This window comes from Neobacillus sp. BF23-41 (genome assembly GCF_041106275.1).
Genome location: NZ_JBGBPR010000017.1, coordinates 1 through 57,671, shown reverse-complemented (window position 1 = coordinate 57,671; position 57,671 = coordinate 1). Strand labels below are relative to the sequence as shown.

Below are 57,671 nucleotides of genomic sequence, written 5' to 3'. Positions count from 1 at the left end.
CTTAAAACTACAGATAAATCATCTTCTACTGTTACCTTACAGCACACAGAAATAGTAAATCCAACGACTACAATCAGTGCTAACGGACATAGCAGCCAAGTCTGCCATGCAACATTAACTAATTCAATTTTTGCGGCTCCCATAGAGGACATTGCCCTACTTACAAGAAATTCCCCTAAATAATTAGAAGCCAGCACTCCAACTATGATTCCCAATATGAGTACCATCATAGTTCCTGCCATATATTGATGTTTAATATTTTTAGATGTTAATCCCACACTTCGCATGATTGCAATCTGAGACATATCCTTTGATAATAACATCCGAAGGAATAATGCAGTTATCAATACCGCAATGATGACTGCTATTGCGATTCCGCCTATAACAATCAGGCTCATCTGATCAATGATATTTCCAAGAGTCTGCCTAGTATATTCTTTGATATCATTTACCTGCGCAGAATCGTAAGCATTCTGGTAGTAGTCCATTTTCTCAGGAATATCAACGCCTTGAGCCATATCCATGCTCACAATATACCAAAGAACGGCCTCTTCATTTACCCCAAGACTCGTATGCGCCTTTGCTGTTTTCCCCCCATTTGTAATATCCTGATAAATACCAGTGACCGATAAAGTCTGTTCTTCCCCGCCAACCTTGACGGTTACTTCATCTCCTACTTTCTTGTTTAATCCGTCTTTTGCGGCATTGGCAAAGGAAAGCGAGATTTCTCCTTCACCCTCCGGTGCTCTGCCTTCCAGATATTTTAATGGAAATACGGAAAAATCTCCGATTTCAATATTAGTATAGTCCCAGGAACCTTCCCCGTTTTTGACCTGGTAGGAACTTGTAATGTAGGCCGCATACTTTTCAATATCCAAATCATTCTTCAGTTCTTCCTGCAGTTTAATAAAATCTTCTGTAATACTATCGGTTCTTCGAAGATCGATTCTCATGTCGTATTTTCCTATTCCCATATATGTGGAAAATTCCGGTGAATTCATGGTGTTATAAATATTTAAGGGGAGTATGACAATAAACGTACATACGATAAAAATAACAAACAGCAGCCTGTATAATTTGAATCGTTTCCATACATCACTCAGCCCCATGTAAATATTGGTGCTGAAGAATTTGTTCTTTAGCAGCGGGAAACTGTATTTTCGGTTCTTTCCGCGTTCCATGATATCTGAACGTAAAGCTTCCACCGCAGAAATCTTATCGATTCTTTTCAGTACTTGCTGGCAGTACATCACAATCATGAAATACACAAGTAATGGAGCTATAAGCGATAGTACATATTTTAAGCTGCCTGATAAATCGGAAGATATGTAAAGTCTCATATTACCGTTTAACAGATTTATCACTGCAAAGGAAAGAAGATAACCGATAATACCGGCTGCTACTGAGATGACTCTGTATTTGTTAAGATAGACCTTTTTTATATCTTTCTTGGATATCCCCATTGCTTTCATAACACCGATTTCTCTAATATCTTCATCAATTGTTGCCAGAAATGTAAGTCTGATACAGAGCGAAGCAATCACAATGAGCAGAATACTAATAAATATAATGACAATCGCAACTGCCATATCTGACATGGCATTAAACATTGTAAACATCTTTCCTTCGATTATAGGACCGTTTGCCGGAAGACCCGCTTCGATATAGGCAGTCTGAACAGCAGCAGAATCCCCGTTTTCATACAGCTTGAATTCGATCAGATATTCCAGTTTCCCAGCCTGCATTTCAAGCATTTCATTATAGTCATTCTGATTTATCACAAACCGTTTCGAAGAAGTAAGGGAAGAGTTCATCTCAAAATCTCTTGCATAATCTGAAATGACAAACTCTTTCTCATACCCGCCGCTTTTCACCGTAATCGTATCACCTATTTTTAAGTCATGTAGTTCCATGAAATAGATGGGAACAGCGATTTTTCCTTCCTTTACATCCAGCTTTTCATTATCCAGGTCCAATATAAAATCAAATTTCTTATTCTGTACAACAAATGAAATATCCTGTATAGTTCCAGCCATCGTTTGATTTTGGCCAAAATGAATATTTCTTCCATCAATATTCTGAAGAACCATCGTCTCCTGCATCGCTATATGGTCACGGTATTGTTCTGTGAATTGGTCGATTTCTGCCTGGTCATATTCTCCGGCATGCATCACCGTAATTTCAGCTGGTACTGCACTCTCCTGAAGGTCTGACATTGCCTGTATCAGATTGGCAATGTTATTAATGGCACTGGCTGCCAAAATAACTGCCATCGTGATAAATACAAATACTGTCATCGTTACAATTTTGTTTCTGAGGAAATCATTCTTGACTATTTTCAAAAACATTTTTTTCTCCTTCCTGCATACTTTTTTGAATTAATATTATTCTTACATGCAGGTTTCTGAGTTGACTTCACCTAAATGATTATTTAACGTACTAAAGTAATCATACAAAATAATATTAATTAAATTAACCTGCTAGAGACTAATTCCATACTAAGTCTGCAGCCCTATTTTAGTAATTTGACTATGGAAGGTTAATAGAAAAAAAATGAAGGTCAGGAGCACTAGGACACTCTGATATACAATATGACGATGAACATTTACTCACACATAACAGATCCGCTAAAAGAGCAAAACGCACAAAAATTTCAATAGTACATCGAGCTATGATTTGTAGTCAGATGTGGTCAAAAATATTCCCATGAAATCAAAAGCTTTTTTAAGCATAAAAAAGACCCCCAACCAAATTGGTTGAGAGTATGAAACGTAAAATTAACGTTTTGAGAAGAGCTGCACGAAGAGTGCCTTTAAGACCATATTTTTTACGTTCTTTTATCCAAAAGAGTTCGGAGTTATGGCAGCCTAAAGGGTGTTTTATATGTGTCTCATATCACTAGGTAAGTTCAGTTCACGCCTTTTTATTTACTAAATTCTCAATTCCACATGATGGTCGAGCCCGTCATCCCGTAATTCCACAAATGGTCCTGTAGACTTTTCCTCTTCAGAAATCGGAATTTGCACCCCGTCAACTGTCAACCCACATTCATTACCACCAGAACCATTTTTAACGTTAATGTGGTAACGAGTATTACCAAATCGGTACGTAATCGAAAATCCTGGCCACTCACTTGGAATACGAGGATTAAGATAAAGACGAGTTTCTCGTCGCCGAATCCCAAGTATCCACTCAATTCCGGCCTGATAAAACCAACCTGATGCACCCGTATACCATGTCCATCCTGAATGTCCCTGATTCGGCTCTGCCGTATACACATCAGCGGCAATTGCGTATGGTTCACCCGTATACCTTCTTACTTCATGGTCGGTACGAGTATGCGTCATCGGATTAAGCATCGTAAACATCTCCATTGCTTTATCACCATTACCAAGCAGACACCAAGCGATGATGCCCCAAATAACTCCATGAGTATACTGGGCACCGTTCTCCCTGATTCCCGGCGGATAACCTTGTATATATCCAGGGCTTGGTTCGGTCCGATCGAAAGCTGGAGTCAACAGCCGGACAACAGCAAGATCCCGCTCCACCAGCTCCCTGTCGAACGAGTTCATTGCCTGAACAGCACGATCCATTGGTGCTGCCCCTGAGATTACGGACCATGATTGAGCAATCGCGTCGATCCGGCACTCCTCATTTTGAATTGAGCCGAGCCATTGTCCTGCATCGGTAAAAGCACGTCGGTACCACTGACCATCCCAGCCCTGCTCGTTGAGAGAGTCTGTTAACTGCTGGCGCATTTTCTGGAATGCTTCCACCCGTTCGGAATCGCCACGCAATCCGCAAAGCTCGGCAAACCGGTTCAACACGTCACAAATAAACCAGCCGAGCCACACGCTTTCGCCTCGTCCTTTCACCCCAACCGAATTCATGCCATCATTCCAATCCCCCACTCCGATTAATGGCAAACCATGCTCGCCAATCCGGCTCAAAGCCCGATCGATCGCTCTCAGGCAATGCTCATATACTGTGCCCGTTTCTGAAGAGCGTACGGTCGGCTCATAGCGTTCGTGTTCACCCTCAGCAAGCGGTTCACTAATTAGAAACGGTGCGACTTCGTCCAAAACCGTTCGATCACCCGAATGCTCGATGTACCGTGAAACCACATACGGCATCCATAATAAATCATCAGAAAACGTCGTGCGGATACCACGTTCAGTTTCTTCATGCCACCAATGCTGCACATCCCCTTCTAAATATTGGTGGGACGCGTGGAGCACAATTTGTTCTCTTGTTTTTTCCGGCATCGTATGCAGGAGTGCGAGCGAATCCTGCAATTGATCGCGAAAGCCAAATGCTCCTCCAGCTTGATAAAAAGCAGTTCTTGCCCATATTCGACATGCAAGCGACTGATATAATAACCACCCGTTCAACAAAAAATCTGTTTCCTTCGACGGGGTTGACACTTGTATTTGGCCTAAATGATGGTCCCAAAAAGCAATAACCTCATCCATCGCTTGCTCACAAGCTGAAGATTGGCTGTATTTCCTGGCTAATTGTAAGACTCTCTCTTTAGAGTCGTCACAGCCTAACAAAATATAGACAACCTGTTCTTCACCTGGCTTTAGCGTAAGCTTAGTCTGAATCGCACCACAAGATTCGTAATGCGTGCCTGTCCGACACGATAAACCAACGCGACCCATTGCCGCTGGATGTTCCATGCTTCCATTTCGTCCAATAAATTCGTTGCGGTCCGCCGTCCAAGTAAGATCGTATGAATGGTCAGAAGCAGAAACAGATCCTCGAACTTGGTCAGGAGCAGTAATAGAATCCTGTTCCTTTGCTGCATCAGAACCTGGAATTTCCCCCGGTGCTCCACTTGAATCTTGCCAAGCTGCTATACCGGAATCTTTCACTTCACCGGAACCTTTAACAGCACCCCGCTGCGGATAGATCCCTAAAAATGCGGTTGCATCCCGGAAGGTTTCTTGATACGTGTTTTTGGCTATCATGACCCGCTCAGACTCAACCCAATCGGTCACAATAAACGGTGCATTCGCTTGTCGCTGTACCCCTAAAACCCATTCAGCATAATAGGTCAAAGAAATGTGCCTTTGTTCCGAAGTCTTGTTTTGCAGCTTCAACCTGATGATTTTCACAGGATCTTCTAATGGTACGTATACCAGCATTTCGTGTTTAATGCCGTTTCTTTCGTGATCAAACTTTGTAAATCCTTTGCCATGCGTTATTTTATATGGCTCGTTTGAATGGACTGCTGATGGTGCGGCAGACCACACCTTACCACTTTCTTCATCTCTTAAATAAGCTGTTTCCGTCGGTGGATCAAGGACGGGATCATTGGACCATGGCGTTAGCTTGCATTCACGGCTGTTCCGCCACCACGTATAACCCGATCCCATCTCGGAAATGAGAGAGCCAAAACGAGGATTGGCCAGGACATTAATCCACGGCGCCGGCAAATGATTTCCATTTTTGATCATGATCCGGTACTCTTTTCCATCGGGGGAAAACCCGCCCCAACCGTTAAAAAATAACCATTCTTTCGTTTCCTCTTGTATTGTTTGCCCAGAAAAAACATTCTTATTTTCAGCAGAAGTCACCGGAATCAGTTGTTCCGGCAACCCATTCTCCGTTTCATCCTTAAGCAGCCCATTTGGCGTTCCAATCTTATGCATCCCATTTTCCATTTCACCCATAGGCAATCGCATTTGCGTCGCTAAACTAGCTCCGCCAGCGCGGAGCTCGACACGAGCTACTGCCATCAACAATGCTTTGTCCTCCGAAGACAATTGATTTGAGGCAATGACATATACACCGGACAAACCTACACCAAAACGATCAACTCCATGTTCTGCCACCTGCTGAAGTGCTTCTTGCAAGTGTTGATAATAGCCTTCCTCCGACTCGTTAAGGAGAACAAGGTCAAATAAAAGACCAAGTCGCCTTATGTATTCATGACCTGTTAACATTTTAACAACGAACGGCATTTGGCTGCGGTCTTCAATTCGTAAGAGGACGATCGGTCGATCCCCAGATACCCCAAAACTCCAAAGTCCAGACTGACCTTTTGTATTAATTAAAATACTTTTCCCTCGGTCCTTCTTGAGCGGAGAAGTATATAAAATGTAACCTGCCAGCCTTTGAAAATCAGTTGCCTCTTGATTCGTTAAATGCAGATTACGAATCTCAATCTGTCCTCGGTTCCATGATAATTGAAACGCACGTTCCACTGCTTGATCAGGAGCAAACTTACGCACAATTTCGATCGCATCTTCCTTTGTCTCACTAACCGAAGTAACAGCAACTAATTGAATTTGCTTACCAGGTTCAATGCAGATGCGCCTTCTCATCACAAAGGCCGGATCGGCCACCGAACCAACCTTACCACGAAGGCGAGTCCGGATTCCTTGGGGATCGGATAGTCGATAGCCCCGGCCAATAAAGCTAGAACGGTCTGTTTCAAATTCAACCGATCCAAGAGTATCACCGTCAACCAAGAGTGAATGTGCTGACCAAAGTGTCTGGTCCTTCGCTTCACGCGGTCTTCGGCCAGCAACAAGGCAGCCTGATTCAGCATCGAAAGCAGTCCGAATAAAAAGCTTGCTAAATGCAGTATGGGCAACATCTGCTATTGGGTTGGACAAAGCTAACTCAACAAAAGTAGTAACCTCCAAAACTTTTGCTTCTTCACCGCTATTTGTCAAAGTGATTCTACGCAGCTCCGCATTCATCTCTGATGAAACGCAAATCTCCATACTTGTCTTAACGTCTCCATCCACCCGCATAAATGTTGCACGATCTAACCCAAATTGTACGCGTTGTTCAGAAGATTCCACTCGGCATGGTTGGTACGACGGTGACCATAGTTTATCTTGGGAGATATCCCTAATATAAACATAGTTCCCCCATGGATCCATTACCGAGTCTTCGCGCCATCTAGAGACCAATAAACCTTTATACTGGCTAAAACCACTGCCGGTATTCGTTACGACTGTTGTGAACGAACCATTTGAAAGAACGCTGACCTCAGGAACCCTTGTGTCAGGTGAAATATATTCTCTTATTTTGGCAGCATCCTGAGCGCTTTTTGAATTTTGCTTGTGCACACGACCCAAAGCTGGATGCTTAATATACTTAGGCGTTTTCGGAATTCGTTCTTGTAAGAGCAATTCTGCTGAACGAATTTGTTTGTTACGATGGAATCTCTCCACCATTGTTTTTGGCAGTAATAGGTTCGCCAGGGTTAGTAAGCTCATACCTTGATGATGGGCCATAAAACTTTGAATCACCTTATGTTGCTTATTATTCGGCAGACGTTCTTGCGTAAAATCCATTGCTTCATAAAAGCCATATTTTCCTCGACCATTTAACTGCTCTATTTTTTTCAAAGCATCCAAAGCCTGATCCTTTGCAAAAGGGAGAGCCATGATCGTGGCGTAAGGTGCAATAACCAAGTCTTGTTCAAGTCCCCGTTTAAATCCGAGACCCGGAACACCGAAGGCCCGATACTGGTAATTCATTTGATAATCAAACGCATAATAGCCTGACTCAGAAATCCCGAATGGCACTCCTCGCTGGCTGGCGTATTGAACTTGGCGATCAACAACCGCCGCATACGTATTTTCCCACAATGTTTTTCGATACGTCCTCATTAACAGCCATGGCATTAAATATTCGAACATCGTTCCAGACCAGGACAAGAGGACGGATCGTTTCCCAACTCTGGTCATCGTTCTTCCAAGTACATGCCAGTGGGACACCGACACTTGACCAAGCGCAATCGCGACAAAGCTTGCAATTCTTGCCTCAGACGCCATTAAATCATAAAGCACCTCATCCCGTGTATTTCGATCAGCATGGTATCCTAAGGAAAATAACTTGGCTCTATGATCAAATAGAGGCTGGAAATTAGTTTCTTCAATCAATTTTTCTATACGTTTAAGCAACATTTGACCCCTATCCCGCCAATTAACACTTACCCTCTTACCGTTTAGTCTTCTCGAGACATATGGTGTGATTTCTTCGGAAAAAGCAATTTTCATTGTTTCATCGTTATGAAAGTGGTAAGTTGGATTTTCCTTTTTATCAAAGGCTTCTAGCCACTCGGCTAAGCCTTCTTTTACTGTAATAAGACAACCAACTAAATTTCCTGAATCAACAGTTGATACATACCTTGGCGATAACGGGTTCAGTGTCTCAGTGTCATACCAATTGTAAAAATGCCCTTCCCACTTTTCCATCCGCTCAAGCGTCTCCAATGTCCTCTCCAACCGCAAAATTAATCCAGGGGTATCAATAAACGAAAAATCCCTAGCTGCTAAAGCACAGGTAAGATACATCCCGATGTTGGTAGGAGAGGTGCGATGCGCCACCCCGTTCGGCGGTTCCATTTGCACATTGTCAGGCGGTAGCCAGTTCTCTTTTTCGGTAACATAATCTTCATAAAAAGACCATATTTGCTGAGCCAGGTTCGTCAGTTCTTCCATCTCATCTTCCGAAAAAGTAATACGATCCTGTGGAGACGGCTGATTGAGCCATTTAATCACGAATGGAGCACACACCCACATCACACTCAATGTAAGCCCAATGATTTGCACCACGATATTTTCATTAAATAATGTTACCGCCAAAAACAAAATACAAAGAACATAACCTCCCACCATGCCTTGTAACAAGGAAGCACCATTCTGTTTGCTCTTGCGATTCTCTTCATCTGATGAGACCCATTCGAGCAATCGTTTTTTTGAAAATAATAAACGGTACAGCGTTCTACCAATTGCATCAAGCAAAAGGACAATTTGAAACGGCAGGATAACAATACCCAACAAGACTTGAACCGTCGTGTTCAAAATACTACGCAGATTCATTAAACCGGTCTGAACGGTGACAATCTGGCGAAGAACCGGCAAGAACCATGTTGCAATCACCAAAGCTATCCAGCGTAAAGGTGAACCCGGAAGGATTGTGACTGCTAAAAGAAGGGTGACAAATAGTGTCGTAGACAATAGACTCCGCCGCATATTATCAATGATCTGCCACCGAGTCAGCACAGACAAATCGACTGGCAACAGTTCACCTCTTCGGTTATACAATCTTGGCAGTAACCATAGTAATAGCTGCCAATCTCCTCTTACCCAGCGATGCTGCCGCTTTTGAAAGACAATAAACTTCGCCGGATAATGGTCAATTAATTCGATATCTGAAAGTAGGCCTGCGCGCAGGAAACCGCCTTCAAGTAAATCATGACTCAACACCCGGTTGTCCGGAATCCGTTCACATAGCACTTGATAAAACGTATCGACTTCAAATATTCCTTTTCCAGTGAAAATCCCCTGACCGAGCGCATCTTGATACGGATCAGAAACAGCAAACGCATATGGATCAAACCCTGGATTTGTTGACCAAAGACTGGCAAAACGCGAACTCATTGAGGCCTGATGACTCATACTGAGTCTTGGTTGAAGCACACCGTAGCCCTCTATCACTCTCGTCTTCGTATCATTTAGAACCGGCTGATTATATGGTAGATGCAACGTACCGATCATTCGCTGTGCACTTTCAAGTGGAAGCTGCGTATCAGAATCGAGAGTAATGATATAACGAACATCCTGAAGTAAACTCAAATCTGCCTCGATAAAAGCGAAGCTGGTATCCTCTCTCCCTTTTAGAAACTCCACAAATTCTACTAGCTTTCCTCGCTTTCTCTCCCATCCCATCCATACACCCTCAGACGGGTTCCATTTCCGCTTTCGCTGAAAGAGATGAAAGTTTGTGTTGGAGTAGGTATTTCGCAATTGTTCAATTTCTCGTTTGGCTGCTGTTAAAATGACTTCATCCTGTTCGAGAGACTCTGTCTCCGCATCCTTGAAGTCGCCCAATAACCCAAAGTGGAGATTGGAATCCCGGTTCGCCAAATAATGCAATTCAAGCCGTTCTGCCAACTCCTTCACTTCTGCTATTGATGACCAGATGACTGGAATCACAACCATCGTTTTCGCATCAGATGAAATTCCTTTTGAAAAATCAAATCGCAATAACGGGACTGGACCTTTGACACGTTCAATGAACCAATGAGCTGAAGTGACCGCCCACTCTGTCACCGGGAACAAGAGGATTCCTAGGATAGCAAGCCATTGAATTGGTGAAAAAAGTTCATCCCAACCTATCCAGATTGAAAAGCCAAGCAAGAAAACAACGAAGCATACTGCTAACATATTAAAATAGGTTCCAGTTGCACGGCGCATTAACCCTGTTTCAGGGAGAGTTCGTGGTTTACCGCACATCTTTAACGCTTGTCTCAATTGCATAATGCCATTGGGATCTAATAAGTAATATGCAACAAATAATGGACGATTTCTCTCCGTGCTATTTCTCTCGTGAAGCTCCTTTCCGTATTTTTCTGCTAATTCTTCACTATTTACCCTTTTTTGTGATACCTCAACAGATGGTTCCTCTCCATATTTATCCGCGAGCTCCACTGCCTGTGCTGCCACAAGGTTTTCAGGCAGATTTAAACGTCTCGCTAGCTGCTCGACCCTCTTTCGGAGAGTGTCACGACTAGAGAAATCCAATTGCGCATAAAAGCCTGTCCTCTCTTTCCGCAGCGATTGTTCAACCATGCTAATTTGCTCAAAGGTTTCATTCCAATCCCAGCGAGAAAGCTTACGCATACTTGTGATTAGGTTACCTGTTGTCACTTGAAAGTCTGCTTGGAGCTGAAATTCATATGACAAAATGTGATCAAGGCTCTCTGGTCCATTCTCCAATTTGCAAATGAGCCATTCTCCTACTGTTGCTGTATAATCAGCACGTTCGCGCAGATGTTTTACCAAATGGACAATCATCAGTCCAGAAAGAGGCATTTCTTGTCCAGCTTCCTCTAATACTTGCTTCAGTTTTTCTGGAGTGATCTCCGATGCTTCGATACCGGAAAGTAACTTCTCAACCAACGAACAAACATCACGTCTTTCCTTGACTGTTTCCATGATTTCGGCCAGACGACGAATCAAAGCCACCCTCATAATAAGCGGCATCGCCCAAACTTCAGCCATTTTCAATAGAGAAACTTCTTGATATGACTGGATATAGGAAATAAATGAATCCATATCCAAATGCCCGTCGTTAAATTGAAGGTAGTCTGTACAAATAGAAAAAACTCTGGAATCCCCCGTTTTTTTTAGGTGGGGTAAAGAGTTAACAAACCCTTTCGTTAAATCTTGGTTTACTACAAGGACCTGTTCTTCCAAAAATTCCGCATTATCTAGTAACCATTCTTCAGCCGGCTGTGAACAGGAAGAACGATTATCTCTTAAGTCGTTAACAAAGCCGCGCAATTTCTCTAAGTCTGATTCATTAGACTGTAAAAAGCGGGCAGATGGCTTTCGTCTTATGAAAGGATCGTGTCTTAACGCCGCTTTATGCGCTTCTTCTCTTAGCTGCTCTTTATTATAAATCACTTATATATCCCCCAAAATAGCATTTTCCATCAAAGTCTTACTGATAAAATTTGCCCACTCTGGCTGGAAAATATGCAAAATAGTTCCAAAGAGTGATGAAACTGGTGGAATCGACTAACCTCCATATGCTCGACACGGAGTAGCCAAGCAGAAGACAATCGAAGAATTAGAAGGGAGAAAAGATTTACCTAATTATTTAGAAAAACGGGAACTCAAGCACTTTCTCCAAGTTGCAAAAAAACCACTCCCTAATTTTTATAGGAAGTGGTTTTTGCTATTGATATAAATTATTTACATGACTGCTTCACAGTTTGGTCGAAAAAATGCACTTAACCATTTCTCAAAAGAGAGTGGTTAAATTACATCATGCCGCCCATATGGTTTTAAGCTGTAACATTTTTAACACCGGTAGAAGAAAGTCCCGCAGAATCAGCATTCTGCAGGCATCAAGTGTAATATCTTTAACCCTGATTTACTTCGTTTTATTGGACTTCGTTAGCAAAATGTTAGCATGTTGTTAGCAGTCAATGATTTGCAATTAACTTGATGTCTCTTATAACAGAAGCGGTGCAAATTCTGTTTGCATCGCTTTTAAACCGCAGTTACACAATCCACATGTGCGGAGTGTATGTGGCAACACATGGGGTGCCGGTGAGTTCACGCTCGTTGTATATAGCTTTATCCCTTTAAAAAAACAGATTCTCTCATCTTCCATTTTAGCGTTCTATAATTGAATAAAAACGATGTTCCAATAGCAGGTTAGTTAAACATGAAAGTCGAATCATTCTATATAACAATAAAAAGAATGCTTATTCATGATGACAAAAATGAGTCACCCGAACAAGCCCAAAAAGAAGTCTTTAGTTAGTTGGAGTTGAAATATATTATAATTCTAAGAGAAAATATTCTACATTGGGATTTCTCTTTCCATCACAATTCGAAAAATGAGATTCATAAAGCTTGCTTAACATTGTTTTATTTAATTAGAAAAATGATTTGAAAATGGCCAGGACTGTAAGTACACCGATAATGGTGACAAAAATATTGCTGATTTTTCCTCTGTAATTAGCCAAGGCAGGCACTTTACGGATCGTATACATTGGTAATATACATAGAATTATAGCACCTGTAGGTCCGCTGATGCTGTCGATGATTCCAAGAATGCTAGGGTTTGCATAGGCTGTATACCAGCTTGTTAAGATGACAAAAGCAAGGATCATAGACTTGACTGTTTTTTCTTTTGGTTCTTTTCCACGGGCTCTGCCAGCTTCCATGATAATGTCACGCATGACCTCGTAACCTCCTACATAATGGCCAAGGAAGGACTTGGTTATCGCAACAAAAGCAATGATAGGCGCAGCATAAATTATGATAGGCGTCTTTAAATGATTAGCAAGATACGATAGGATTGATAAATTTTCTTTCCTTGCCATGGCAAGATCAGCTGGAGATAAACTTAAGACACTGCTCCAAACAAAGAACATCACGACAGCGAATGTCAGAATATAACCATATTTTTGTATTTGCGCACATTTGGCGTCAGTAGCTTCTATTCCATAGGTTTCCCTCTGTTTGATCACAAAAGGCGATATAATCGGATAATGATTAAACGCTAACACGGTAATTGGGAGAATCATCAAAAGCGTACCCAAAATGCCTTGTCCCGGCGAAGCTGCAGAAACACTTGAGAAACTTAAACTTGCGGTATTCCACTGTGGAATCAAATAGATTCCAATAAATAACAGACAAGCGATAAAAGGATATACCAGCATGCTCATTACCTTAATCGTTATATCGTGACCGAAATTTACAATAAATATAAGGACCAGCACCAATACTAGTGATAAAACAGCCCTTGGCGGCTCCTTAAGGTGCATTTGATTCACGATGAAGCTGCTTGCAGTATTTGTTAGTGCAACCGCATACATCAGCACTATGGTGTAAATGGCGAAAAAATAGACCCAGTTAAACATTTTACTTGCCTTCGTTCCGAAATACTCTCTGATCGTCCCCGTAATCCCCTCATCAGAAGCTTTGGAGGCATAGATAATTTTGGCAAACGCCCTATGCCCATAGTACATGATAGGATAGGCAAATATCGTAATAAACAGTAATGAAATGATACCTCCTATTCCTGCATTAATAGGTAAAAAGAGTACTCCCGCTCCTATTGCGGTTCCAAAAAGACTTAATGCCCAGGTGGTATCTTGTTTATGCCATTTTTTAGGGTCTGTCAGTAATTTTTCCTCTTCTACTACAATTTTTTCAGCTGCATTTCCATACATATATAATTTCTCCTCGAGCCACATTTTTGGCTTATTAATATAGTTTTTATCTTGAAAAATTAATATTGTATTCCTATTCTGAAACCGCCTTCATTTACGTTTATAGCTGGGTCTCGGAAAAAACAATTCCAAGACCCGCCATAAATATGAAACTATTTATTCCGACAAGCGGACTTTAATTAACTCTGCAAAATATTCCGCTCCAATAGTTAAGATCTTATCATTAAAGTCATAGCGTGAGTTATGAAGTGGGACATTGCCTATTCCTTCTGAATCGTCACCATTTCCGATAAATACAAAGCAGCCAGGAATCTTCTGTAAAAACGTTCCAAAATCTTCAGAAGCCATCCACTGCGGACAATTTCCCTCTACTTTATGTTCGCCAACCACATTTTCGGCCGCTCTTACCGCGATTTCAACACACTCCGTCCAGTTTACCGTTGGAGCAAATTCATGGGTATATTCAAATTGACATTCTGCCCCATTAATTTGGCAAATCCCCTCACTAATCGTCCGCATCCGTTCCTCAAGCAGCTTTGATACCTCTGGAGTATAGCTTCTAGTATCCCCTTTAATCACTACATTTGTCGGAATCGCATTGTGTGCTCCGTCCGTAATAAATTCAGTACATGAAATGACAGCGGGAACACTTGGGTCCATATTACGAGATATAATGGTCTGCAACGCAAGAACAATTTCAGAGGCAATAACGATTGGATCCTTTCCCCAGTGAGGACTTGAAGCATGTGAGCCTTGCCCCTTGATACGGATTACAAAGTTATCCTCGCTTCCCATAATTCCACCCACACGAGTTGCAATGAAACCTGCAGGCAGACCAGGCTTATTGTGCATTCCATAAATCTCATCCATTGGAAAACGTTCAAGAAGTCCATCTTGTATCATCGCAGAAGCGCCTTTACCAGGTTCCTCTGCAGGTTGAAAAATAAATCGAACGGTTCCGTTAAAATTTTTGCGCTCCGATAATAGCTTGGCTGCACCCAAAACTGTAGCCATATGTCCATCATGACCGCACGCATGCATTTTACCCGGATTCAGGGAGGAGTATGGATGCTGCCCCACCTCTGTTAGGTTAATAGCATCTATATCTGATCGAATACCGATAATCCCTTTTCCATCGCCCACTGTAAGATTTGCAACAATTCCAGTACCACCAATATTTCTATGAACCTCTAATCCCATATCCGTTAATACCATAGCAAGAAAGTCAGAAGTATTTTTTTCTTCAAAGGCGGTTTCAGGATGTGCATGAAGATAGTGTCTCCACTCAGTAAGCTGTTTTTCAAAATTTTTATTGTTCATTTCGTTTTCACCCTCTCATAAAATATGGTTTTATAATTGGTTATACAGATGGATAGGCCCCTTCCCATACTACTTTTCTATAATGATCTGGATCAGTGTCGCCTTCCGTGCTGATAATAAGAATCTTCGAATCTTGATTCAGTTTCAATGTTTCTTTCAAATCATTGAGCACTACTTTTTCAGCCAATAGACTAACTAAGCCCATACCAACTGCTCCAGATTCACCTGAAACAACATGAGGGTCACCGGCCAATGGGTTTGCAAGAATTCGCATACCTAGTGCGGCCACATAATCCGGACAAGAAACAAAAGTCTCGGCATAATCTTTTAAAACGCCCCAAGAAGTAGTACTTGGCTCCCCACATGCCAAACCTGCCATGATTGTATTCAAATTTCCCGTTACAGCATGAGGCTTCCCGTCACCAATATTAATAGATTTGAATAGACAGGCAGCTTTATCTGGTTCGACTATTACGGTAATAGGACGCTTATCTCCAAATTTCCCTACCAGAAATCCTAGCATACTGCCAGCATACGACCCAACCCCAGCTTGTAGAAATACATGCGTCGGACGGTCCTCACCAGCTTCTGCAATCTGCTCCACAGCTTCATCCATGATCGTTCCATACCCCTGCATAATCCAGGTTGGAATCTTTTCATATCCATCCCAGGCCGTATCCTGTACCAAAACCCAGCCATTTTCTTCAGCCTTTTGGCTTGCCAGCCTAACTGTATCATCATAATTAAGATCTGTGATAGAAGCTTCTGCTCCTTCTTTTCTTATATTATTTAGTCTTATTTCTGAAGACCCTTTTGGCATATATACAACTGATTTTTGTCCTAGCTGGTTTGCAGCCCAAGCAATTCCTCTTCCATGATTTCCATCCGTTGCTGTTACAAAAGTAATATCCCCAAGTTTCTCTTTTACTTCTTTACTTCTTAGTTTTTCAAAAGAAAGCTCTGAAATATCTGCATTTAATTTTTCTGCTAAATATTTTCCAACAGCATAGGAACCACCTAATACTTTAAAAGCATTAAGTCCAAATCGATAAGATTCATCTTTCACCCATATATTGCTAACACCTAATAGTTTAGACAATTCATTTAAGCTGTGAAGTGGAGTTGCTTTATACTCCGGAAAGCTCTTATGGAAATTTCTTACCTTTTCAATTACTTCACTGTTCATAAAATCTGCAGATGCTTTCTCTAAATCTGTTGTTCTAACTTTTTCATTTATTACATATTCAATTTCTGTTTTAATTCCCGTTAAATTTTCCACTTTTATCCCCCTCAAAAGTTTTAATCCAAAATTGCTATAACCTCAATTTCAACACCTGCATCTTTAGGTAATCTGGATACCTCGACACAACACCTGGCAGGATAATTCTCTGTAAAAAACTCTCCATATACTTCATTGACATCAGTAAAGTTCGCTAAATCCTTTAAAAATACTGTAGTCTTTACTACATCTTCTAAAGAAGCTTCTGCAGCCGCCAATATTTCTTTTACGTTATTTAAAGATTGTTTTGTTTGTTCTTTAATATCTTCTGGAATTTCGCCAGTTTGCGGATTTACAGGAAGCTGCCCTGAAACAAAAATAGTATTTCCCTTTTTGATTGCTTGAGAATATGGTCCAATAGCTCCTGGTGCGTTTTTTGTTGAGATTACTTCTTTTAACATTAATAGTTCCTCCTTGGTTTCCTTCATAGTGTAAATGCTTACATTAATCTTTATAGTATGTAATATATCACACTATACATATTAGTCAATATTCCTTTTTATTTTCATGATTAATATTTTTGAACTTTTAACTGTTCATGCCTAATGTGGTATATTACATATTAAGGAATCATTATTAAGAGGTGCAAAAATGAATATCGAGAAGAATGGACAGAAATTAAAACGGACGTTTATGAAGGATGAAGTCTATAATAAGCTCAGAAAGTGGATTGTAACGGGAGAACTCGAACCTGGTACAAAATTAAGAGTTCAGGACTTGTCTGAACAGCTTGGGATTAGCCGTACGCCCATTCGAGAAGCTTTACTTAGACTGGAAAATGATGGACTTGTGGTTACGAAAGCCAATAGGTGGACCTTAGTATCTCCTATAAATTTAAAAGAAGCGGAAAGTATCTATTCAATTGTATGGACACTTGAACGTTTGGCTATGGAACAGGCTTTTTCTTATATTTCCTCAAAAGATATAGAAGATTTGGAACAACTCAATGAAAATTTTCATAAAACCATTATTAATACAGAGGAAATTTTTGCAGTACTTCAAGCAGATAATGAATTTCATGATAAAATTATTCAGTTATCAAATAATTTGGAGTTACCCAAGTTGCTCTCAAGTTTAAAAGTAAGGATACAAAGAATAGAAATCCATTATTTCAGTCAGGTCGATACCAAGAATACTTCCTATACTGAACATCAACAAATCTTAGATGCACTAAAAAAACAGGATTTAAATCTTGCAATAGAAGCAATTAATGCTAACTGGAAAAACAGCTTAGACCGTATTCGACTATACCCTGAAAATGAAAGATAGTCCGAAAATCCTTTTCAGATTCTCGGACTATCTTTTTTGGTAATTTCGCTCATCGCACTATCATATTAGCACTATCGATTATTTATTTATTTTTTTTGTATGCTAATGGAGTCATGTTCATGGAATCTCTGAATTTATCAATAAAATAGCTTGTGCTATTAAAACCAACTTGATAAGCAATTTCAGTAATAGTAGAATCACCTCGCCTACCAAAACATCAAAAGAAACTCAGGTAGCAAAACTGCGGGAACAGATAAATTAACAATTAACGATATTCTAGATTTAACAGTGGAAGATGTAATAGCAAGGGTTCAAGCCATGTTCAAATGGTACAAACCGCAAACAACTAAACTGCCCGTTCGTTGAATAAGCAACCGCTCCTTAAGAAATCCCCTGACTGTTAAAGGAGGATTTTTTTTTGGTTCCGTACACTTAATTAAATCCAGAAAATTGATTTTTTCTATTGACATTTAATATGAAATGGTTATGTTCCTTTTGCCGGTGGATAAATTACCGAACAAGTTTATTAAATGGAGGAAGCAAATCATGAAAAAAACACAGAGAAATACTACTGAAAGAAAAATTCGAAACAATACACAAACTGCCATGCAGCGCCTTAGAGATAGAGGGATGCTTTCATGAGTGCCAATCACTCCCCTTTTATTAACAAACTAAAAAAGCCTTTGGAAAATGGAACTTTATCACCGTTTCTCTATGATCGCTTTGAAGATTACCAGAGTCAAAGGAGGGATAGGAATGAGACTCCAGCAAATTGCCATTAGCAATTTCCCTGGCAAAAATCATGGACATATTAGGGTTTTGACGAAAAAGGCTGGACAGCAAGGCTATGTCCAGCTCTCATTTGACCTTTCCAATATTGCTCCTTCAAAGAAATAAGAGAATAATTTCCACCTCTGTCTGAGCAAGATAACGGGTGGAGGTGATTTTAATGAGAAGGCGCGTGCAATTGCGTTCAATACCGGAATCAAGCCCGGTTTCAAATGTGTGGATTCAACACTTGATAGGCAGACTCCTAATCGGAGAGCTGAATATCCCACACAGACTGCAGGCAAAATTGCTATATGAATTATCCAGGGAAAGAAAGGATGTAAATTAGATGAATGCTATTAACAGCCAGAAAAAGCATGTTTTCTTCCGACGAGTGAGTACAGCAGGACAAGATATCATAACACAGGAAGCCGCAGACCTGCCCTTCCGAGAGAAACTGTCGGATGACGAAATTTTGATTATTAATGAAATAGCCACTTCCGCAAACAAAAAAGCGATTAAAGAAAGACCAGAGATGCAAAGGCTCATTTCATTGGTAAAGGATAAGAAGGTACACAGTATCTACGCCTTTGACCGCAGCCGCTTGTTCCGTGATTTTTACGAAGGCATGGAATTTAATGACTTACGCGCTAAGTATGATGTCCAGGTGATTTACACATCTGTGGGGAACGGAAACATGCCAGCAAGTGATGATGTTTTCGTAGAAGGCTTACTGAGCATGTTCAGTGACATTGAGGGGAAAAACATCGCTCGCAGAAGCCGAGAGGCAAGATTAAGATATCCGGCTAAAAAATTTGGTTACCAAAAACAAAAAGAGACAAAGCGTTTTTTACATGACTCTTCTAAGAGTAAAGGCGTACAACAATACTTTGCGGCTCTTAAGGAAATTAGTTCCCTTGATGATTTGTATAAGGTCACGAAGGAATATCGGAAAAAATTAAAAAAGACTGACGAACAATTAGTTTCCATGGCTACGGATCCATTTTACGCCGGATATGATCTGGAAAAGGGGACAAATAAGCTCCAGCATGTTACTCCTTATATTTCTATTGAGGAATTTTTACAACTTCAGAGAGTCAATGGAGAATTTTTCAAAGCATTTCTTGAACGAAAAAAGTCGCTTATGTGTCAAAACATTTACACTCCCTGTTGCGGTTACTGCAGGAAACCTCTTTTTTACAAGATTGAAGAAGAATCCAACAGCTCATACTATTCTTGCTCTTCAAAACTGCATCCTAAGGTCACTGTATCATTTTCAGACCTCTCAAAAATAATCGGGGGCATTTTGAGTGAGATAATTCAAAACTTCAATGCAGAAAAACTAATTAATCAATCTATCAATTGTTATAGGACAATTAAAAAGCACCTAGAAGCGGAAATGGATAGCATTGACCAAAACCTTAATGGAATCATAGAGGAATTAGTCCTTGGATCTGATGATTATTCTGCCGACTGGAAACAAGACCCTATGTATAAACGAAAACAGCTTTTAAAACAGGAGTATCATAACTGTCTAGAACAAATCAAAGAAAATCAAAACGCACTCCAAAAAAACAAATCTGTGATAAAGGTGATTGAAGAGGCATTAATAAACCAGTCTAATATGAATCCCTCAATGCTCTGTGACATGCTCATAAATGGAATTTGGATTTATGGGGATAACCTTCAGGTAGATGTTTTCTATTTTGATTATCTGCAGGAAATGGAGAAGGAAATGATTTTCGAAGGAGAAGATATAGCATGACTTTAGCATTCGGTTATATCCGCCGTTCCTCATATAAACAGCAGGAAAACAATAGTGTAGAAATACAGAAAGCCCACATCCTGGAGTATGCGCGTAGGAAAGGACTGAGTGTCCCTGAAGATTTTATCATTATCGAGGATGTTACGAGCGCTTATAACAAACGCGCTAATCAACGAAAAGAGCTGATGCGACTAAAGGAAATGATGGTAGAAACAATGATTCCCACCGTTATCTTTTATGAAGAATCTCGGATGGACCGGACAGCTTATACATTTGTATTGGACTTCTATCGGCCATTGAAGGAAGTTATCCCGGACATATTAGTATATACAACCAATTCCGAAAATCCCTTCAATCCAGATAATGAACAAAACAAAATTGCTCTTTTACTGTACCGCCAAGAATCAGAAATTAAATCAAACCGTGCTGTTGGAAACTTGATTGCTCATTTAGAAGCCGAGGATAAGACAAGGCCAGGCTCGAAAGTACCCTTCGGATATAAGCAAGTTAAAAAAATGCTTACTCCTAATGAAGATGCTGAGATTGTAACTTTTATCTATTACCTTCATAGCTGGGGAGTATCGATGGGAAAGATAGCCTCTATTCTTAACGAAGCTGAAGTTCCTTCACCATCCGGCAAAGCATGGAGACCTAGTACCATAGAAAACATTTTAAAGAACCCTGTTTATACCGGCACGCTAATATGGGATATCCAAAAATCAAAGACTGAAAGGAAATACGAATTCCTGGATTTCCATGAACCCATAATTGAAAGCTCTCTTAAACAAATATGTGATATTAATATTCAGCTTCAAAAGAATTTCGGCCGCCTGGATACTCCCTTCCTCTTTTTAAATAAACTTACCTGCGCTGATTGCGGTGATAAACTAGCGAACCAAAACGGTTCAACCAAAAGGAACGGCATTTCATATCTATACCAATATTACGTATGCCGGAACTGCGATTACAAACTAGCAATTAATGAGCTACATGAAAATCTGTTGCCCCAGACTTTCAAACATGTCCAATCTTTTATAACTGCACAAACAATGAAAACAACAATAGCAGCATACCTTCCACAATTCAAACAAACAATCAAAAAAAATATAGCTAATTTAAAAAACGCTATTGACAAAGCTCATTCAAAGGGTTGTATTGCAAAAGAACAAGGAGACAAGGAGCTGGAAGATGCAGCAGCCTTCTTGCAGTTAAAGTACCAGGCCTCAATTGATGCCCTTGTTTCCTACTCAAAGTCAGTAGACGAATTGAAAGGAGTGCTAGATTCGGATGTCTTTTTCCATCGATTCAATCATCTTCTAGATGCTTCTCTGGCTATTACAGAGAAAAGGCTAATTATTCTTTACTTTGTCGAAGAAATTTTAATTTCGCCGGAAAAGCCACCACACTTTATCTTTTGCGAGAATTTCTTTGAACAATTACTTTCAATGGATAAACTCCAGAAACAAAGAGGTATTCAAATGGACAAACTACCGAATCCTAGTCCACCCACCGGGATACAAAATACCGACATTTCTTAAGTGCCCTGTCTACAGGGCTTTCCTTTAAGGAATGTTCGGTAGTTCATCCGAATTGGTATACCAATTTGGATAGATAACCGAAAAGACATTTAGTAGTATGGACAAACAACCGAAATATATACAAAGAAACAATTTTGGAGGGGTTTATTAATGAATAGAACAAATCAATATACAACTTGGGAATCGCTACCCGATACATTAACGGCAGCACAAATCGGGCAATTCCTTGGGATCTCAAGAAAAACAGTCTATGAATTATTCAAATTGAAAATTGAGCATGGTGGTATCCCCAATTTTGAAATCGGCGCTTCAAAGCGTGTAGAAAAAGCCGATTTCAAAATTTGGGTAGCCAACCAAAAACTAAAAAAAAGTGCGGCCCATGTCGGTTAGGCGGAGAACAATCCATTCTTCTAACCTTGTTCTAATAAAATAACAAAACGTATCCGTTCGTTCTGCATAGGAAATAATAATTAATTGCAATACAATTCACCAAGAAATGAGGTATTTGGGCATGAAAGGACACTTTTACCGAAGAGGCTGCACTTGTAAAAAGAAACGATGCACCTGCGGATCTACTTGGAGCTTCGTAATCGACATCGGTCGAGACCCCACTACCGGCAAGCGAAAACAAAAAACGAAAGGAGGGTTTCACACTAAGCAAGAAGCGGAAACAGCCGCTACGGAGCTTATATACGAACTCAATCAAGGTACGTTTGTTCAAGAACAGAATGTGGTATTTAAAGATTTTGCAAGCGAGTGGCTTCTTAAGTACAACGAGAAGAATAACGTAAAACCTGGCACGGTTCGTATCCGTCAGCATGAGATCAACAAGCTACTGCCGTACTTCTCTCTTCTAAAGCTGAAGGACATTACATCTAAACGGTATCAGGATGCTTTAAATAATCTCAAGGAGAAAGGATATGCCGACAACACGCTGGACGGTGTGCATCGTACGGCAGAATGATTTTTAAGAAAGCCATTGAAATGAGGCTGATTAAAAATGACCCAACAGAATTTGCATACCTGAAAAAAGATAGAAAAACTGTTGAGGAATTAGAAGAGCGAGAAATCCCTAAGTATATGGAAAAGGAGGAGCTATCTTTACTTTTGCAAACGGCTGCTCAAAAAGGTTTAGATTTAGATTATCTAATCTTCCTTACCCTTTCCTATACAGGAATGCGTGCAGGCGAATTAGTAGCCCTTAAGTGGAAGGACATTGACTTTGAGGAACATACCATTAGCATTACAAAAACGTACTATAACCCAACAAACAATACTCTGGAGTATCAATTGGTGCCGCCTAAGACGCGGAAATCCAAACGAACCATCGTGGTGGATGAAGAGGTGATTGCCGCACTTAGGAAGCATATGATGGCGCAACAGAAAGTGCAGAAGTACTGTGGTGAGGCATATCTTGACAAAGGATTTATTTTCGCCAAGAACGAGAAACAACCAGGCTACCCTATTTTCATTAAAACCGTGGAAAACAGAATGGCGCGTCTACTGAAGCTGGCCGGCTTGAATCCAAAGTTGACTCCCCACTCGCTGCGCCATACGCACACATCATTGTTAGCAGAAGCAAAGGTGGGATTAGAAGAAATTATGGAACGATTAGGTCACTGCGATGACGACACAACAAAGAACGTCTATCTGCACGTAACAAAAGAAATGAAAAAAGAGGCTTCCCATAAGTTTGCGCAACTCATGAGAAACCTCTAATTTTAGGCGAGAAATGTTAGCAAGATGTTAGCATCTGGCTCCCCTCTTATATAAAACCCTCTTATATCAAGGGGTTTGGGCACTTATTACATCATGCCGCCCATTCATTTTCATATATAATAGAAAGAAATAAGGTATAAAAAAGGCTTTAAATCAACGTTTTAATTCGATTCGACTAAATAGATTTAAATATGGCAAAAATAGATAGCACCCAAAGCAGCACACAAAAGAGACACCCAATTTCAATTGAAGGGTGTCTCTTTTTATAACGTTTTTTTGATTCTTACCCCCCCAATATTAATGTATATGGTAAAAAAAATTTCCATCTAATCAAAATTTGGTTTATCACCAATATTTTCTAATTAAGTAATAATGTATAATAAATTTAGGATCGTTTAATTAAAAAGGAGGATAATTGTTTGGCTACTTCAGTCATTACTACTCCTGTTACTATGCCATTTACTGAGTATAAATGGTTATGGGCAACATGGACGGTGAGAGAGATATTTAAATCGATTGATGTTTTTCCAAAGTCAGTTAAGATTATGTATAAATACAATGATTTACCCTATGGTTTAGGTACAACTACCGGGAAAAATTTCCACGATGATCTTCTGGCACTTAATTTAACAGATGAATCTGGGAGTAGAATTTCATTTGTAGACGCTAGTAATAGGAGCTTTTTGAGAGGTTATCAACCATATTGGACAAATACTGGAATACTGAGTCCCCCTTCTCTGAACAGTAATAAAATAGTAGTTACCCCCTTAGGGAAAGCCTTAGCAACAGGAAAAGTTTCTTTTTCAGAATACATTAAAATTATTGCTTCTCGCTTCCAATTCCCTAACCTTATTACACAATATAATGGTTACCAATCCTGGCTTTCACATGGAGTAGTCTTTAAACCATTTGTATATACGCTTAAAGTTTTAGTGGAATTATATAAGCAAGGTGGATTTGCAAATTCTTATATATCTGAGCAAGAAATGGCATTAATTTTGGTGCCATTAGTTCCTATTATGACACCAGTGCAAGTTGCTAATGAAATTATTGCTTGGCGAGAAGGAGATCCCAGTTTTAATCTTTCCAACCTTTATACAGACTTTGCGACTACAGCAAATGCATATAGAAATATTAAAGAGTTTCTTCAACTGTTATCGATTGGCGGTTTCCTAGTAAATACTAATATGCATGTTAAAAGTTTCTCTATAGGAACTGGAACTACTACTAGTACCTCTTCTAAGTCAAATTGTTACTTTTTAAATACCTTCACCGATGGAAAATGGGGGCAGTCCACCTCTAGCACGGATATGTTACCTTCGATAGAGTCCTTCTGTGAGGAGGCTGAAAAATCGGGCTATTTCGCATATAATTCCTTGTTATCAGAGAAAGATCATAAATTAAAGTTTGTTGAATACCTTGGAACTTTTAATAGTCCAACAGTAGCTCCAGCTACTACTAGTCCTGAAATAAATAGTTATATTGATCTTTTGAAAACTCATAAACAGATAATTTTCGCTGGTGCTCCTGGTATTGGGAAAACAAGAGTTGCACTAGAAATAGCAAACGCTTTACAAAGCAATGGTGAATTAGCTGCAGCAGAAACCATTTTGTTTCACCAGGCTTCTAACTATGAGGATTTTATTGAGGGAATAAGACCTTCTATTGATTCTGCTAATTTAAGCTATTCATATAAAACGGGAAAATTTAAGTTACTCTGTGAAAAAGCACGTTTAAATGCCGGACAGTACTACCTTTTAATAATTGACGAAATAAATAGAGGAAATATTTCAAGCATTTTTGGTGAATTAATCTTTTTATTAGAACCCTCTTACCGTAAACCCGAATATCAAATTGAACTTCAATATACAGGTGATTATTTTTGGGTACCAGATAATGTTTTAATTATTGGGACAATGAATACAATAGACAAGTCAGCAGTTGAACTAGATTTAGCTTTAAGAAGACGCTTTAAATTCATCTACTTACATCCCGACTCGAATGTAATTAAAGAGGAATTACAAAAATTCTCCATAACAATAAACGACCCTGCAGGAAATCCTTTAGATATTCCAAAGGCACATGAAAATTTTAATAACATTATTGCCGATGATGCGGGATTAGGTGAAGACTTTTGCATAGGTCATTCCTTTTTCTTGCCAAAACCTGATACCGATTATGATGAAGGATTTCTATTAGATATTTGGAATTTCAGTTTAATACCTCTACTAAATGAGTACATACTTCTGTCACCTAGATTTAAAACAACGTTAATTGATTATGGTTTTAACATTAATAGAGGGAGAATTACTGATTTTGATTTACCTAATATGTATAATACTATGGCTCAATTAAGTAGGTGAACCGGTTGAAGAAAAGGGTTAAAAATAATATTTATTACGGAGAAACCGGTATCCGAATAGCTCTTTCACCATTAGATGAGTTAGTCTTAAGAGAAACCCTAGAGGATCGAGAACGGTGGACTAGAATAACACCAAATGGCTCAGAAAAGTTTGAGCCCTTGTTTGACAAATTAGAAAGAATTGACTCAAAAAACTGTATTGTTACTCCAGGACCATATGTAGGAAAAATTAAGTTACTCGACTCTGACTTATCATTTTTGCCACCCAAATGGCTAAAGGGGTTAGATACATCCCATTTAATTTATATGATGCTAAAATCTATTTCTGACGAAGCAAAGACTGCTTATTTACCTGAATTTATTACTGAGAATCGTACTAGCGTAAGTGAACTGAACGAGCCTCTATATTCTTTTTTTGTAAATGAACTATTTAAGTCTTTAAAAAAAGGGATTTACAGAACCTATGAACACCAAAAGATAATTTCACCCAGATTACGAGGGAGGCTTGATTTTTCACGACAAATCAGCTTAAATATCAGAGGAAAAGCACTATTTGCTACCGAACAACAGGTCTTTAGTGAGGATAACGAAGTCAATCAGCTACTATTTTTAGCTAACAAAGTAGTTTTAGAGCAGTCAAACATCCATAAAACATTGGAGACAGCACAACAAGTAAAAAGAATCTTTCCATACCTTTCAAATACAAAGTCATTAAATTTTAAAAAGATAAATTTACCTCGTAGAGGAAACCATTTTAAATCCAGTATTGAATTAGCAAAATTAATTGTTTCTGGTCAGTCTATCTCCTATGAGGGGGAATTAGCAAATACGTTTTCAATGGTCATAAACTTATTCGACTTATTTGAAAAGTATGTCTCGAACGAACTATTTTTACGAGATAAGAATTATAATAATCAATACCATTTACCTTTAACTGACTCTAAATCAGCTAGTCCTCCGTGGAGTAACAGAAAGGTTTATCCAGATATAGTTTACTCTTCAGGTTCAAAAAAAATGGCATTAGATGTGAAATTAAAAAGGATTTCTAATTTCGGTCCACAAATTGAAGATATTTATCAGATTTTTTTCTACTCAACCATGTTGAACTTAAGAAATGGGATATTAATATACCCCAGCAATCTAGATACTGAAAAAATATTTACATTCCCTATTGACCATGCAGGAGCTAATAAACTTCAAATTATTGCGTACGGGCTTCCCATTGTTAAGCCAGTAGAAGAATTGTCTAAGGAAATTGATAAATTACATAATTTCTTATTAAAAACACCGTAGAAGTATTAAACTTTTACGGTGTTTTGGTATACTGGAAAGCATTTAGCTAAATTGAAAGCCAATAAAGGTGGTACTGCATTTCCAATCTGTCGGTAACCATCTGTCTTTGAACCTACAAAAACAAAGTCCATTGGAAAGGATTGTATTATTGCAGCTTCTCTAACTGACAAACGTCTGTGATTATTAGGATGATGAATGATTACTACCCCACCTTTGTTATCTCCTCTTGCAGTAATAGTAGGAGAGGGGCGATTGGGATCAATCTCTCTATGACCCATATAACCATTAAAGCGAAGTTTATATTTTGTGTACTCATGGTTAGGTATTTCAGGTGCGTCCTCGGGTTCAGGAATGTCTTTTAGTGCTTCACCAATAGTTACCCACTCATTTAATCCAAATAACAGATGAGAAGGGGGCTCCGCATGAGTAGGAGAGGGGAAATTAATACTTTCATTCAAATCCTTCCTTACCCCTATGAAGAATACTCTTTCCCTCTGTTGAGGAACTCCATAATTTGCTGCATTAACTAAATTGCACGTAACATTATACCCGGCACTTTCAAAATCGGAAAGTATCATTTCTTTTACTTTTCCCTTTCCTAAACTGAGAATTCCTTTTACATTTTCAGCAACAAAGTACTTAGGTTTTTTGCCTTTTATTATTCTTAACATTTCTAAGTATAGTTTATTTCTCTCATCTTCTGTAGAACGATTAATATTTGCTACTGAAAAGCCTTGACATGGAAAGCCGCCAATTATCATGTCACATTCAGGTATATGATCAGAATGAATATCTTTTATATCAGAACAATTGATGTGATCCCCTATATTTAGTTTATAGGTTTCGATTGCTTTTTCATATATATCATTTGCCCAAATGATTTCGTGACCAGCTCGTATAAAACCGAGATCCATCCCGCCAGCCCCAGAAAATAAGGAAACGATTTTCATTTAATTCATCTCCATTTATATTTATCTAATATTTTTGGCTAATAAAGATGCGAATAGCGGAGGTACAGCATTTCCAATTTGCCGGTAGCAAGACGTTTTTGACCCTGTAAATATAAAGTCCATTGGAAATGTTTGAACGATAGCTGTTTCTCTTATAGACATTCTTCTATGGTTCTTAGGGTGCTGAATTACAACAACTCCACCTCCACCATTTCCTCTTGCTAAAATTGTCGGTGATGGTTTCTGTGAATCCGTTAACCTATGCCCAGTAAAATTTCGATTAGTAACCTTATATTCTGAATAAACATGATTATATATAGGACAATCATCTGATGGCTCAGGTATGTCTTTTAGAACTTCTCCAATTGTTACCCAAGGTTTCATATTATCCTTTGCTGTTTTTGAATATCCAGGAGAGGGAAACGAAATATCTTGTGTTAAGTCGTTCCTAACACCTAAAATAATCACCCGCTGTCTAGTTTGGGGGACACCATAATCCGCGAGGTTGAACAACTGATATTTAACTCTATATCCAGCACTTTCAAAGTCCTGTACTATTTGTTTTATAACTTCGCCTTTTCCTAAGCTTAAAATGCCTTTAACATTTTCAGCAACAAAATAACGGGGCTGTTTATCTTTTATAACACGGTAAAATTCTCTGTACAGACTATTACGTTCATCATCAATAACTCTAAATCTATTTGCCATAGAAAAGCCTTGGCATGGAAAACCACCAATGACTATATCTCCATGTGGAATTTCAGAAGAAGGGATATCTTTTAAATCCCCTTCAATTATATGCGAACCTATATTTATCTTATATGTTTGTACTGCATCGGGGTCAATATCATTTGCCCAAATGATTTCATGTCCAGCTTGTACAAACCCTAAGTCTAAACCTCCACAACCAGAGAAAAGAGAAACAACTTTCATAACTTCACTCCCTTAAATACTTTATTTATCATATATTTATAGAAACGCTTGTTTGTATTTATTATATAAAATAAACCTTTCTAACATCAATTCTTAGAATTTTCCATTAAATACCAATAAACCCCAAAATAAGAGACTAAGTTTTAATTATAAGCCCATATAAAATCTAAGTATAGACTTTTTAAACATAGTTGACTTTTGGTATTAAAAGAATATATTTCCAAATGTTAAGTAATTGAAATGGTTTCAATGTTATTTGCCCCAAATCTAACTAGAACTATAAATGTTTTGTTGTTTGTTTTTTGTATTAACGCAACTTGTAATTTGTGTGGTCACAAGCATCTTCAAGCACACAAAAAAGACCCCCAACAAAATTGTTTGAGAGCCTTGAGTAATCTTAGAAATGTCAACTATTGTGAATATTTTACAGTATTGTTTGAAATTAATAGGACTAAATAGTCTACCAAATAAAAGAAAATGTAAATTCAAATTATTTAAGTTGTTTCTAATCGTTACCTTTTAGTCTTGATATGTATGCTTTTCATTGATATCTTGATAATGACTACTATCTAATAACATGTCCTCTAGATTTCTATTAGTTATAAATTTATTAAAATTGATAGTAGGTAAAATTATTGGATTATGCATACTTTTACTTGTGATATCAGTTAAAACAGATCTTAAATAAGGGTATAAAATTGCACTACCATTCACTAATTTAAAAATATGAATATCATCAATGTCATCAATGTTATGTTCAACTGCATCCTCTGTATTGAAGGTATAGAATCCTCTTACAACGACTTCAGCAGTGAACGGTAAGATATTGTCTTTATCACTATCATCAATTTTAACACCCATTATTATATTAAAATGCTCATCATTATTTTCTTTTTCCGCTTTGACTATAAAAAACTCAGGGGATAATTTAGTATAATTGCCGTTTTGATTACTATTACTTTTTTCGTAATTTATGCTATCAACTTGATAACCTTCAAATGACATAACACCTTGTACCATTTACTTGCACCTCTATATTATATTAAGCAACAATTTTTTTATCGTTATATCTAAAAAAATGCATGTCTTCTGTTAAGTCAAAATCAACTTTACTTGTATTTTGCCAGGTAACAGATTCTTCTCCAGGAATTTCACTCCACTTTTCTTGCGCTTTAGGTAGTGTAACACCAAAAGCTTTGTAGAAATTTTCCTTTGAAATAACATCAACCGTTCCATCTGGACGTTGGATAGTAGGTTGTGTTTGCTTCTCGTTATATTCTAGTCCATAACGTGCAGCAGCTTCTTTAATAATTGTCTGTAAGTCCCTCTTCATTCAAATCACTCCTTAACTAAATCTTATATTAACAGGATATGCATAATCACCATCAGGATATTCGATTTCTTTATTTTTGACACAATTATCATTTCGTATACATATCTGTGTTTCTTTGTACTTAACGTTTAAAGGAAACACATTTCTGTCAAACCATCCCGTATTAACCGATCCATAACTAGGCTTTCTGTCGGTTTCAAATGTTTTTATAATAACATTCCAACCTAAATATTCAGAAAGCACATCAAGTACAATACATAAATTTACGTGTTCATCCGAAGACAATTTAACATGTTTAAAATCAGGATAAATTTCATTTAAATGATAATAAAAGGTATTAACTCCATCTGGACTATCCAAATTTAATACGAGTTCTTCTTTCTCCTCTATAAACACTTTAATAATTACCTTATTACTTCCTATACCCCTTTTCCTGTGATCAGTAACAGCATTTTTAGTAATAAACCAATGTGCTAGTTTTCTATCGGTATAAAAATAGGAACCTTGACCCAGCCAATGATTTGCCCGATATTCAGGGTGAAAACCATTCTCTAGGATATCTTGTGCATGCTTCTCAAAAGTTCCATGAAACCCAATGATATTAAAGTCTCCACTCATCCTCATAACACCTTTATTTTTTTTAAGTTACCAAAACAAACAGTTCCTATTTTTTATGTAATATAATTGGTACCAGAAGATATCAAGAAATACGTTTAATATTATCCGGTACTATTGTTACCACCATTATAAACTAAAAGTGGATTATTATGTTAAATTTTATCTCGCATTTTATGACATTTTTTTCATACTATTTTTTATTATTTAAGGCTTCCTAAATTTCAATATTGCAGTTCATTAATGTGAATGTGATATTTCGGTTTTTAGTCCCTATTTTTTTGTACAATAAATTAGTTTTTTGATCTCCTGCAAAAAAAAGAGCGGAGATTCCGCTCATGTTCTTCCTAATACTCTAAGAAGTGGGTCTGATTCTTTTTCAATTTCTTCATTCAACAATACAGCCAATTTACTTCTAGCACTAGGAGACAACCCTAGTTCTCCTGAGAATTTATGATATATCTCACTATACTTTTGATATATCAATATGGCTTTATTTTGGTCTTTATTGACCGCTCCGCTGTTATTCGTGTACTCCACTATCAGACCTTCTTTATTAATGATCTCACGGCATTTCTGCATGTTTGCAATGGCATCTGCCACAATGGAAACTGTGTACACATCGGTATTGTTTAAAAAGTCAGTTGGCAATGATTCAATGATTTCCATATAAGCCTTCTTCCCTTTACTACATAGGTCAGATGGGGGTGTCTGGGGAATGTGCTTCTTGCCTTTTAGGTTATCCTCCGCATTTTCCCTCTTGATCCGTTCCTCTTTTGTCATGGCTCCAGTTCTTAATGATACTGGCTTAACTTTGCTCATTTATAAGTACCCCCTTTAAGTTTTCTGTAAAATAAAATTTTGAACGATTATCGGGGCGTGGTAGTTCGGACCTTCAAAAAATCCCCAAAAACCCCCGGGGGGGGTATTTATAATTGTTCGACTATTCCGACTAATATATTTTTCGGTATCTCTCGACTATCTGCCATCTTATGATGATAAGCGCATAAACTTATCAGGTTGCCATCGTCCAAGCGTTTGTCCCAGTTCTCAGCTATCGATTCAATATGATGCACTTCAATGTTGGTAAAGTTGTATTGCGCAGCGGTGTTGTATAACTTACGTAGACATATCTGACAGAGATATTTATCTCGCTTTCTTATCTGCTTGCTCTTGTTCTTCCATTGGTTCGTCCATCTGAATCTGTTCACATCATTTCTTGGCTTGAACCGTTTAGGCTTGCTTGTGCATCGGTAGGTTCTATCGTGGATTCGTCCGCAATATTGACATGACTTAAGCAAGGAATCCTCACCTCCATACCCTTTCTGCCAATCTGTTCTCGGATTGCCTGAATATAGAGCCAGTTCTCACGATACTGGGTTGCCTTCTCCTTAAAACCATCTCTTTGCAGATAATCTCGCATGTATTCCCTATGGTATTTTCGATTCATTTCATCAATTAACTCTTGACGATACTTATCCCCCATTTATCCGCACCTCTCTTTTTGATTTATCTATTAATTATTATGTTTACTTTATTTACTCTCATACACTAATACGTTAATGCGTTAATTCATTAATAAAATACTATAATGTTTAATCAATCCTTCAGGTGCGCCTTTAATGTCCTAAAAATGGTACGTCTGTACGATAACAGCACAGCGTAACGACTAAGGGACATAGCGTTCCGTGACTGAATGCCTTAGGGCTCTATGGCTCGTAACCATTTCAGGACATAGGGACAATTATCTGACCTGTTGTTTATTTCGTGTTTTTACTTATATTGATTCAAAAATAGTCAGAATATTTTTAATTATATAACGGTAATTCGTTATCTCTATTTAAGAATCAAAAAGAAAAGAAGGCAAATGTTCAAAAAATCGTCCCATTGTCCCTTTATTCCCTTTCGCCCTTACTCTCCCAATAGTTTGAGCCTCGGGTCATAGTGTTCCGTCATATTCCCGGTGTTCCGTTATCCGTTCCTTTCTTCCAAAATAAAAAAGGACTGATTAATTATCAGTCCCATAAATCTCTTTAATATCGGTAGAAATGAAGAATGCATAAGTCTTATACACTCTTCCGTTGTTCCCCATTTTTGATATCTGTCCAAAATAGCCAAGATTAGGACAATCTTTCAAGGTTTCCCTTAAAAGAGATCGATTTCCCTTGAATCGCCTTTTCACTCTATGGAATAAGTCTTCTACAGTCACATAATACATTACAGAACCGTCTTCGAATGCATCGTATGAAACTTCTGTTTTTCCATCCTTATGCATTTTAATAAGAGTTTCACGCATTTTATCCTCTTCGGTTTCATTAGCTGCCCCAAACAGCTTTTCCAATGCCTCTATTGTCAGATATTTAACCAGCATATAGGACACTATAATGGTTTCTTTAGAAATGTAATCTTTGTCAAAATGCTGATCCTTGCGAATCCAAGCATCCATACGTTTCAACATGTGTAGATTTAAAGCCACTTTTCGAATTCGTTCCCCTATCTTCCCATGGAATCCTTTGAATACACTGACTGGCTCTTCTTGTCGTGCTATGCTATGTAAAAATTCGATAGCAGCCAATTCCTCCTCTGCTTCACTAGATATTCTAATAGCGTGAACAGATTTGCATTTTTCGTATAGAAGGGTCATGAATTCGTCATACCTTTCCATATCTAATCTTGTCATTTTATATTTATTTATTTCGGGTGTTCGTTCTTCATCGGGCATTACTACTGAGATTAGATGCCTTGCAATATGCCCATTCCCTTGCAATTCAGGTGTCATTAATAGTCTTTGTGCCATTGATGGTTGGGTAGTGGATGCAGTTGTTAAATATGTCAGTGGGACGTGGATATCTTCTTGTGTTTTTCGCCCAATATCCCAAGGCTCATTATCATATGCTTTCACTAAATAATCCGTCACACTTTTTCCACTAGGTTGCTTTTGATACATAGATGCCATTTCATCCGTGAACCATAACAATCCTTTTGGACTATTAACCATACGAATTGCCATGTTTTCCAGTGTCTCGTCATCGACAACATTTTTCTTTTTGACCAAACTATTGATTTGCTCATCGATTTTTAAACGGTCCTCTTTGTTTTCCGCTGCTTCTTTAATTATACGTAAGTCGTTCAAGTCATTTTTATATTTTTCGGCATATTGATTATCTTTTTCTCTTAATGGGTTTATCATGATTTTAATAGCCGGACTTTTTCCTAATCCTTGTTCACCAACAATTACCACATAAATATTAGCGTAAATTTCCCTATGATAATCCTTTAAAACAACATCTTTGCCGATACAGATGCTAGAGCATGTGAGCAATCCTAATAGTGGGTACTCATATGGCACCCCTAGCATATCTCCAACTTTTAGCACATGCTCTTTTAATACTAGTGGCAATTCCTCAATGAAGTCCCTTACAGATTCGGGAGTTTCATTATAATGTTGGTGGACTGGATACCTTGCATCGGTTTTTCTTTCATTTAACAATTTAAAACTTCCTTTAATCAAATTTTTTAGCAAAAGGAAGAGTATTCAGCGATATATTTAACCATACTGAAATTATCAATTTGTTTGAATATCGAAGTTTATTCTTTTCTTTTGCTTATAGCCAAGACAAAAGGAGGTCACGATGAAACTCACGGCTTCCTACCGTGTGTTTCCCTTTTTCTTGGAAAAAATCATGAGAATTCCACCATGTTTTCGCTTACACTGATTTTTCCCATTCTCTGATTAAACCCATCTGTAATTGGTTTCTGTATTACTCTAATATCGTCTAATGATTCTAGGTTGTATAATTGGTTGCAACCTATTTTTCTTTTTCTATAACTCCACATTTCCCCCCTGCTCTCGAATTCCATCAGCCCATCGATCAATATATTCTCTAACTTTTTCTCTATTGAACATCCACTTTTTTCCTATACGAATGCTCGGAAAATTGTGATCCTGAAGAAATATCCTTTCTATAGTAGGCCATGAAAGGTTTAACATTTTGCATAATTCCTTGCTATCCATGAGAATTGTCTCCATTTCAAATTTTTCAAGATATTTTTTGACTTCTTGAAGATATAATGCTTTTAAACCTTCTTCGTTTAAAGAAAATTGGATTATATTTTTTTCATGCATTACAAATCACCTCTATTTTCAAATTCCTTCTTAATCTGAGCTATTGCACTCAACGTTGTGCACTCCTTATCGCTCAGCTATTAACCAATATAAGTTTTTTTTCATTTTCCCACCTCCAAAATATTGCAATTAATAATATTATGTTTAAAAATACGACAAATCATTACAAATAGCAAATATATTTTTGTCGATAGTTATATAATATTGCAAATAGTTATATTTTGAACTATGATTAAAAAAAGGGTGGTGATTTCAAATGGAAAACGAATTTGGAAAATTTATACGTAATAAAAGGAAAGATAAAAATATTACACTAACGCAATTAGCTATGAAAACTGGACTTTCTCAGCCTTATTTATCACAAATTGAAAATGGGAAAAGGGATACACCAAGGCCGGATATCATTAATAAAATTGCAAGTGCATTGGGAATAGATTCTATTCAATTGATGGTCAAAGCCGTTTCGGTATCCGGGTATGCTCCAGAATTTGAAGATTTAATGAAAGAAGAAAAAAAACTTGTAGAAGAGAAAGATATAATGTACCAGCTCAAAAACAACGATAGAGTTTACCTCGACGGGAACCTACTAAAAGATCGCGAACGACAAATGATTATTGAATATTTAAAATTATTTTCAGAAATTATAAATAAGGAGAATTAACATCATGGCAGAAATAATACAGCGTGGAAAAACGTGGACTTATAAAGTCTATATAGGAACTGATCCACTAACAAAAAAACGGATTTCTGATTCAAAAGGTGGTTTTAAAACACAAAAAGAGGCGAAAGCTGCTGCGCGCCTTGTGGAACTCCAAAAACAAAATGGAACCTTTGTCAAAGAATCCGATATTCCTTTTAAGCAATTCGCCCAGGACTGGGTAAAAACATATAGCCGTAGTGGTGTAAAGGTTAGTAGCGTTAGGGCCCGGGAAAAGGAAATGAAGCACTTTATTAGTGTTTGGGGTCCTTATCCAATTAGTCGCATTACTAAAAAGATGTACCAGGACCGAATTATCGATTTATCAGAGCAATATAGCCACAATTATATGGATGGAATTCACGCTTGTGGACGAATGATTTTTAGACAAGCTATTGAGCTGGGACTAATGAAAGTGAATCCAACAGAGAACTTTAAACTTCCAAAAAAACAGCAGACTGTAGAGGAACTAGAGAAAGAGGAAGATGAAATCATTTTTTTTGAAAAAGAAGAGCTTGCACATTTTCTAAAATTAGCCCATTCCCATGGTCTCGAAATGGACCATCTTATTTTTACGGTACTATCCTATACAGGGTTAAGAATAGGCGAATTACTTGCTTTAAAATGGTCTGATTTTAACGATAATCCAGGGACTTTACGTGTAATTAAAACTCTTTACAACCCTACTAATAATTTCAAAAAATATCACCTGTTAACGCCAAAGACTAAGGGTTCTGTCCGTACGATCCGTATTAATGACAAGCTGGTGAGCATGTTGAAAAAACATAAGATTATACAAAACGAGGTCAAATTAAAAAATCGGCTTATTTACCAGGACTACGGATTTATTTTTGCTCGAGAAGATGGGCACCCACAATTAAGGAAAGTCGTAGAAACCCGACTTAAACGGCTACTTAAACTGGCAAGAATTGAAAAGAAAATCACCCCTCACTCCTTCCGGCATACTCACACATCTTTATTGCTTGAAGCTGGAGTAGGGATTAAAGAAGTACAGCAACGGTTAGGACATACTGACATAAATACCACAATGAATATCTATGCTCATATGACTGCCAACATGGAAGAAAAGGCCTCCCAAAAGTTTGATAAACTAATGGAAGACCTTCTCTAATTGTGGTATTTTCTTTTGTCATGGTTTGTCGTGTTTAATAAATGCACACAAATCCGCACACAAAGATTTATCAAACTATCTTAAAACGTTGATATAACAAGGTTTTAAAACCCTTATTACATCATGCCGCCCATTCCACCCATACCGCCCATATCAGGCATTCCCATACCAGAACCAGCAGGCTCAGGTTTGTCAGCTACTACAGCCTCAGTTGTTAAGAACATAGCTGCTACAGATGCAGCATTTTGTAATGCAGAACGAGTAACTTTAGTTGGGTCAACGATACCAGCTTGAATCATGTTTACCCATTCGCCGTTCGCAGCGTTGAAACCAGTACCGATTTCTTCACGCTTTAAGCGGTCAACGATAACAGATCCTTCAAGACCAGCGTTGTGAGCAATTGTGCGTACAGGCTCTTCCATCGCACGTAATACGATGTTGATACCAGTTGCTACATCGCCTTCAGCTACGATTTCAGCAACTTTGCTGTATACGTTAAGAAGGGCTACACCACCACCGGATACGATACCTTCTTCAACTGCAGCACGAGTTGAGTTCAAAGCGTCTTCGATGCGAAGTTTGCGCTCTTTTAATTCAGTTTCAGTCGCAGCACCAACTTTGATTACTGCTACACCGCCAGCTAATTTAGCTAAGCGTTCTTGTAATTTTTCACGGTCAAATTCAGAAGTAGTTTCTTCTAATTGAACACGGATTTGGTTTACACGAGCTGCGATTTCAGCAGAATCTCCTGCACCTTCAACGATTGTTGTATTTTCTTTCGTTACAACAACTTTAGCAGCACGTCCTAAAGAGCTGATTGTAGTTGTCTTAAGTTCACGGCCAAGCTCTTCAGTAATTACTTCCCCGCCAGTTAGTGCAGCGATATCTTCAAGCATTGCTTTACGACGATCGCCAAAGCCTGGTGCTTTAACAGCAACTGCATTGAATGTTCCGCGTAGCTTGTTAACTACTAGAGTAGAAAGTGCTTCACCTTCAACATCTTCAGCAACTAATAATAGCGGCTTACCTTGTTGAACTACTTGCTCAAGAACAGGAAGGATTTCTTGAATGCTAGCAATCTTCTTGTCAGTAATTAAGATATATGGATTTTCTAAAACAGCTTCCATTTTATCTGTGTTTGTTACCATGTAAGCAGAAGTATAACCACGGTCAAATTGCATACCTTCTACTACATCCAATTCAGTTGTGAAGCCTTTAGATTCTTCAATAGTGATTACGCCGTCGTTACCAACGCGCTCCATTGCTTCTGCAATTAATTGGCCAACTTCTTCATCAGCAGCAGAGATGGAAGCAACCTGTGCGATCGAAGCTTTGTTTTCGATTGGTTTAGAAATTGCTTTTAATTCTTCAACAGCTGCAATAACTGCTTTTTCGATCCCTTTACGGATACCCATTGGGTTTGCGCCAGCAGTTACGTTCTTTAAGCCTTCGCGAATCATCGCTTGTGCTAGAACTGTTGCAGTTGTTGTACCGTCACCGGCAACATCGTTAGTTTTGCTTGCTACTTCAGCAACAAGTTTTGCACCCATGTTTTCAAATGCATCTTCTAATTCGATTTCTTTAGCGATAGTTACACCATCATTTGTGATAAGTGGTGAACCAAATTTTTTCTCAAGAACCACATTGCGTCCTTTAGGTCCAAGAGTAACTTTTACTGCATTTGCTAGAGCATCAACACCACGAAGCATTGCGCGGCGTGCATCTTCACTAAACATAATCTCTTTAGCCATTGTTTAAAAACCTCCTCATATCTTTTAAGTTCTTTGTATTTTTTTAAGTAAAAATCTTAAGCGCCAACGACAGCAAGAATATCAGATTCGCGTAAGATTAAATATTCTGTTCCTTGGTATTTCACTTCTGTACCGCCGTATTTTGAGAAGATAATACGATCACCTACAGAAACTTCAAGTGCTACACGCTCTCCGCTTTCAAGTACGCGGCCAGTACCAACGGCAACAACTTTTCCTTCTTGAGGCTTTTCTTTCGCTGAATCCGGTAATACGATCCCGCTTGCAGTTTTTTCTTCTGATTCAACAAGCTCAATGATAATACGATCACCTAATGGTCTTAACAAATCAAACAACCTCCTCAAAAATATATGTAATTCTGACTTATTAGCACTCTCTTTGAATGAGTGCTAACACAATTATTATAATAATGAATCTCAAATTTTTTTGCAAGTGTGAAGCATAAATTTTTCTAAAAAAAATAATCCGATTGACAACCTTATAAAGTATGTGAAAAACGTCACTTTCTATACCCATTTTTTTAAAAAGTCTTTCTAAATTGAAACAAAGCCAGTTTTCAGAGTAGAATGAAGAATAGTATATATAAAGGCATGAGAGATTTGACTCCCTGTAAAATGGATGATTATAAATTGACTATTCGTCAAAAATATAAAATGGAATCTAAAGGAGACTAGATTATTTGAAACGGGAATATTGGATAATCATTATTGTTTACATCGCGATGCAGTTTTCTAGCCTAATCGGGATACCCCTATTTTTGTTTGGCTTTAAAAACTTTGGGATCAATCAAAGTCTTGCTGTACCTTCCTGGCTTCTAGCTAGTTTTACGATTGCCTTATTACTCATTATTTTTATATTACGGAAAGAAATGAACAACCGAGGCTTCAGCAAAAATGGCGGTACTTTCGGTCATTCGGTGGTATGGGCCATTTCAGGAATCTTCCTTGCTTTAGCTGCCCAGTACGCCGCCGCAATCATCGAGAACCTATTAGGCATCAATATGGGGTCTGAAAACACAAAGGATATTCTGAAGATAATTGAGGCTTTTCCCTTAGCGATCATTGTCACGAGCATCATTGGACCAATCCTAGAAGAAATCGTTTTTCGAAAAATTATTTTCGGAGCTCTTCATCAACGATTTAACTTTTTTATCTCTGCTCTTATCAGTTCAGTCATTTTTGCCGCCGCCCATATGGAGTTTCAGCACATTCTGCTATATTCGGCCATGGGCTTTACGTTCGCCTTTCTTTATGTAAAAACAAAATCCATTTTCGTCCCAATATTTGCCCATGTCACAATGAACACCTTGGTGGTCTTGGTTCAGTCGGTGTACAAAGACGACATTGAGAGGCTCCAGCGAGAAGCCGAGGCGGTTCAAAACTTTATCGGAGGATTTCTATGAGACGTTCACCTTTGTTTTCCGGATTAATTTACTTTTTGCTTGGCGGGTTGTTTACTTACTTTGCCATTGATAATGTTCAAAAAAATGGCTGGGGGTTTTTCAGTTACCTCCTCGTCCTATTAGCAACCTTTGACTTTGGCTCAGGCGTAAAAATGATTATCTTTCACGTTAAATACAAAGATAAAATGAAAAAGAAATAAAACAAGGTGTCAGGCACCATGTGAATTTTTCACATGGTGCCTGATACCTTTTCATTTTGAAGCCTCTTTTTTGTGAATCACCATACGCTCTTTCCCAAGTATAAATATAAATAGGAAGGCTAGACCTGCGGGTACGAGTGCCCATGTAAATGTGTGGACGATGGAACTTGAGAGTGCATCTGTAATTTTATCGAGAATTTGTGGTGGAATTAATTTTCTTGCTTCCTCCGATAATAAGGCCCGCGAATCTCCGAAACTTTGACCCTTAGGAATCGGCCCCATTCCAGCAAAAGCATTTTCCAACCCTTCTTTGAGATCACTTCGTTGGATCGTACCAAAAACGGTTATCCCGATCGTCATTCCTAAGGAACGAATAAAGTTACTAGTGGATGTTGCTGAGCCCCTTTGCTCGATTCCAAACGGATGAATCGCTGCCATACTTAACACAGAAAAAGAAAAGCCGACGCCTAAACCAATTATAATCATGTAAAGCGTCAACACCGCTCTGCTTGTTTCTGGTGTAATCGTACTCAATAACAATAAGCCGCCAATCAAAATAACTCCGGAGATAAACATAATATTTCGATAGCTCATCTTCGTTGTCAAAAAACCGCCCGCTTGTGCGGTAACCACGGAGCCAAGCATCATTGGCAATAATATTAACCCTGAATTGGTAGCAGTCCCGCCATATACCCCTTGCACAAAAATCGGGATGTAAACCGTAGCTGCCATAAATGCAGCACCGTAAAATAAGCCAACGATTGTACTGCCTGCAAACAAGCGGTTTCTAAACATGGAAAAGGAAATAATCGGATCCTTTGCTTTTGTCTCCACAAATAAAAAGATCAAAAATAGAATCGCAAATCCTGCAAACAGGCTGATGATCACGGTTGAATTCCAGTCATATTTTTGCCCTCCAAGTTCAAGCGCAAACATTAGACAAACTACGGCTCCTACCAATGTCACGGCCCCCGACCAATCAATTATCTGCTTTTTGTGAATTGGAGATTCCTTATAGGCGATAGTAATAAAAATGAGTGATAAGATCCCTAGTGGCATATTGATGTAGAAAATCCAATGCCAGCTGATATAGTCCGTTATATACGCACCAAGCAATGGTCCAAAAATACTCGACAATCCAAAAACGGCTCCGAACAAGCCCCCCATTTTCCCGCGCTTTTCAGGGGGAAACAGGTCAAACATTATCGTAAAGGCGATTGGGACAAGCGCCCCACCGCCAATCCCCTGAATGGCACGATAAATGCTTAACTGCGTGATCGTTTCAGCAGTACCGCACAAAGCGGAACCCACCATAAACAAAATCAATCCGAAAATAAAGAATCTTTTTCGACCGTACATATCCGACAACTTACCGAAAATCGGCATCCCTGCCATCTCGGCTACCATGTAGGCAGATACGACCCAGACAAAGCTCTCCAGACCACCGAGATCACCGACAATCGTACCCATTGCGGTTACAACAATCGTATTATCCATCGAGGCCATCAAAATCCCCAACAATAACCCCGCAACAACCAAACCTAATTTGCTTTCTTTCGTCACCATCCCATTTCTCCTTTATATCTTAGTCGTTGTTTTTATTGCCGCCTTCGGATCATGTGAGAAATCATCCCGATACTCCACCACTCCTATTTGGCAGCCAGGTCCAATTTTCACCTTGTTGCCCCGAACAATATCAGCCTTGGTATTTTCAAGATAGATATCATCCCCCTCAATGACTTTCGCACTTAGGGACCCTGCCTCTTTTCCAAAGGGGAGGAGTGAGTTACTTCTTTTTTTGACGGTTATTTTTCCGCCGCCGATTTCCTCAGCAGAGCTCTGCCCAAAACGCAGACCAACCTTAATTGTATCCGCCGTCAGTAAGCCTTTGATCTCAAATCCGCCACTAGAGTCGAACGTCTCATACTCTACATCGCCATTTACTGCGATACTTCCTTTAATGTTTGCTTCATCCCCCGTAAGACTTTCGCCGACTTCCAGCAATCCGAAAATTTTTATCCTTTTTAAAAGAGCATTGCCACCGACCATCATCGTTCCCATGATCAGTGTTTCCTCTGCATCCATATTCCCTTTGATCTCTGCTTCACCAAATACTTTTACCGAGCCTGTTTTGACATTTTCGACGGCCTCACTCGTACCATAGACATGGAAAGTCGAACTTTCCACAGCATTGACAATCGTCCCTTCCCCTCGAATACTGATTTTATCGTAGAAGCCGCCAGGATAGCTGCCCGAGCCATTGATAATAAGATTTCGCATGCCCGTTTACTTTTATTTTTTCAGAAATGACATTTCCATTGACGATCCCGGAACCATTACAATCAAGTTCCACGCATTCTAAATCATTGTTAACCGTCCCTCGGCCATTTAATGTGACAACGCGGAACTGTCCCCCATTGGATGCGCCGAAGCCATTAATAACCAAGTCTCCCCTGCTTTTCGTATCCATCATCATTCTCCTTTATAATAATTTCGCTTTAATTTCTTCCATGCACGTCATCAGCGACAAAGCGGCTACCACTTTCGTTCCGCGTTCAAAATGAAATTCTTCTGCATTAATAAGTAACAGACATGATGACATGCCAAGCTTTCTGGTAATCACCAATTCACAGCTTTTTTGCTTGATTACCCCGGCATGATCCCTTAATACCTGCAAGACCATTTTCCCTTCTTCCAGGTTAATTTCACCCGACTGAAGCAGCTTTTCTAAAATAAAAACTTCGAGCATACGTGTAAAGTTAAATTGAAGACTGCCCTTTTCTTGTTCTAAGTAAAAATCGACAACCGTTGTCGAAACAATGTTACGTTTCACTAATTCGTCTTTGGTGTAATTTAAATTCGTTACATTAGGTGAAAACATGTCAGCAAGTTCATCCAAGGATAAGTTTTCTTTCATCGTTTGGATTTTTTCAATTCTTTCTAAGACCTTTTCCTTTGGAAAAAAAGTTTCTTGACCCGTAAACGTTGATTTACGCACAAACCATTCTTCCGGAATGAGATCTTTTCGTTTCCATCTATATAGCTGTCCATAGGATATTCCGGCCAATTCTAACAGGTCTTTCTTTGAGATTAACTCCTCGCTCATCATAAAAACCCCTTCCTAAAAACAATGTAACATAACACTGTTACGTATGTAAAGTACAAATCATCTTCTAAATGCACCTAATTATCTTCCCGCAAAAAAAGAGCCTCCCACTTATTTAGTGAAAAGCCCTTTAATACTAATGATTCTTCTTCTTTTTCTACAGTCGGATAATTTTTCCATTTAACTCCTGTTCTCAAATGATTTCTACTAGTTTTTTGTAGTTGGAGCTTTTTCGTGCTACTCCCGATTCAATTGCTGCAGTCGAAACAGCTGCTGCCACTCGATCCCCCACACGAGAATCCAAGGCGTTAGGAATGATATACTCCGCACGAAGCTCTTTATCCGATACAAGACTTGAAATGGCGTAAGCTGCCGCAAGTTTCATTTCCTCCGTGATGTCGGTTGCCCTTACATCGAGAGCACCACGAAAGATTCCTGGAAAGGCAAGCACATTATTTACTTGATTAGGATAATCAGAACGTCCTGTTCCGACTACTGCTGCACCTGCCGCAAGCGCTTCTTCCGGATAAATTTCGGGTACTGGATTTGCCATTGCAAAAACGATTGAATCTTTATTCATGGTCCTGACCATATCTCCCGTTAAAGCCTTTGGACCTGAGACTCCGATAAAAATGTCGGTGTTTTTAATCGCGTCTTGAAGGGTTCCATGTACCCTGCCTAGGTTTGTCCTCTCTGCTATTTCTGCTTGCCGGTCGTTCATCCACTCTTCGCCTGGACAAAGAATTCCCTCCAGGCTTACTAACGTAATATTCTTAAAGCCCGCTTTTAATAATAGCTTGGCAATCGCTATCCCAGCAGAACCAGCACCATTTAGAACAACCTTAACCTTATAGATACTTTTCTTCACAATTCTCAGCGCATTTAAAAGGGCTGCTAATACAACAATCGCTGTCCCATGCTGGTCATCATGAAAGACGGGAATGTTTAGTTCCTTTTTTAAGCGTCCTTCAATTTCAAAGCATCTTGGGGCGGCAATATCCTCCAAATTAATACCACCGAATGTTGGCTCTAATGCTTTAATTATATTGACAATCTCATCGACATCTTTTGTACCCAGGCAAAGCGGATAGGCATCAATCCCTGCAAATTGTTTAAATAAAACGGCCTTCCCCTCCATAACTGGCATTGCAGCCTCAGGACCAATGTCTCCTAACCCTAAGACAGCTGTTCCATCTGTTACAACGGCTACTAAATTACCCCTTCCAGTATGCTCAAATGAAGCCTCACTATTTTTGGCTATGATCTTGCATGGCTCAGCTACACCTGGCGTATAAACTAAACTTAAATCATCTGCATTATTCATTTCTACTTTACTAACGATACTAATTTTACCTGCCAGCCTTTTGTGGAGCAGCACTGCCTGCTCTTTTATCTTGCTTTCATTCATTCCAACCTTCTCCTTTTGGTCCTATCTAAGATCTAATAGTTAATCCGGGTGACAAGAATTCAATCCAAACAATCAAAAAAATCGGACCGTGACAAACAGGCGCAGCCCGATTTAGAATATTAGCTTAATAGTTTCAGCAAAAGAATAGCCAAAATAACGGTTGAAGCGCCCCCAATTCTTGTCGAAACTTGGGCAAAAGGCATCAATGACATCCGATTGGAAGCGGAAAGAATCGCCACATCACCCGTTCCCCCTAAACCACTATGACAGCCTGTAACAATCGCTGAGTCGACTGGGAACATCTTCATCATCTTTCCTACAAAGTAACCAGTGGTAACCATTGCCACTACGACTGAGGCACAAACAACCACATATCCTGGGGTTACAATTTTGACTACATCCTTAAGCGGAATATAAAGCATGCCTAAGCCAACCATTAATGGCCATGTTAAACTCGATGATACAAATTTATATAAGTGATAAGCACCTTGTTCCATTTTAGCTGGCATTACCTTAATACTTTTCACAACGGCTGCTGCAATAATCATTAACACTGGTCCAGGAATGCCTAGAAATTTATTCCCTAGTCCACCTAAGATAAAGAAACTACACGCAATTAACAGTCCTGCACCCATAAGAGGGAAATCAACCGGCTTATCAATCGTTGCCGCTTCTGTGATTCCATCGCCTTCTTTGGTCTTCACTAATACTCCATTACCAGTTAGATGCTTCTTTTTCTCACCTAAGCGTGATAAAATACCAGCACAAATGATAGCGACAATATTTCCAATCACCGCTGCTGGAATTAATTGCCCTACAAATGTTTCTGAAGATTTTCCGAGAACCTCTGCGTAGCCTAATGAAAGAGGCAAAATTCCTTCTCCAATCCCGCCACCGATAATCGGAACCACAATATAGAACAGTGTGTGTTTCATGTCATATCCAAAAAGCAAACCAACTAGAACGCCCGCTGCAACAGATGCAATTGTCCCGACAATAAGCGGTATAAACATGCGTGTGAAGCCTTGAATTAAAACTCTGCGATTCATCCCAAGAATACTCCCTACTACTAAAATAGAGATATAAAGGTAAAGGAAATTGGATGTTTTCATCAACTGGGTAACCGCATTCATTCCAGTTGTGTTAATTACACTAAAATAGACTAATATAGACGGAATCAAGAGTGCTAAAATGGCAGGGCCGCCGATATCCTTCAAAATCGGAATCCTCATGCCAAGTTCCCCGAATAAAATACCCATGACAATAATAATTGCAAAGCCGCCAATCATATCAGCTGGAAGCAATTTATAGACGGCTGAAAAGTAGACAACAGCTGCGATAACAATATAAAGCGGCAATGGAACTACCCCTAATTTCACACTGCCAAATTTACCTAAAATCCCTTTCTTTTCTTCCTTTTCCCCCGGAACAACCGTAAGCGGTTGCAACTTTCTTGCTGGTTCCATAAGCTCATCCCCCTAGCTATTTATGTTTCTATCATAGATCCAATTAAACCGCTTTCATAGCTTATGTAAATTTAATAAGGTTTTTGTAAATAAAAAAAGTAAGCAGTTTTAGTCTGCTTACAAAAAGGTTTTGATAAGATGTTGTTTCAATTGATTAAATTCATGCTGATATACGGGTCTTCCCACTGTACCGTAGATTACCTTAACGTCTAGGATCCCAATTTCCTTTAAAAAATTTAAATACTTACGGACCGAAACTCGAGAAATTCCGACGACCTTAACTACGTCCTCTGTTGAAAACGAGGCATATTTTAGCTCCTGAATCGCTTCCCAAATTTGTTTTAGGGTATCTTTTGTTAAACCCTTTGGTAAATCTTCGATAAGAGGCCTATCCTCTCGGTGCAGTAATTGATTGTCCAATACGTCTTGGTTAATCACTTGTTGAGTTTGAATAAACTTTGTTTGATCCTTATATGCAACTAATGCTCTACTAAAGCGTTCAAATTCAAAAGGCTTAATTAAATAATCAACGGCTCCGTATCTTAAAGCCTTTTTAATCCGCTCCATATCAGATGCTGCTGAAATAATAATAACATCGGTCTCTTTCTCATTTTCACGAAGGTAGGTTAACAGCTCTAATCCTAGTTTCCCCGGCATAAATATATCCAATAAGATAAGATCGATTTCTAGTTTTTCAATTTTCTCAATCGCCTCATCCACGGATGCGGCCATTGCCATCAAGGTAAATCCATGAACTTGTTCAAGATAGCGTTTATTAAATTCAGCCACCATTGGATCATCTTCAACAATCATTACCCGGATCATTCTGGTCCCCCTCCCCTTCATATGGTATATACACGGCAAAAACGGTCCCTTTTCCAGGCTTCGATGAAAGAATTAATTCCCCTTCCAACTTCTTAATAGCTTGCGAAACGAGATACAGTCCTAACCCCCTATTTTCACCGTTTGTGGAGAATCCTTTGTTAAAAATTTGGTTTTGCAGTTCTTCACTTATCCCTGCCCCCGTATCTTTTACTTCGATTGTTAAAATATCATCGCCATATTCGAATTCTACTGCTATTTTTTTAACCATACAACCATTCATAGCCTCGATGGCATTATCAATTAAATTGCCAACAATGGTTATAAGTTCGTGTGTCACATCAGAAACAGCGGGCTGCGGAAGAGGCTGCTCACAGGAAACTGATAACTCTGCCCCTGATTCCCTTGCATAACTCAACTTTCCAATTAAAAAGCCAGCTAATACAGGGTCCTTTATCTTTTTTGTCACAAAGCCAATTTCGCTATTTCGATGGTCAACCGTTTCACTGATATATTCGACCACTTTTTCATAATAACCTGTATGGACCATTCCCAAAATAACATGAAGTTTATTCATAAACTCATGGGCCTGAGCCCGAAGTGCGTCAGCATATATTCTAACTCCGGTCAGTTGTTCAGCAAGCACCTGTATTTCTGTTTTATCCCGAAAAGTAGCAATCGCGCCGACTACCTTATTACCAACGATCACAGGGACTCGGTTGGTTAAAATGGTCATCCCATTTATATTCTGTTCTTCATCCAATTCAGGTTTACCAGTTTTTAATAAATCACCCAAGCGAGTAGATGACATATATTCTTCGATATTTGTCCCCATCGGGTTATCTTGCAGGCCTGCTTTATCGAACAGCTTTAAGGCCGCTCGATTGACGAGTGTTATGTTAGACTGTTGATCAACTGCCACAATTCCCTCACGCACCGATTGAAGCATCGCGCTGCGTTCCTCTAATAATTTAGCAATCGCAAATGGCTCAAGCCCAAGTAGGATTTTTTTTATATATCTGGCTAAAATCACGGCCCCGAGAACACCGATTAAGATACCAATCATCGTCCCAATATAGATCCCTATTCTGCTCTTATTGACGGCCGTTTCCACATTATCAAGAGAAATCCCAACGGCTACTGCCCCGATCTGTTTCCCATTTGCATCCTTAATCGGCGTAAAAGAACGTAAAGAAGGTCCTAGAGCTCCTTTTGAAATAGATTCATGCTCTTTCCCTTTTAGTACCGGCCCTTCATCTCCACCCTTGAATTGTTTGCCAACTTCTTTGCTATCAGGATGGGATTTACGGATCCCCTTCATATCCATCACAACAATAAAGTAAACGTTTGTCACTTTTCTCATTTCATTCGCAAACGTTTGGATTTCCTTTACATCCCGTTCTCCACTCATCGCATCAATCACAAGCGGACTATGAGCAACCATTCGAGCCACATTTCTCGCCTTCTCAGCCTGACCTTTTTCCGTCTCCTTAGCAATTCTCGAACTGATAAGTAAATCTGTTATCAAAAGTGAAAAAGTAACCACCATACACACAAAGACAATAATTACCGTCTGTAAACTCCATCTTCCCTTTCTCATATTTCCCTCCATCTTTGAGAAGGCGACAGGCACCATTCTGATTTCCACCTGATGACATACTAACCAACAGGGTTAGTAAACGCAAAAAGGCTGCAAAGCATTCTTATGAAAATACATTGCAGTCTAAAAGCTTTCTTTAACTTAGGCTGGCCTGAGGATTAATTTTCAAAGTTAACCATCCTTGCGAATGATGCCTTAACTTATGAGCAAAATAGCTCCTGCGATAATAGGGGTCAGGACCATCGCACTTTTTAATACAGGCTGCGGAGCAAGGGCTGTAAACTTAGCCCCGACATAGGAGCCAATCATCGTTCCTCCTACCACTTCAACTAACAGGGTTAAATTCAGGTATCCTTCGAAATAGTAGCCGATTCCTCCTGCTAAAGCGATTGGCAAAATAACGAGCATTGTTGTACCAACTGATTGTTTAAGCGAAAGTCCCATGATGACCAGCAACCCGATTTGAATGAACGGCGCAGCACCTATCCCAAATGTACCAGACAACAATCCGGTAACCAACCCGACGACTGCCGCTTTCTTAATGAGAAGCAGGTTGCCAGGTTTCACTTTTTTGTTGTTTGCCTTTATTTTTTGAACAATAAATAAGCGTACAACCAGTATTACAGCCGACAAAAATAACATCCCTGCTGTTAACCAATGCAAAGAATGGATCGGAATCAAACTGGCTAGTTTTGAACCTAAATAGGAGGCAACTGCACCAAATCCACCGACGATTAAACCGGTTTTAATTGAGATATTTCCTTGACGAAAATGACTGTAGGCACCTGACATGCTCGTAAACACCATCGCTGCTAGTGATGTCCCTAACGCCATATGTATTGGTACTCCAAAAATAACTGTTAAGATGGCAATAATAAAGCCGGAGCCGCCCGCCCCAACAAATCCTAATAATATCCCAAGCACAAACATCGTCAGCACAATCGCCAACTTCATCCCCTCCGATTGCAAAACCCTAGATGTCCTTCTAGGAAATGTTAAAATTACTTACCTAAAAACGTGCTCATACCCACCGATTTAAAAAAGAAAAAAACTATCATTCATTATTGTACTAAAAATTTAAAAGGTATATTGGAAATATGCCCTAATTCCCAAAATTTGAAAGACTACCTCTAGATTGAGGTAGTCCTCCCTTAAAAGCTTGATTTTACTCGACCTAAACATGAACTGGTTGTTTTGCTTCCGCTAGTGCTAATAGGCGTTGTTTAATTTCCTCAACATTGACAATTCTTTGAGCTACCCCTGTTTCCATTGCAGCGGAAGCAACTGCTGCTGCTACTTGTGCTGCGACCCTAGGGTCAAAAGGGTCTGGAATAACATGATCAGCATGAAGTTCTTCATCTGAAATTAATCCAGCAATTGCATAGACCGCGGCGAGCTTCATTTCCTCGTTGATTTCCTTTGCACGGACATCTAAAGCGCCGCGGAAAATTCCTGGGAAAGCAAGCACATTATTAACCTGGTTCGGAAAATCAGAACGTCCTGTACCCACTACAAGTGCTCCTGCTTCTTTGGCCGCATCGGGCATAATTTCCGGTACTGGGTTGGCCATGGCAAAGATAATCGGGTCACGGTGCATAGAACCAACCATTTCCTTTGTAACGGCCCCAGCTGCTGATACCCCCACAAACACATCTGCGTCAAGGAACGCATCGGCTAACGTTCCTTGTTTTTGCCCGCGATTTGTCATTCGCGCCATTTCATCTTTGAATCGATTCATTCCGAACGGGCGGCCTTCATAAATAATTCCTTTTGTATCACATAAAATAACATCCTTCACGCCCATATGCAGCAGGAGCTTAACAATTGCTACTCCAGCTGAACCTGCTCCGTTTACGGCAACACGAATATCTTCAATTTTTTTATCCGCTAATTTTAATGCGTTGATTAGACCAGCGGCTGTTACAATCGCGGTTCCATGCTGGTCATCATGAAAAACAGGAATCTCGCAGGCTTGGCGGAGGCGGTCTTCAATTTCAAAGCATTGCGGCGCAGCAATATCCTCCAAGTTCACTCCGCCAAATGTTGGTTCTAGCAGCTTGACGGTTTCTACGATCTGGTCTGTGTCAGTGGTGGCCAAGCAAATGGGAAAGGCATCAACATCTGCGAACGATTTGAATAACACGGCCTTTCCTTCCATCACAGGCATCGCAGCTTTTGGTCCAATGTTTCCAAGCCCCAGGACCGCTGTCCCATTGGATACAACTGCGACAAGATTGCCCTTCGAGGTATAATCATAGACTTTATTTTCGTCTGCATAAATGACCAAACATGGCTCTGCCACACCGGGTGAATAGGCAAGGCTTAAATCTTTTGCATTATGTACTGCCACCTTAGAATAAATCCCAACCTTGCCTTGGTGTTCCTTGTGCATTTTTAACGCTTCATCCCGTAAAATTGACATTGAATTTCCCCCACTTCCCGGCTAGTAACCGCTTGCATTTTATCTACCTACATCTTAGTGCATAAGAAAGTATTTTTATAGATTATGTAATTAAAAAAAGCAGGGATTTAATATACAAAAGGCCTTCCACAAATTTTGTGGAAAGCCTTTTTAACTAATTATTCTTCATCTATTTCGACCGTTGGATAATGCTTTAAAAAGTAGACTAGCGATTGAAGCTCCACAGCCAAGTCAATATGATGGACCCTTATTAATGGTGGAACATTTAACCTCGCTGGAGTGAAATTTAAGATCCCTTTTACATTCGCTTGGACCAGTCGATCGGTTATCATTTGAGCGGCAGGAGCCGGAACCGTTAATATCGCCACTGAAATATTAGTTTCTGATAACACCTTCTCTAAATCATCCATAGGATGAACGGGTACCTCGCGAATCATAGTTCCCATTTTGTCGGGATCCACATCGAAGGCGCATTCTATTTTTGTGTTATTATTTTTTAAAAAGTTATAGTTTAAAAAGGCAGTCCCAAGATTTCCGACTCCTATTAAGGCAACCTTAGTTAATTCATCCTGATCTAAGGTCTTTCGGAAGAAGGATATTAAGTAATTAACATTATACCCATAGCCCTTTTTTCCTAACGCACCGAAATAGGAAAAGTCGCGGCGAATCGTTGCTGAGTCTACCTTTACTGCTTCACTCAATTCCGCTGAAGAGACCCTTTGCTTGCCTGAACTTTGCAGGTTTTTTAGAAATCGATAATAGAGGGGCAGCCGTTTTGCTGTCGCCTGTGGTATTTTCGTTGTTTCATTACTCATAATCTCCCACACCCCATGAATGGTTTAGTTAAAAATTTATTTAACTCTTTCATCTCTTTTAAAATCACCGTTTTTACCGCCTGTTTTTTCGACAAGATACGTCGGTCCAATTACCATACCTTTATCAACGGCTTTACACATATCATAAACCGTTAAGGCACATGCGGATGCGGCTGTTAACGCTTCCATTTCTACGCCTGTGTTCCCCTTCGTTTTAACGGCTGCAGCAATATATAATTGATAGTTCTCATCCTTATCCTGTTCCCAAGAGAAAGAAATATTAACACCTGTTAATGGAATCGGATGGCACATTGGAATCAAATCCCATGTCTTCTTTGCTGCCATGACAGCTGCTATCTGGGCCACTGCTAAGACATCGCCCTTCTTCATCTCATTATTAGTTATTTTATCATAAATTTCTTTACTAACGGTAATGCTGGAATGAGCAAGCGCCGTACGTGCCGTTTCCGGCTTATCACTGACGTCGACCATTTTTGCTCTGCCTTCTTCATTAAAATGCGTAAATTCTGCCATATAAAAAATCCTCCCATCAAATCATACACTATTTTTCCTTATATGTGTGTGAAACTTTGAACTATATATTACATTTTATGTCGGTTTAAGACTTCACTCCGCTAATATGGCGAGCAGTTTATTGCCGACATACCGGGAATAAGGTACACTTATCCTATGTAATAGAGGTGAATGAGAATGATTTTGCTACAGGTTAATCAATTACAAAAATATTATGGTGCTGACCTTATTTTATCGAATATTAAGCTCGAATTACAAACTCGGGACCGTGTTGCCCTTGTTGGACGCAATGGGGCGGGAAAATCGACATTATTGAAGATTATAGCCGGACACTTGTCACATGATGGCGGAGAAATCATCAAGCCAAAAGAGGTGACGATTGGCTATTTAGCTCAAAATACTGGGTTAGAATCATCATTATCCATATGGGATGAAATGCTGACGGTTTTTGAACCGCTGCGATTAATGGAAAAACAACTCCGCACACTTGAAGAACAAATGGCTGATCCCCTCGTTTTTGAAGACAGTGGCAGGTACGAAAGAATCCTAAAAGAGTACGATCATCTTCAGGTCAAATTTAAAGAACTGGGAGGGTATCAGTATGAGGCAGAGATGCGCTCCGTCCTTCATGGGCTGAATTTCCATGACAAATCCTTGATGATATCTAGTTTAAGCGGCGGGCAAAAAACTCGTCTAGCCCTTGGTAAACTCTTGTTAACCAGGCCTGATATCCTAATATTGGATGAGCCCACAAACCACCTTGATATTGATACGCTTTCCTGGCTGGAGCAATATTTACAAAGTTATCATGGGGCGATTTTGATCGTTTCCCATGACCGCTATTTTTTAGATAAAGTTGTTACTCAAGTTTATGAAGTTTCCCGTAAGCAAATCCAAAGGTTTACAGGCAACTATAGTTCTTACCTTGATCAAAAGGCGGCAAATTATGAGCGTGATTTAAAGCTTTTCGAAAAACAACAGCAAGAGGTCGCGGATCTCCAAGACTTTATCAACCGGAATTTAGCGCGGGCATCGACAACCAAACGTGCCCAAAGCCGTCGTAAAAAGCTTGAAAAGATGGAGATGATGGATCGTCCATTAGGCGATGAAAAGTCTGCTTCCTTCTCGTTTGAAATTGAAAAACAAAGCGGAAATGATGTTTTAACAGTGGATTCACTCGCTGTTGGGTACGAGGGTGATATGGTTTCAGAGTCCATTTCTTTCCGGGCCTATAAAGGTGAAAGTATCGCCTTGGTCGGACCGAATGGTATCGGCAAATCAACACTTTTAAAAACAATAATCAAAAAGTTGCCTGCACTTGATGGAACCATACTCTATGGGACAAACCTTCAGATTGGGTATTACGACCAGGAGCAAGCTGAATTGACCTCCAATAAGCGGGTCTTAAATGAACTCTGGGATGACTATCCACTAAAAAATGAAAAAGAAATACGTACGGTGCTCGGTAATTTCTTATTTTCTGGTGATGATGTCTTAAAAATAGTTTCCACCTTAAGCGGCGGTGAGAAAGCCCGTCTAGCATTAGCTAAACTGATGCTGGAGAAAGCAAATGTGTTAATTTTGGACGAGCCTACCAACCACCTTGACTTAGATAGTAAGGAAGTTCTAGAGAATGCTTTAATAGATTACCCGGGCACGATATTGTTTGTCTCACACGATAGGTATTTTATTAACCGGATTGCCACAAAGGTCTTAGAACTTAGTCGTCATGGAAGTACAGAATACCTCGGGGATTATGATTATTATTTAGAGAAGAAACTAGAGCAGGAAGAACTTGCGGCACTAGCCATGGCCGCAACAGCAAAAAGGGCAGCACAAACGGATGCTTTTGAAAAAAACTCTTATCAACAGGATAAGGAAAGTAAAAAACAAGAGCGTCAGCGCAAAAGGAAATTAGAAGAAATGGAACAACGAATTGAAGAGCTAGAAGAGCAAATTCAAGAATTCGAGCAGCAATTATGCGAACCAGACATTTTTCAAAATCATGAAAAAGTGTTGGAAATCAACATAAAAAATGAAAAGGCAAAGTCTGAACTCGAGCACTTAATGGAAGAATGGGCGGAACTTGCTGAATAATTATGCAAAAACCAGGCATTCGCCTGGTTTTTTGTTTATTATGACAATTATCGACAAATTTTGATATGATGGCAATAATTCATTAAGTTATACACTTTTCCACATTCTTATTCACAATACAAACAGGACAGTTTCAATGTTATTTTTACTTTTCCACATTATCCACAATAAATTCCTTACTTATCCACATTATACACAGATAACACCCCACTTATCCACATTCACCAGTTTTTGATCTGCATTTTTATAAAATCTTATCAACAAAAAAACTCTTCTTATCCAGAAGAGTTATTCATTGTATATTTCGATATCCAGTCCCGGGTTGGCATTTAGGGAAAGGTCTGCTCTAATTCCTTTTTCGAACATCACGCTTCCAGCAGCAGCAATCATCGCTGCATTATCAGTACATAGGGATAATGGCGGAATCACTAATTCAATTCCAGGTTTCTCTGAAAAGGTCTTTTCCAAAGCATTTCTAAGGCCTTTATTGGCGGCAACTCCGCCAGCCACTAATACTTGTCCTACCCCATATTCAGCGACGGCCTTTTCTGTTTTCTTCACTAACACTTCAATCACGCTGGCTTGAAAGCTTGCAGCAAGGTCTTCAGGGGCAATTATCTCACCGCGTTGCTCGGCATTATGAACCGTATTAATAACAGCAGATTTTAAGCCGCTAAAGCTAAAATCATAGGAACCTTCTTCTAACCATGCCCGAGGTAAATTAATTGTCGGATTTCCAGCCTGCGCCAAACGGTCAATATGTGGACCACCAGGGTACGGCATGTTTAACGTTCGCGCAACCTTGTCGTAGGCTTCACCAGCAGCGTCATCCCTTGTTTCGCCGATGACTTCAAAATGTCCATGTTCCTTCATATAAACAAGCTCTGTATGCCCGCCTGAAACGACCAGAGCAAGGAGCGGGAATTTTAACTCAGTGACAAGCCTGTTCGCATAAATATGTCCAGCAATATGGTGGACTGGAACTAGTGGTTTGTTTTGAGCAAATGCCAATGCTTTCGCGGAATTTACCCCAATTAAAAGAGCACCGACTAATCCTGGTCCTTCTGTGACAGCAATGGCATCAATCTCAGCAAAAGTAACATTTGCCTGCTTCAATGCTTCCTCAATGACAATAGTCATTTGCTCTACATGGTGGCGGGAGGCTATTTCTGGAACCACACCACCGAAGCGTTTATGACTTTCAATTTGCGATGCGACAACATTTGCCGCAATTTCTCTGCCATTTTTAATAATGGCGACAGCCGTCTCATCACAGCTTGTCTCAATACCCAAAATCCATTGATCTTTTTTCATAAATTTACCCACATCACTAAACCATCTTCCTGATTATCTGAATAATAATTTTTGCGGATCCCGCCATTTTGAAAACCAAGCTTTCGATAAAGAGATTGTGCAACATGATTGGTCACACGCACTTCAAGGGTCATACTCTTTGCTCCCATCTCTTTGGCCACTGTCATCATTTTTTGCATGGTTGCCTCACCAAGTTTCCTGCCCCTATATTCAGGCAGAATGGCCACATTCGTTACATGTGCCTCATCGATCACGATCCAAGCCCCACAGTACCCGAGGATTTTGTTACTTTCCTCTAGGACGATATAAACAGCAAATCGATTATTATGCAATTCATTATAAAATGCTTCACGACTCCAGGGGGTTGTAAATGATGCATGTTCTACTTCTAAAATTTGGTCAATGTCCTCTTCCCTCATCTTGCGAAAAACAAAAGAATCTACCATAACTCTCTATTCCTATCCATTTAAAATTTTTCCTTTCGCTTCTAACCATTTCGCTTCAGCTTCAGCTAAACGGATATAATTTGGAACAAAAGAATGAATGTCCTCCCCTGGTTTATCCTTACCAAGAAGGGCAAGTTCAGCCGGACGTGGATTTTGTTCCGTACTAGCTGCGAAAATAGCCTGTGATCCTAATGCTGCTTCAATTGCTGCTTGATGGACTGGTAAATCATTTCCGACAAATAGTATCGCTTTTCCTGAATTTTTTAGATCCTCTGCACGGTCCACTAACATGACCAAACGATCCTCTTCAATCGTTTGTAGTTCGTCATTTTGATATTGATACAAGCCAGTATAGACCTGTCCCCTTCTTGCATCAAATAGAGGTGACACATAACCATCAAAGTAGCGACCGACCCCAGATGCTAAAATTTCCAAGCTGGAAATGCCTACGAGCGGGATGTTCAAAGTCCAAGCTAATGTTTTAGCAATGGTTACACCTATTCTAACTCCTGTATACGAGCCCGGTCCTTTGGCGACGACAATCTTAGTTAAATCCGCTGGAACCTTTTCGCAATCCTTCATTAGTGTCTGAATAGCAGGCATAATTCGAACAGAGTGGTTCTTTTTTAAATTGGTTATATATTCACCAAGTACTTGATTATCTTCTAACAGCGCCACTCCTAAGGCATAGTTAGAAGTATCAATCGCTAATATGGTCATGAAAAAGTCTCCTTACATAATTGCTCATATCTTTTCCCCTGAGGTACTAAAACCATTCTTCTAGTATCCCCTTCTTCACGATATAAGAAAATAGTCAGTCTTTCCTGTGGGAGCTGCTCTTCAATTAAATGAGCCCATTCCACTACCGTCACTCCATCACCTTCAAAATACTCATCAAAACCGAGGTCTTCGAAGGCATCCGCAACCCGGTATACATCCATGTGATATAACGGGAGTTTTCCCTTATATTCTTTAATAATCGTAAATGTCGGACTGTTAACTGTTCTTTTAATCTCCAACCCTTTAGCCAAGCCCTTAGTGAATGTAGTCTTTCCAGCACCTAAATCACCTTCAAGAGCAATAACATCTCCAGGTTGTAATAATCCAGCTAACTTTGCTGCAAATTGGGAAGTTTCCTCAGAATCCGTTGTTATTAGTTCGAATTGATTCATTCAATCACCTTTTTATTTTAACTTAGCGTCACATCTTCATTTTACCTTAATTATGTGCAAAAAAACCTTAGGATCTCTCCTAAGGATGCATATTACATATGTAGTTTACATGATTTTTAACAATTGAGCAAAAAAGCTTTCCCTTAATAAACGGCATAAAAAAAGACGAAACCTTGTTTCGTACTAATTTTTGCATTATAAATGGCGGTCCGGACGGGACTCGAACCCGCGACCTCCTGCGTGACAGGCAGGCATTCTAACCAACTGAACTACCGG

General features: G+C 39.2%; 46 protein-coding genes and 2 pseudogenes (1 of these 48 running past the window's edge). 13 read left to right on the top strand and 35 right to left on the bottom strand.

Going from position 1 to position 57,671, the window contains the following annotated elements:
* The 6 genes from AB7942_RS21765 to AB7942_RS21740 all read right to left on the bottom strand — a co-directional run.
* Positions 1-2,348: the 5' portion of an ABC transporter permease gene (locus AB7942_RS21765; RefSeq protein ID WP_369448472.1), read on the bottom strand. 7 nt of this gene lie to the left of the window's left edge; only the first 2,348 of its 2,355 coding nucleotides appear in the window; its start codon is at positions 2,346-2,348; the stop codon falls past the left edge of the window.
* A 582-nt stretch (positions 2,349-2,930) separates the two neighbouring features.
* Positions 2,931-11,438, bottom strand: a complete 8,508-nt coding sequence (locus AB7942_RS21760) for a glycoside hydrolase family 94 protein (protein ID WP_369448471.1) — start codon at positions 11,436-11,438, stop codon at positions 2,931-2,933.
* Between the two features lie 983 nt (positions 11,439-12,421).
* Positions 12,422-13,723 carry an aromatic amino acid transport family protein gene (locus AB7942_RS21755; protein WP_369448470.1) on the bottom strand — a complete coding sequence of 434 codons (1,302 nt, stop codon included), beginning with the start codon at positions 13,721-13,723 and terminating at the stop codon, positions 12,422-12,424.
* A 156-nt stretch (positions 13,724-13,879) separates the two neighbouring features.
* A complete protein-coding gene (locus tag AB7942_RS21750) occupies positions 13,880-15,043 on the bottom strand; it encodes a M20 aminoacylase family protein (RefSeq protein WP_369448469.1) in 1,164 nt (387 codons plus the stop codon).
* 40 nt (positions 15,044-15,083) lie between these two features.
* On the bottom strand, positions 15,084-16,322 hold the full coding sequence (dpaL, locus tag AB7942_RS21745; RefSeq protein WP_369448468.1) for a diaminopropionate ammonia-lyase: 1,239 nt from the start codon (positions 16,320-16,322) through the stop codon (positions 15,084-15,086).
* Between the two features lie 20 nt (positions 16,323-16,342).
* The gene (locus AB7942_RS21740) at positions 16,343-16,723 is read right to left on the bottom strand and encodes a RidA family protein (RefSeq protein WP_369448467.1); all 381 of its coding nucleotides are present in this window, start codon (positions 16,721-16,723) and stop codon (positions 16,343-16,345) included.
* A gap of 190 nt (positions 16,724-16,913) precedes the next feature.
* On the opposite strand from AB7942_RS21740, the gene AB7942_RS21735 reads away from it, so the two are divergent.
* On the top strand, positions 16,914-17,591 hold the full coding sequence (locus AB7942_RS21735; protein ID WP_369448466.1) for a GntR family transcriptional regulator: 678 nt from the start codon (positions 16,914-16,916) through the stop codon (positions 17,589-17,591).
* Between the two features lie 82 nt (positions 17,592-17,673).
* Here AB7942_RS21735 and AB7942_RS21730 read toward each other — a convergent pair.
* Positions 17,674-17,787, bottom strand: a pseudogene (locus tag AB7942_RS21730) (helix-turn-helix domain-containing protein); the annotation flags it as partial.
* Between the two features lie 560 nt (positions 17,788-18,347).
* Between AB7942_RS21730 and AB7942_RS21720 the strand changes: the two are divergent.
* The 7 genes and pseudogenes from AB7942_RS21720 to AB7942_RS21690 all read left to right on the top strand — a co-directional run bounded on the left by AB7942_RS21720 (position 18,348) and on the right by AB7942_RS21690 (position 27,036).
* A complete protein-coding gene (locus AB7942_RS21720; protein ID WP_369448465.1) occupies positions 18,348-18,488 on the top strand; it encodes a hypothetical protein in 141 nt (46 codons plus the stop codon).
* Between the two features lie 220 nt (positions 18,489-18,708).
* Positions 18,709-20,124, top strand: coding sequence for a recombinase family protein (locus AB7942_RS21715; RefSeq protein ID WP_369448464.1), 1,416 nt, complete (start codon positions 18,709-18,711; stop codon positions 20,122-20,124).
* On the top strand, positions 20,121-21,662 hold the full coding sequence (locus AB7942_RS21710) for a recombinase family protein (protein WP_369448463.1): 1,542 nt from the start codon (positions 20,121-20,123) through the stop codon (positions 21,660-21,662). The genes AB7942_RS21715 and AB7942_RS21710 overlap by 4 nt, the downstream gene beginning before the upstream one ends.
* A 150-nt stretch (positions 21,663-21,812) precedes the next feature.
* Positions 21,813-22,052, top strand: a complete 240-nt coding sequence (locus AB7942_RS21705; RefSeq protein ID WP_369448462.1) for a helix-turn-helix domain-containing protein — start codon at positions 21,813-21,815, stop codon at positions 22,050-22,052.
* Between the two features lie 121 nt (positions 22,053-22,173).
* Positions 22,174-23,381 (top strand): annotated as a pseudogene (locus tag AB7942_RS21700) (site-specific integrase).
* Between the two features lie 419 nt (positions 23,382-23,800).
* Positions 23,801-25,744 carry an AlwI family type II restriction endonuclease gene (locus tag AB7942_RS21695; RefSeq protein ID WP_369448461.1) on the top strand — a complete coding sequence of 648 codons (1,944 nt, stop codon included), beginning with the start codon at positions 23,801-23,803 and terminating at the stop codon, positions 25,742-25,744.
* Between the two features lie 5 nt (positions 25,745-25,749).
* Positions 25,750-27,036 carry an McrC family protein gene (locus tag AB7942_RS21690; protein WP_369448460.1) on the top strand — a complete coding sequence of 429 codons (1,287 nt, stop codon included), beginning with the start codon at positions 25,750-25,752 and terminating at the stop codon, positions 27,034-27,036.
* 5 nt (positions 27,037-27,041) lie between these two features.
* On the opposite strand, the gene AB7942_RS21685 is transcribed toward AB7942_RS21690, so the two are convergent.
* From AB7942_RS21685 to AB7942_RS21640, 10 genes are all read right to left on the bottom strand, one after another.
* Positions 27,042-27,986 (bottom strand): DNA cytosine methyltransferase, encoded by a 945-nt coding sequence (locus AB7942_RS21685; RefSeq protein WP_369448459.1) that lies wholly within the window; start codon positions 27,984-27,986, stop codon positions 27,042-27,044.
* A 21-nt stretch (positions 27,987-28,007) separates the two neighbouring features.
* On the bottom strand, positions 28,008-28,919 hold the full coding sequence (locus AB7942_RS21680; protein WP_369448458.1) for a DNA cytosine methyltransferase: 912 nt from the start codon (positions 28,917-28,919) through the stop codon (positions 28,008-28,010).
* 519 nt (positions 28,920-29,438) lie between these two features.
* Positions 29,439-29,939 (bottom strand): protein-export chaperone SecB, encoded by a 501-nt coding sequence (locus AB7942_RS21675; RefSeq protein ID WP_369448457.1) that lies wholly within the window; start codon positions 29,937-29,939, stop codon positions 29,439-29,441.
* 22 nt (positions 29,940-29,961) lie between these two features.
* Entirely contained in the window at positions 29,962-30,252 is a 291-nt protein-coding gene (locus AB7942_RS21670; protein WP_369448456.1) for a hypothetical protein, read from the bottom strand.
* Positions 30,253-30,264: 12 nt separating this feature from the next.
* Positions 30,265-30,870 carry a hypothetical protein gene (locus tag AB7942_RS21665; protein ID WP_369448455.1) on the bottom strand — a complete coding sequence of 202 codons (606 nt, stop codon included), beginning with the start codon at positions 30,868-30,870 and terminating at the stop codon, positions 30,265-30,267.
* Between the two features lie 333 nt (positions 30,871-31,203).
* The gene (locus AB7942_RS21660; protein ID WP_369448454.1) at positions 31,204-31,689 is read right to left on the bottom strand and encodes a phage terminase small subunit P27 family; all 486 of its coding nucleotides are present in this window, start codon (positions 31,687-31,689) and stop codon (positions 31,204-31,206) included.
* A gap of 107 nt (positions 31,690-31,796) precedes the next feature.
* Positions 31,797-32,078, bottom strand: a complete 282-nt coding sequence (locus AB7942_RS21655; protein WP_369448453.1) for an HNH endonuclease — start codon at positions 32,076-32,078, stop codon at positions 31,797-31,799.
* Positions 32,075-32,353, bottom strand: a complete 279-nt coding sequence (locus AB7942_RS21650; protein WP_369448452.1) for a hypothetical protein — start codon at positions 32,351-32,353, stop codon at positions 32,075-32,077. The genes AB7942_RS21655 and AB7942_RS21650 overlap by 4 nt, the downstream gene beginning before the upstream one ends.
* Positions 32,354-32,875: 522 nt before the next feature.
* Positions 32,876-34,357 (bottom strand): DUF3987 domain-containing protein, encoded by a 1,482-nt coding sequence (locus AB7942_RS21645; RefSeq protein WP_369448451.1) that lies wholly within the window; start codon positions 34,355-34,357, stop codon positions 32,876-32,878.
* 333 nt (positions 34,358-34,690) lie between these two features.
* On the bottom strand, positions 34,691-34,993 hold the full coding sequence (locus tag AB7942_RS21640; RefSeq protein WP_369448450.1) for a helix-turn-helix domain-containing protein: 303 nt from the start codon (positions 34,991-34,993) through the stop codon (positions 34,691-34,693).
* 256 nt (positions 34,994-35,249) lie between these two features.
* On the opposite strand from AB7942_RS21640, the gene AB7942_RS21635 reads away from it, so the two are divergent.
* Both AB7942_RS21635 and AB7942_RS21630 read left to right on the top strand, forming a co-directional pair.
* The gene (locus tag AB7942_RS21635) at positions 35,250-35,654 is read left to right on the top strand and encodes a helix-turn-helix domain-containing protein (protein WP_369448449.1); all 405 of its coding nucleotides are present in this window, start codon (positions 35,250-35,252) and stop codon (positions 35,652-35,654) included.
* A 4-nt stretch (positions 35,655-35,658) separates the two neighbouring features.
* Positions 35,659-36,822 carry a site-specific integrase gene (locus tag AB7942_RS21630; protein WP_369448448.1) on the top strand — a complete coding sequence of 388 codons (1,164 nt, stop codon included), beginning with the start codon at positions 35,659-35,661 and terminating at the stop codon, positions 36,820-36,822.
* Positions 36,823-36,938: 116 nt separating this feature from the next.
* Here the strand turns inward: AB7942_RS21630 and groL are convergent, their stop codons facing one another.
* The gene (groL, locus tag AB7942_RS21625; RefSeq protein ID WP_335438438.1) at positions 36,939-38,573 is read right to left on the bottom strand and encodes a chaperonin GroEL; all 1,635 of its coding nucleotides are present in this window, start codon (positions 38,571-38,573) and stop codon (positions 36,939-36,941) included.
* A 56-nt stretch (positions 38,574-38,629) separates the two neighbouring features.
* The gene (gene groES, locus AB7942_RS21620; protein ID WP_026565252.1) at positions 38,630-38,917 is read right to left on the bottom strand and encodes a co-chaperone GroES; all 288 of its coding nucleotides are present in this window, start codon (positions 38,915-38,917) and stop codon (positions 38,630-38,632) included.
* A gap of 353 nt (positions 38,918-39,270) precedes the next feature.
* On the opposite strand from groES, the gene AB7942_RS21615 reads away from it, so the two are divergent.
* Together AB7942_RS21615 and AB7942_RS21610 are read left to right on the top strand one after the other, a co-directional pair.
* The gene (locus AB7942_RS21615) at positions 39,271-39,993 is read left to right on the top strand and encodes a CPBP family intramembrane glutamic endopeptidase (RefSeq protein ID WP_335437971.1); all 723 of its coding nucleotides are present in this window, start codon (positions 39,271-39,273) and stop codon (positions 39,991-39,993) included.
* Positions 39,990-40,193 (top strand): YdiK family protein, encoded by a 204-nt coding sequence (locus AB7942_RS21610; protein WP_098934557.1) that lies wholly within the window; start codon positions 39,990-39,992, stop codon positions 40,191-40,193. Before AB7942_RS21615 ends, AB7942_RS21610 begins: the two co-directional genes overlap by 4 nt.
* Before the next feature lie 51 nt (positions 40,194-40,244).
* Here AB7942_RS21610 and AB7942_RS21605 read toward each other — a convergent pair whose 3' ends face one another.
* The 12 genes from AB7942_RS21605 to moaC all read right to left on the bottom strand — a co-directional run bounded on the left by AB7942_RS21605 (position 40,245) and on the right by moaC (position 52,366).
* Complete coding sequence (locus AB7942_RS21605; protein ID WP_369448447.1) at positions 40,245-41,759, bottom strand: MDR family MFS transporter; 1,515 nt, start codon at positions 41,757-41,759, stop codon at positions 40,245-40,247.
* Positions 41,760-41,771: 12 nt separating this feature from the next.
* Entirely contained in the window at positions 41,772-42,473 is a 702-nt protein-coding gene (locus tag AB7942_RS21600; protein ID WP_369448446.1) for a cytoplasmic protein, read from the bottom strand.
* The gene (locus tag AB7942_RS21595) at positions 42,418-42,663 is read right to left on the bottom strand and encodes a hypothetical protein (RefSeq protein ID WP_369448445.1); all 246 of its coding nucleotides are present in this window, start codon (positions 42,661-42,663) and stop codon (positions 42,418-42,420) included. The genes AB7942_RS21600 and AB7942_RS21595 overlap by 56 nt, the downstream gene beginning before the upstream one ends.
* Positions 42,664-42,675: 12 nt before the next feature.
* A complete protein-coding gene (locus tag AB7942_RS21590) occupies positions 42,676-43,299 on the bottom strand; it encodes a YhbD family protein (protein WP_369448504.1) in 624 nt (207 codons plus the stop codon).
* 193 nt (positions 43,300-43,492) lie between these two features.
* Positions 43,493-44,707: an NAD(P)-dependent malic enzyme gene (locus tag AB7942_RS21585; RefSeq protein ID WP_369448444.1), complete on the bottom strand. Its 1,215-nt coding sequence runs from the start codon at positions 44,705-44,707 to the stop codon at positions 43,493-43,495.
* A gap of 119 nt (positions 44,708-44,826) precedes the next feature.
* Positions 44,827-46,173, bottom strand: coding sequence for a 2-hydroxycarboxylate transporter family protein (locus tag AB7942_RS21580; protein WP_369448443.1), 1,347 nt, complete (start codon positions 46,171-46,173; stop codon positions 44,827-44,829).
* 117 nt (positions 46,174-46,290) lie between these two features.
* Positions 46,291-46,998, bottom strand: a complete 708-nt coding sequence (locus tag AB7942_RS21575; protein WP_369448442.1) for a response regulator — start codon at positions 46,996-46,998, stop codon at positions 46,291-46,293.
* A complete protein-coding gene (dcuS, locus tag AB7942_RS21570; RefSeq protein WP_369448441.1) occupies positions 46,976-48,595 on the bottom strand; it encodes a DcuS/MalK family sensor histidine kinase in 1,620 nt (539 codons plus the stop codon). The genes AB7942_RS21575 and dcuS overlap by 23 nt, the downstream gene beginning before the upstream one ends.
* A gap of 195 nt (positions 48,596-48,790) precedes the next feature.
* Complete coding sequence (locus tag AB7942_RS21565) at positions 48,791-49,543, bottom strand: sulfite exporter TauE/SafE family protein (protein WP_369448440.1); 753 nt, start codon at positions 49,541-49,543, stop codon at positions 48,791-48,793.
* Positions 49,544-49,769: 226 nt separating this feature from the next.
* Complete coding sequence (ystJ, locus tag AB7942_RS21560; protein ID WP_369448439.1) at positions 49,770-51,017, bottom strand: NADP-dependent malic enzyme; 1,248 nt, start codon at positions 51,015-51,017, stop codon at positions 49,770-49,772.
* A 158-nt stretch (positions 51,018-51,175) separates the two neighbouring features.
* A complete protein-coding gene (locus AB7942_RS21555; protein WP_088085069.1) occupies positions 51,176-51,832 on the bottom strand; it encodes a redox-sensing transcriptional repressor Rex in 657 nt (218 codons plus the stop codon).
* A gap of 36 nt (positions 51,833-51,868) precedes the next feature.
* Positions 51,869-52,366 (bottom strand): cyclic pyranopterin monophosphate synthase MoaC, encoded by a 498-nt coding sequence (gene moaC, locus AB7942_RS21550; RefSeq protein ID WP_088085068.1) that lies wholly within the window; start codon positions 52,364-52,366, stop codon positions 51,869-51,871.
* Between the two features lie 177 nt (positions 52,367-52,543).
* On the opposite strand from moaC, the gene AB7942_RS21545 reads away from it, so the two are divergent.
* Positions 52,544-54,463 carry an ABC transporter ATP-binding protein gene (locus tag AB7942_RS21545; protein ID WP_369448438.1) on the top strand — a complete coding sequence of 640 codons (1,920 nt, stop codon included), beginning with the start codon at positions 52,544-52,546 and terminating at the stop codon, positions 54,461-54,463.
* A gap of 288 nt (positions 54,464-54,751) precedes the next feature.
* On the opposite strand, the gene tsaD is transcribed toward AB7942_RS21545, so the two are convergent.
* Genes tsaD through tsaE form a run of 4 tightly spaced genes read right to left on the bottom strand, consistent with a single transcriptional unit; the run spans position 54,752 to position 57,395 of the window.
* Positions 54,752-55,777 carry a tRNA (adenosine(37)-N6)-threonylcarbamoyltransferase complex transferase subunit TsaD gene (gene tsaD / locus AB7942_RS21540; RefSeq protein WP_369448437.1) on the bottom strand — a complete coding sequence of 342 codons (1,026 nt, stop codon included), beginning with the start codon at positions 55,775-55,777 and terminating at the stop codon, positions 54,752-54,754.
* Complete coding sequence (gene rimI / locus AB7942_RS21535) at positions 55,774-56,223, bottom strand: ribosomal protein S18-alanine N-acetyltransferase (RefSeq protein WP_088085065.1); 450 nt, start codon at positions 56,221-56,223, stop codon at positions 55,774-55,776. Before rimI ends, tsaD begins: the two co-directional genes overlap by 4 nt.
* Positions 56,224-56,235: 12 nt before the next feature.
* Positions 56,236-56,943 carry a tRNA (adenosine(37)-N6)-threonylcarbamoyltransferase complex dimerization subunit type 1 TsaB gene (gene tsaB, locus AB7942_RS21530; protein ID WP_369448436.1) on the bottom strand — a complete coding sequence of 236 codons (708 nt, stop codon included), beginning with the start codon at positions 56,941-56,943 and terminating at the stop codon, positions 56,236-56,238.
* Positions 56,940-57,395 (bottom strand): tRNA (adenosine(37)-N6)-threonylcarbamoyltransferase complex ATPase subunit type 1 TsaE, encoded by a 456-nt coding sequence (gene tsaE, locus AB7942_RS21525; protein WP_088085063.1) that lies wholly within the window; start codon positions 57,393-57,395, stop codon positions 56,940-56,942. Before tsaE ends, tsaB begins: the two co-directional genes overlap by 4 nt.
* Positions 57,396-57,671 lie beyond the last annotated feature (276 nt).

Bases quoted from the DNA above. Each gene is read 5' to 3' on its own strand.
- tsaD (WP_369448437.1), bottom strand. From the start codon at position 55,777: ATGAAAAAAGATCAATGGATTTTGGGTATTGAGACAAGCTGTGATGAG.
- AB7942_RS21670 (WP_369448456.1), bottom strand. From the start codon at position 30,252: ATGAAGAGGGACTTACAGACAATTATTAAAGAAGCTGCTGCACGTTAT.
- AB7942_RS21685 (WP_369448459.1), bottom strand. From the start codon at position 27,986: ATGAAAATCGTTTCCTTATTTTCTGGGGCTGGCGGGATGGATCTCGGT.
- AB7942_RS21610 (WP_098934557.1), top strand. From the start codon at position 39,990: ATGAGACGTTCACCTTTGTTTTCCGGATTAATTTACTTTTTGCTTGGC.
- AB7942_RS21680 (WP_369448458.1), bottom strand. From the start codon at position 28,919: ATGAAAGTTGTTTCTCTTTTCTCTGGTTGTGGAGGTTTAGACTTAGGG.
- AB7942_RS21555 (WP_088085069.1), bottom strand. From the start codon at position 51,832: ATGAGTAATGAAACAACGAAAATACCACAGGCGACAGCAAAACGGCTG.
- rimI (WP_088085065.1), bottom strand. From the start codon at position 56,223: ATGGTAGATTCTTTTGTTTTTCGCAAGATGAGGGAAGAGGACATTGAC.
- AB7942_RS21630 (WP_369448448.1), top strand. From the start codon at position 35,659: ATGGCAGAAATAATACAGCGTGGAAAAACGTGGACTTATAAAGTCTAT.
- AB7942_RS21640 (WP_369448450.1), bottom strand. From the start codon at position 34,993: ATGCATGAAAAAAATATAATCCAATTTTCTTTAAACGAAGAAGGTTTA.
- AB7942_RS21585 (WP_369448444.1), bottom strand. From the start codon at position 44,707: ATGAATGAAAGCAAGATAAAAGAGCAGGCAGTGCTGCTCCACAAAAGG.
- AB7942_RS21715 (WP_369448464.1), top strand. From the start codon at position 18,709: ATGAATGCTATTAACAGCCAGAAAAAGCATGTTTTCTTCCGACGAGTG.
- AB7942_RS21545 (WP_369448438.1), top strand. From the start codon at position 52,544: ATGATTTTGCTACAGGTTAATCAATTACAAAAATATTATGGTGCTGAC.
- AB7942_RS21665 (WP_369448455.1), bottom strand. From the start codon at position 30,870: ATGAGTGGAGACTTTAATATCATTGGGTTTCATGGAACTTTTGAGAAG.
- dcuS (WP_369448441.1), bottom strand. From the start codon at position 48,595: ATGAGAAAGGGAAGATGGAGTTTACAGACGGTAATTATTGTCTTTGTG.
- tsaE (WP_088085063.1), bottom strand. From the start codon at position 57,395: ATGAATCAATTCGAACTAATAACAACGGATTCTGAGGAAACTTCCCAA.
- AB7942_RS21720 (WP_369448465.1), top strand. From the start codon at position 18,348: ATGAGACTCCAGCAAATTGCCATTAGCAATTTCCCTGGCAAAAATCAT.
- AB7942_RS21660 (WP_369448454.1), bottom strand. From the start codon at position 31,689: ATGAGCAAAGTTAAGCCAGTATCATTAAGAACTGGAGCCATGACAAAA.
- AB7942_RS21675 (WP_369448457.1), bottom strand. From the start codon at position 29,939: ATGGTACAAGGTGTTATGTCATTTGAAGGTTATCAAGTTGATAGCATA.
- ystJ (WP_369448439.1), bottom strand. From the start codon at position 51,017: ATGTCAATTTTACGGGATGAAGCGTTAAAAATGCACAAGGAACACCAA.
- AB7942_RS21600 (WP_369448446.1), bottom strand. From the start codon at position 42,473: ATGCGAAATCTTATTATCAATGGCTCGGGCAGCTATCCTGGCGGCTTC.
- AB7942_RS21735 (WP_369448466.1), top strand. From the start codon at position 16,914: ATGAATATCGAGAAGAATGGACAGAAATTAAAACGGACGTTTATGAAG.
- AB7942_RS21650 (WP_369448452.1), bottom strand. From the start codon at position 32,353: ATGGGGGATAAGTATCGTCAAGAGTTAATTGATGAAATGAATCGAAAA.
- AB7942_RS21580 (WP_369448443.1), bottom strand. From the start codon at position 46,173: ATGGAACCAGCAAGAAAGTTGCAACCGCTTACGGTTGTTCCGGGGGAA.
- groL (WP_335438438.1), bottom strand. From the start codon at position 38,573: ATGGCTAAAGAGATTATGTTTAGTGAAGATGCACGCCGCGCAATGCTT.
- AB7942_RS21705 (WP_369448462.1), top strand. From the start codon at position 21,813: ATGAATAGAACAAATCAATATACAACTTGGGAATCGCTACCCGATACA.
- AB7942_RS21710 (WP_369448463.1), top strand. From the start codon at position 20,121: ATGACTTTAGCATTCGGTTATATCCGCCGTTCCTCATATAAACAGCAG.
- AB7942_RS21575 (WP_369448442.1), bottom strand. From the start codon at position 46,998: ATGATCCGGGTAATGATTGTTGAAGATGATCCAATGGTGGCTGAATTT.
- AB7942_RS21605 (WP_369448447.1), bottom strand. From the start codon at position 41,759: ATGGTGACGAAAGAAAGCAAATTAGGTTTGGTTGTTGCGGGGTTATTG.
- moaC (WP_088085068.1), bottom strand. From the start codon at position 52,366: ATGGCAGAATTTACGCATTTTAATGAAGAAGGCAGAGCAAAAATGGTC.
- tsaB (WP_369448436.1), bottom strand. From the start codon at position 56,943: ATGACCATATTAGCGATTGATACTTCTAACTATGCCTTAGGAGTGGCG.
- AB7942_RS21740 (WP_369448467.1), bottom strand. From the start codon at position 16,723: ATGTTAAAAGAAGTAATCTCAACAAAAAACGCACCAGGAGCTATTGGA.
- AB7942_RS21595 (WP_369448445.1), bottom strand. From the start codon at position 42,663: ATGGATACGAAAAGCAGGGGAGACTTGGTTATTAATGGCTTCGGCGCA.
- AB7942_RS21750 (WP_369448469.1), bottom strand. From the start codon at position 15,043: ATGAACAATAAAAATTTTGAAAAACAGCTTACTGAGTGGAGACACTAT.
- AB7942_RS21590 (WP_369448504.1), bottom strand. From the start codon at position 43,299: ATGAGCGAGGAGTTAATCTCAAAGAAAGACCTGTTAGAATTGGCCGGA.
- AB7942_RS21635 (WP_369448449.1), top strand. From the start codon at position 35,250: ATGGAAAACGAATTTGGAAAATTTATACGTAATAAAAGGAAAGATAAA.
- AB7942_RS21755 (WP_369448470.1), bottom strand. From the start codon at position 13,723: ATGTATGGAAATGCAGCTGAAAAAATTGTAGTAGAAGAGGAAAAATTA.